This window comes from Variovorax sp. YR216 (genome assembly GCF_900107745.1).
GTDB lineage: Bacteria > Pseudomonadota > Gammaproteobacteria > Burkholderiales > Burkholderiaceae_C > Variovorax.
Genome location: NZ_FNRO01000003.1, coordinates 1 through 53,892, shown reverse-complemented (window position 1 = coordinate 53,892; position 53,892 = coordinate 1). Strand labels below are relative to the sequence as shown.

Here is a 53,892-nt window from a genome sequence, read left to right as displayed (position 1 = left end):
GCTGGCTATTGATCATCCTCGCCGCACTCGCCCTCTCGGGTTGCGGCTACAACGACTTCCAGCGGCTCGACGAGGCGAGCAAATCGGCCTGGAGCGAGGTGCTCAACCAGTACCAGCGGCGCGCGGACCTGGTGCCCAACATCGTGGCCACGGTCAAGGGCGAAGCCAACTTCGAGCAGGAGACGCTCACCAAGGTGATCGAGGCGCGCGCCAAGGCCACCTCGATCCAGGTGACGCCCGAGACGCTCAACAACCCCGAGGCGTTCAACAAGTTCCAGCAGGCGCAGGGCGAGCTGTCGAGCGCGCTGTCGCGGCTGATGGTGGTGTCGGAGCAATACCCGAACCTCAAGGCCAACCAGGCCTTCCGCGACCTGCGGGTGACGCTCGAAGGCACCGAGAACCGCATCACCGTGGCGCGCAACCGCTACATCCAGACGGTCCAGGAATACAACGTGCTCGCGCGCAGCTTCCCGACCAACCTGACCGCCAAGATCTTCAACTACGACCCCAAGCCCAACTTCTCGGTGCAGAACGAAGCGCAGATCTCGACGCCGCCAACGGTCGACTTCAGCGCGCCGAAGAAGTAGGCCGGAGCGGCATGCCATGTCAATGGTCCGCATCCGCCAAGCACTGACGGCGCTGCTGCTGCTCGCGGCGGCGCTGCTGGGCGGGCATGCGCTTGCGCAGGGCCTGCTGCCGGTGCCCCAGCTCGATGCGCGGGTCATCGACCAGACCGGCACGCTCACCCCCACTCAGCGCGCCGCGCTCGACGCCAAGCTGGCCGCCTTCGAACAGCAGAAGGGCTCGCAGATCGTGATGCTGATGGTGCCGACCACCGCGCCCGAGGACATCGCGAGCTACGCCAACCGCGTCGGCAACACCTGGAAGATCGGGCGGCGCGATGTCGGCGACGGCATCCTCGTGATCGTCGCCAAGAACGACCGCAAGATGCGCATCGAGGTCGCCAAGACGCTCGAAGGCGCGGTGCCCGACCTCGCGGCGGCGCACATCATCGACGAGGCGATGAAGCCGCGCTTCCGCCAGAACGATTTCGCGGGCGGGCTCGATGCAGCGGCCGACCAGCTCATCGCGCGCGTCAAGGGCGAGGCGCTGCCGGAAGTCGACGCGCGCGGCGGCGACTTCGGCGGCGAGGGCCGCGGCGGCGGCGGATTCAACTGGCAGGACCTCGCGGTGTTCTTCTTCATCGTCGTCATGGTCGGCGGGCCGATCGCGCGCCGCATCCTCGGCAAGACCCTGGGCTCGCTGGCGGTGGGCGGCGTCGCCGGCTTCGTCGTGATGATGCTCACGTCGAGCATCGTGATCGCGGTGCTGGCGGGGCTCGCGGCCCTGCTGTTCACGCTGCTGTCGATGGCGTTCGGCGCCGGCCCGATGGGGCGCGGCGGCGGTCTGGGCGGTGGACTCGGCGGCGGCTGGGGCGCGGGACGCGGCGGTGGCGGCTCCTCTGGCGGCGGTGGCTTCAGCTCGGGCGGCGGCGGCGATTTTGGCGGCGGTGGCGCCTCGGGAGACTGGTGACATGGCATCACTGACTTCACGCCTCGCGCGTATCTGGCGCCATCGCTGGGTCGACGATACCGACGTGCGCCGGGCGCTGCCGCCCGACATGCTCGAACGACTGGAAAAGCGCGTCGGCGCGAGCGAACGGCGGCATACCGGCGAGATCCGCATCTGCGTCGAGGCCGGCCTGCCGATGTCCTACCTGTGGCGCGATGCGACCGCGCGCGAGCGCGCGATCATGATGTTCAGCAAGCTGCGCATCTGGGACACCGCACACAACAACGGCGTGCTGATCTACCTGCTGCTGGCCGAGCACGCGATCGAGATCGTGGCCGATCGCGGCATCGACTTGCATGTGGACGACGCGGCGTGGGCGGCGATGGCCCGGCGCATGGGCGCCGCGTTCCGTGAAGGGCGCTTCGAAGACGGGCTCACGCAGGCGCTCGAGGAGGTGTCCGCCGCGCTGGTCGAGCACTTTCCGCTCGCCGAGGGCGAGGCCGACCGCAACGAGCTTCCGGACGCGCCGGTGATCCTCTGACTCGGCGCCGGACGCTCAGGATTCGCTCGCGTGCAGCAGCCTGCGGTTGACCGAGTGCACCGCGTCCAGCTCGGCCTGCAGGGCGCGCGTGACCTGCGACAGCATGCGAAGGCGGCGGTTGCTTTCGCGCAGGCGCTCGGCGAGCCCCTTCGACAGCGCGAGCACGAGACGCGAGGCCGCGGCCGGGTGCTCCTCCAGCAACTTCATGAGCGCCTCGCGCGAGAGCACGCCCAGCTTGATGTCGGTCAGCGCGGTGCAGCTTGCAGAGCGAGGCTCGCCGTCGATGACTCCCATCTCCCCGATCAGGCTGCCGGGTCCGATGATCGAGATCACCACTTCCTCGCCGGGCATGCCGGTGCGGGTCTCGGCGCGCACCTGGCCTTCGAGCACCAGTGCCATGTAGTCGGTGTCCTCGCTGTCGCCCTCCTCGAACAGGAGGGTGTCGGCCAGCACATGGACCGGCCGCATCGCATCCACGACGAGCTCGGCCTCTTCGATGGTCATTCCGGACATCGGAGCGGCCTGGGTGAGCATGAAGACGGCGTGTTCGCGAAGGTCGATGCGTGGATTTCCGGATGCGTCCATGGGCCCGATTGTCCGCGAGGCCGCCTTCAGGCCGGCAGAAGCGCCGACAGCGTCTGCAGCGTGTCGGCCTCTTCGACCGGCTTGTCCGCGCGCCATCGCAGCATGCGCGGGAAGCGCACTGCAATGCCGCTCTTGTGCCGGGTGCTGCGCGCGATGCCTTCGAAGCCGAGCTCGAAGACCAGCGTGGGCGTCACGCTGCGCACCGGGCCGAAGCTCTCGACGGTGGTCCTGCGGATCACGGCATCCACGCGCGCGATCTCCGCGTCGGTCAGGCCCGAGTAGGCCTTGGCGAAGGGAACGAGCTTGCGGTCGGGCACCTCGGGCGGTGCATCCCACACCGCGAAGGTGTAGTCGGTGTAGAGACTCGCGCGCCGGCCGTGGCCGCGCTGGGCGTAGACGAGCACCGCATCGATGGAGAGCGGATCGATCTTCCACTTCCACCACACGCCGACATCCTTGGTGCGGCCCACGCCGTAGTGCGCATTGCGCTGCTTGAGCATCAAGCCCTCGACGCCCATCGATCGCGCCGCATCGCGCTGCCTCGCAAGGTCGCTCCAGTCCTCGCCGTGAAGCATCGGGCTGGCAATGAGCGACGGATGCTGCGCGTCGACGATCAGGGCGTCGAGCAACGCCCGGCGTTCGTGCTGCGGCAGTTGGCGCGTGTCGCGGCCCTCGCGCTCGAGCAGGTCGTAGGCCAGCAGCACCACCGGAATGTCGCGCAGCAGCTTCGCGCCGAGCGTCTTGCGGCCGATGCGCTTCTGCAGGTCCGCGAAGGGCTGCACGCGGTCGCCCTGCCAAACGACGATCTCGCCATCGATGACGGTGCCGTCGGGCAGCGTCTCGCCCATCGCGGCGAGTTCGGGGAAGCGGTCGGTCACCAGTTCTTCTCCGCGCGACCAGAGCGACACCCGTCCCGCGCGCTTGACGAGCTGCGCGCGGATGCCATCCCACTTCCACTCGACGATCCAGTCCGAGGGCGGCCCGAGCGTCGCGTCGAACTCCGCCAGTGGCAGGTTAAACGGATGCGCGAGAAAGAAGGGATACGGCTGGCCGCTGGTCTGCTGATCGAGTTCGCCGGTGTTCTCGGGCGCGATGAGGGCGGTGTAGTCGCCGGCGCCCGGCTTTCCGCCGATGTGCGTGTAACCCATGAGCCGCTGCGCGACGCGCTTGGGGTCGAGCCCGCCGACCGCCGCCAGCGCCTGCGTGACTTGCAGGCGCGAGACGCCGACGCGGAACCCGCCGGTGATCAGCTTGAAATAGACCAGCCGTTCTTCCACCGCCAGCCGCTGCCATTGCCAGCGCAGCTTGTCGGCCAGCGCATCCGGGAGCGTGCGGCGAAGCGGCAGCAGGTGCTGCTCGACCCAGTCCGCGAGGCCCAGGTCGTGCGCATCGGTCGGCGGCGGAAGCAGCAGCGAGATGGTCTCGGCCAGATCGCCCACCGCCTCGTAGCTCTCGTCGAAAAGCCATTCGGGCAGGCCGGCCGATTCCTGCGCGAGCAGCCTCAGCAGCTTGTTCGGCACGAGCTGGCGCGGCTTTCCCCCGGCCAGGAAGTAGACGGCCCATGCCGCGTCGCGCGGCTCGACGGTCTGGAGGTAATGCTGCAAGGCGGACTGCTTGGCCAGGCTGGAAGTCGTGGCATCGAGCTCGCGATAGAGCGCGGCGAACTGCTTCATGACTCCGCAGCGCCTTCTGCGGCGCCTTCGACCGCATCCTCGTCGCCGTATTCCGTCTTGAACGACTGCGCATCCAATCCCGACTCGGCGAGCCATCGCACCATCACCGCCACGCTGCCATGCGTCACAAGGATGCGCTGCGCGCCTGTGCTCGCGATCGCCTCCTGCAGGCCGGGCCAGTCGGCGTGATCGGACATCACGAAGCCTCGGTCGACCCCACGCCGCCGCCGCGTGCCGCGAAGCTGCATCCATCCGCTCGCGAACGCATCCGAATAGTTTCCGAAGCGCCGCATCCACGGTGTACCTTGCGCCGAGGGCGGTGCCAGCACGAGCGCGCGCTGGATCGTCGCCGCGTCGACGCCAGGATCGGTGACCCGCAGCGTGGGCGGCAGCGCGACGCCCGCCGCGCGGTAGATCTGGTTCAGCGGCTCGACCGCGCCGTGGACGATGATCGGCCCGATGTGCGCATCCACGCCATGCAGGATGCGCTGCGCCTTGCCGAAGGCGTAGCAGAGCAGGACCGACGCCCTGCCCTGCGCCGCATTCGCCCGCCACCATGCGTTGATTTCCTCGAACAGCACCGGTTGCGCAGGCCAGCGGTAGATCGGCAGGCCGAAGGTCGACTCGGTGATGAAGGTATCGCAGGGCACCGGCTCGAAGGGCGCGCAGGTGCCGTCGGCCTCGGTCTTGTAGTCGCCCGAGGCGACCCACACGCGGCCGCCGTGCTCGATGCGCACCTGCGCCGAACCCAGCACATGGCCGGCGGGATGCAGCGAGATCCGCACGCCGTTGTGCTCGATCGCGTCGCCGTAGGCGAGCGTCTGCAGCGTGATGTCGCCGAGCCGCACGCGCAGCGTACCGGCGCTGTCGTGATGCGCAAGGTAGTGCCCATGGCCAACGCGCGCATGGTCCGAATGCGCATGCGTGATGACCGCGCGGTCGACCGGCCGCCAAGGGTCGATGTAGAAATCGCCGGGCGGGCAATAGAGCCCTTCGGGGCGTGCGACGACGAGGTCGTGAGGCGCAGGGGCGTTCGCTGGTTCGGCCATGGTGCGGAGCACATCGTAGGCCCGAGCCGCCGATCCGTGCGCCGCGCACGGGGCGCGACCTGGTGTCGGTTCAGGCCGACGCCCGGCCGGTACCTACCAGGCGGTCCACTTGGCCTCGCTTTTCGCCGAGGCCACCGTGCGTTCGATGAAACGTACGCCGCGTGCGCCGGCTTCCACACGCGGATAGTCGGCCGCGAGCGGATCGGCCGCCACGCCGGACAGCTTCGCACGGATGTCCGCGATCACGCCGCCGTAGATGTTGGCAAAGGCCTCGATGAAGCCTTCCGGATGCCCGCTCGGCAGCCGGCTCGCGCGCCGCGCCGATTCGCAGAGCCAGGGGGCGCCGCGCGTGAGGGTGCGCTTCGGACCGTCGTGCGGCAGGTGCGTGAGCTCGCTCGGCCGCTCCTGCCGCCATTCGAGCGTGCCCTGCGCGCCCGAGATGCGCAGGCGCAGGTCGTTCTCGAGCCCGGTGTTGATCTGCGACGCGATCAGCACGCCGCGCGCACCCCCGCGAAACCGCAGCAGGAGGCTGCCGTCGTCATCGAGCGGCCGGCCGGGCACGAAGGAACTCAGATCGGCGCAAAGGCTTTCGATCTCCAGCCCGGTCACGGTCGCCACGAGGTTCTCCGCGTGCGAGCCGATGTCGCCGATGGCGCCGGCCGCGCCGCTTTGCGCCGGATCGCTGCGCCACGCGGCCTGCTTGTTGCCCTCGCCCTCCAGCCGCGTCGCGAGCCAGCCCTGGTTGTACTCGACGACGATCTTGCGAATCTCGCCGAGCGCGCCCGAGCGCACCATCTCGCGCGCCTGCCGCACCATCGGATAGCCGGTGTAGTTGTAGGTCACGCCGAAGACCGTGCCCTTGCGCGCAACCGCCTCCACGAGCGCATCGGCCTGCTCGCGCGTGTGCACCAGCGGCTTGTCGCAGACCACGTGGAAGCCTGCTTCGACGAAGGCCTGCGCGACCGGGAAGTGCATGTGGTTCGGCGTGACGATCGAGACGAAGTCGATGCGCTCGTGCGCGGGCCGCTTCAGCTCGTCATCCAGCAGGCCGCGCCAGTCGCCATGGTTGCGATCGTCCGCGAGGAACAGATCGCGCCCTGACGCCTTCGCCTTCTCCGGACTGGACGACAGCGCCCCGGCCACCAGCTCGGCCTGCCCGTCGAGCGCGATCGCGTTGCGGTGCACCGCGCCGATGAAGGCATCGCGCCCGCCGCCGACCATGGCGTAGCGCAATCTACGTGTTGCAGTCATCGAGACGCTCAGAAGGGCGAATCAGGGTGATAGAAGTCCTTCGCGTTGTCCTTCGTGATCAGGACCGACGGAATGATCGTCGTCGCCGGCAGCTTCTCGCCCTTCAGGCGCGCTTCGGCGGTGAGCTTGATCGCGTCGTAGATGAACTTCGGCGAATAGCTCACGTCCGCATCGATGCGCTTGTCCTTGCCGTCGATGATGGTCTTGACCATGCCCTTGGCGCCCGCGCCGCCGAAGATCACCTTGATGTCATTGCGCTTGGCCTGCTCGATGGCCTTGAGCACACCCACCGCCATGTCGTCGTCGGCGGCCCAGATCGCGTCGATATCCTTGAAGCGCGTCAGGTAGTCCTGCGTGACCTTGAAGGCGTCGTCGCGGTTCCAGTTGGCGTATTTCGCATCCAGGAGCTTGATGTCGGGATAGTTCTTGAGCACGCTGTTGAAGGCGTCCATGCGCTCGTTGTCGAGCGTGGTCGGGATGCCGCGCAGCGCGACGACATTGCCCTTGCCGCCGAGCTTCTTCGCGATGTACTCGGCGGGGATCTTGCCGAAGGCGGTGTTGTCGCCCGCGACGTAGGCATCCTGCGCGCTGGTGTCGGTCAGGCCCCGGTCGACCACCGTCACGTAGGTGCCCTTGGCCTTGACCTGCGCGACCGGCTTGGTGAGCGCGGCCGATTCGAACGGGAAGATCACCAGCGCGTTGATCTTGCTCACGGTCGAGAGGTCCTGCAGCTGGTTCGCCTGCTCGGGCGCGTTCGCGGCTGTCTTGATCGTGATCTTCAGGTCCTTGTGCTCTTTCTCCAGGTCCTTCTTCGCCTGGTTGGCCCAGTAGTTGATGCCGCCCATGAAGCTGTGCGTCGCGGCCGGGATTGACACGCCCAGGTGCACCGGCTCCGCGGCCGCGAGGACCGGGATCGCGGCGAAGCTCGCCGCGGCGACCGCGCTCAAAACCATGCGACGGGAAATGGAAGTCTTCATGCTGCTTGTCTCCTTGGTTGATGAAACGGAACGGACGGAAAACCGGCGCGCCGTCATCGGCGGCCCCGCTGGAGGAACGCGACGACGATGATCACGAAGCCCTGCACCGCCGCGTTGAGGTAGACGCTGATGATGCTGGTGAGGTTGAGGATGTTGCTGATGACCGAGAGCAGGATCGCGCCGATCACGGTGCCGACCACGCTGCCGGATCCGCCCTTGAGCGCGGTGCCGCCGACGATCACCGCGGCGATCGCCTCGAGCTCCCACAAGAGGCCGGTGGTCGGCGACGCCGAGCCCAGCCGCGGCACGTAGAGCAGCGTCGCGATGCCGACGCACACGCCGAGGAACACGTAGGTCAGCACCTTCACGCCGTCGACGCCAACCGCCGCGTAGCGCGCCACCTGTTCGTTGGACCCGATGGCCTGCACGTAGCGGCCATAGGCCGTGCGGTTGAGGATCAGCCCGCCGATGACCGCGACGACGAGAAAGACCCACACGGGGATCGGCACGCCGAGCAGGCTGGCGTAGTACACCGGCGCGTAGACGTCCGACAGGTCGTTGTCGAGCGTGAGCGCGCCGCCGTTGGCGAAGTAGGTCAGGTAGGCGCGAAAGATGCCGAGCGTGCCGAGCGTGACGATGAAGGGTTCGATGCGCCCCTTGGTGATGAGCAGCCCGTGCGCGAGCCCGAACACCGCGCCGAGCACCACGGCGAGCAGTGCGCCCAGCACCACGGCCAGGACCGGCGATCCGACCACCGGGCCCATGGCGTTGATGAACATGATCACGCAGCCCGCGATCAGCGCCGCCATCGATCCCACCGACAGGTCGATGCCGCCCGAGATGATCACGAAGCACATGCCCACCGCGATGATTCCGATGAAGGCGGTGCGCGTGAGCACGTTCATCGCGTTGTCGAGCGTCGCGAAGTCGCTGTTGAGCAAGGTGCCGGCGATGCACAGCAGCACGAGGCCGATCACCGGCCCGAAGCCGTGCAGGCGTTCGGTCCAGCGCGGCTTGGCCTGGGCGCGATGCTGGACTTGCGCCTCAGTGCTCGGTGGCGGTTCCGGTGGCATGAGCGATGAGCTCCTCTTCAGTCAATTGGCTCGCATCGAGCGTGGTCACCAGCCGGCCGGCGCGCATCACCGCGACGCGATGGCACAAGCCGATCAGCTCCATGAGCTCGGACGAGACCACGATCACCGCGAGCCCCTCGCGTGCCAGACGCTGGATCAGGAAATAGATGTCGCGCTTGGCGCCGACGTCGACGCCGCGCGTCGGCTCGTCCAGCACCACGATCTTCGGCTGCGGCTGAAGCACCTTGGCGAGTGCGAGCTTCTGCTGATTGCCTCCCGAGAGCGACGAGGCGCGTGCATCGAGGTCACCGGTGCGAATGCCGTAGTCCTTCACCGCAGCCGCCAGCGCGCTGCGCTCCGCGTCGGGGTGCAGCCACGGCGTGGCGTAGCGCTCGAGCGCCATCAGCGTGAGGTTCTGGCGCAAGCCGAAGTTGACGTGAAGGCCCTTGCCCTTGCGGTCCTCGCTGAGATAGGTGAGGCCGTGCTTCGCCGCTTCGCGCGGGTTTCGCAGTCGAACGGACTGCCCGTGAATCTCGACCCGGCCGCTCGCAGGCCGCAGCCCGAGCAGGCCTTCGAACAGCTCGGTGCGCCCTGCACCGACGAGGCCGGCGAAGCCGAGGATCTCGCCCGGCCGCACTTCGAAGCTCGCGTCCTCCGCCCAGCCGGGGACGGTGAAGTGGCTGACGCGCATCGCCGGCGCCGCGTCCGTGGCCACGACATCGCGCGGCGGATAGAGGTCGGCCAGTTCGCGGCCCACCATCAGGTTCGCCATCTGCTGGCGCGTAACGTCGGCCGTGCGTGCGCGCGCGACGAAGCGGCCGTCGCGCATCACGATCACCTCATCGGTGACGCGCTCGACTTCGTCGAGCTTGTGCGAGATGTAGACCACCGTCACGCCATCCGCGCGCAGTTGGGCAATGAGTTTGAAGAGACGCTCGGTTTCGCCGGGGGTCAGGGTGGCAGTGGGCTCATCCATGATCAGCAGTCGCGCGTGGCGCGAGAGCGCCTTTGCGATCTCCACGAGCTGCTTCTCGGCGACGATCAGGCGGCGCACCTTGGTGGCCGGGTCGATGTGGAGTCCCACTTCGGCGAGCGCGGCAGCGGCATCGCGCGCCATCGCGGCGTCGTCGAGCAGCCAGCCTTTCTTCTTTTCATGGCCGAGGAAGATGTTCTGCGCAATGCCGAGGTCTTCCGCGAGGTTGAACTCCTGGTGGATCAGCACGATGCCCAGCGCCTCCGCATCCCGCGAGCTGGCGAACTGCTGCGCCTGGCCGTTCACACGCAAGCTGCCGCCCGTGAGCGACTCGTAGCCAGCGAGGATCTTCATCAGCGTCGATTTGCCCGCGCCGTTTTCGCCGAGCAGCCCGTACACGCGGCCGGGCTCGAGCGAGAAGCTCACGCCGTGCAGCACCTGCACCGGACCGAAGGCCTTCACCACCTGGTCGAACTCGACGGCGACGGCGGCCTTCTGCCGGGGTGCGTCGATCGCAGCGGCGATGCTCGTCACGGCGCCACGCCCCGCACCTTGAGGGTTTCCTGCATCGCGAGCACGCCCGCGCCGATCAGGCCGGCCTGCCCTTCGAGGGGCGTGTACTGGATCTCGAGATGCCGCGTCGAAAGCGCCAGCGATCGCTGGTACACGCTCTGCCGCACCGCCGCGAGAAACAGCGGCCCGATGCGCGTGATGCCGCCGCCGATGAAGACATGCGACGGATTGAAGAAGTTGACGATGGACGCCAGCATCTGGCCGATCAGGTTGCCGGCGCGCTGGACGATGGCGTTCGCCGCTGCATCGCCCGCGCGGCTCGCCTGACCGACATCGATGGCCTCGATGCGGCCCTGTGTGCGCAGGCATTCGGCGAGCGCGGCGCTTTCGCCGGCTTCGGCGGCCTGCACCGCCATGCGGGTGATGGCCGGGCCGGCCGCCATGGCCTCGACGCAGCCGAGGTTGCCGCAGTGGCAGCGCGGCCCTTCCTGGTCGACGCAGATGTGACCCACGTCGCCGGCCGATCCGGCGGCGCCGCGGTACACCTCGCCATGGCAGACGATGCCGCAGCCGATGCCGGTGCCGACCTTGATGACGAGGAAGTTGGGGAGAGAACGCTTGAGCCGCCACAGCTCGCCCAACGCCATCAGGTTGACGTCGTTGTCGACGAAGACCGGGGCCGCATAGTCCTCGCGCAAGTAGTCGCGGATCGAGAAGCTGTCCCACGCGGGCATCAGCGGCGGGTTCACGAGCTGGCCGATCTCGAAGTTGACCGGACCCGGGACGCCAATGCCGATGCCAAGCACGTGCCGGGCGCCGAACCCCGCGCGCGCAAGCAATTCCCTGATGAGCCCGCGAACGCGCGCGAGCACGACGCCGGGGCCTTCGCGCACGTCGGCCGGCTCCGCGTGGTGCTCGAGCACGGTCAGGTCAGGCGCGAGGACCGCAACGTCGAGGCTGGTCGCGCCGATGTCAACGCCGACCAGCACACCCAGTCCCGCATGGAGTTGGAGGCTCTCGGGGCGGCGCCCGCCGGTCGAGCGCTGCAGGCCAGCTTCGGAAAGAAGACCCTGCTCGACCAGGCCTGCGATCAGTGCATTGGCCTTGCTCTTGGAGAAGCCCAGCAGTTCGGCCATCCCATGGCGCGAGTTGCCCGCGGACCAGAACGTGGCCTCGAGCAGTTGCATCTCGTCAGCGGTCAGGCGACTCCAGGGGGTCACGCGTTGTCTCCGTCTGTTCTTTGTCCCGCCCACGGCCCAAGGGGGGCGGCCGGACGAAGGCGAATACTAGGAGGAGGTCTTCAGCCGAACAAGACTTAACTTCAGCCAAATTTGGGCCGAAGAAGCTCACGCGCAACGACGCAAATGAAAAAGCCGCCCGAAGGCGGCCTTTTTGTTCCAGAAACACCGCGGAACCGGCTCCGCCGGGCCGCTGGTGTTGCCCCCGGAAGGGGGTGCCCGAGCCACACGAAGTGGGCGAGGCTGGGGGCTACTTTTTATCCCGATATTTCCGCAACGCAGCGATCTGCGCGGCCATCACGGTGAGCTCGGACTGGGCCAGGGCGATGTCGATGTCGCTCTTGGCATTCTTCAGCGCCTCTTCGGCGCGGGCCTTGGCGGCGCCGGCCTTTTCGTCGTCCAGGTCCTTGCCGCGGATCGCGGTGTCGGACAGAACAGTCACCGTGGTCGGCTGCACTTCCAGGATGCCACCGGCCACGAAGACGAATTCCTCGCCGCCGTCGGCCGTCTCGATGCGCACCGCGCCGGGACGGATGCGCGTGATCAGCGGCGTGTGGCGCGGGTAGATGCCGAGCTCGCCGGCTTCGCCGGGGAGCGCGACGAACTTGGCCTCGCCCGAGAAGATGGACTCCTCGGCGCTGACCACGTCCACGTGAATGGTGCCTGCCATGGTGATTCCTTAAGCGACCTTCTTGGCCTTCTCGAACGCTTCGTCGATGCCGCCCACCATGTAGAACGCCTGTTCCGGCAGGTGGTCGCATTCGCCGTTCACGATCATCTTGAAGCCGCGGATCGTTTCGGACAGCGGCACGTACTTGCCCGGCGAGCCCGTGAACACTTCGGCCACGTGGAAGGGCTGCGACAGGAAACGCTGGATCTTCCGGGCGCGGGCCACGGCCAGCTTGTCTTCCGGCGCGAGTTCGTCCATGCCCAGAATCGCGATGATGTCGCGCAGTTCCTTGTAGCGCTGCAGCGTGCCTTGCACGGCGCGAGCCACGTCGTAGTGCTCGTCGCCGACGACCTTCGGGTCGAGCTGACGCGAGGTCGAGTCCAGCGGGTCGATGGCCGGATAGATGCCGAGCGAGGCGATATCGCGCGACAGCACCACGGTCGAGTCCAAGTGGGCGAAGGTCGTGGCAGGCGACGGGTCGGTCAAGTCATCCGCCGGCACGTACACGGCCTGGATCGACGTGATCGAACCGACCTTGGTCGACGTGATGCGCTCCTGCAGGCGGCCCATTTCCTCGGCCAGCGTCGGCTGGTAGCCCACGGCGGAAGGCATACGGCCCAGCAGTGCCGACACCTCGGTCCCGGCCAGCGTGAAGCGATAGATGTTGTCCACGAAGAACAGCACGTCACGGCCTTCGTCGCGGAACGACTCGGCGATCGTCAGGCCGGTCAGCGCCACGCGCAGACGGTTGCCCGGCGGCTCGTTCATCTGGCCGTAGACCATCGACACCTTCGACTCGCCGAGGTTCTCGAGGTTCACGACGCCGGAATCGGCCATCTCGTGATAGAAGTCGTTGCCTTCGCGGGTGCGTTCACCCACGCCGGCGAACACCGACAGACCCGAGTGCGCCTTGGCGATGTTGTTGATGAGCTCCATCATGTTCACGGTCTTGCCCACGCCGGCGCCACCGAACAGGCCCACCTTGCCGCCCTTGGCGAACGGGCAGACCAGGTCGATCACCTTGATGCCGGTTTCGAGCAGGTCCTGCGAGGGCGAGAGTTCGTCGTAGACGGGCGCCTTGCGGTGGATCGAAGCGGTGAGCTCCTGGTCGACCGGACCGCGCTCGTCGATGGGGTTGCCCAGCACGTCCATGATGCGGCCCAGCGTCGCCTTGCCGACCGGCACCGTGATCGGTGCACCGGTGTTGACCACGGTGATGCCGCGGCGCAAACCGTCCGACGAACCGAGCGCAATGGTGCGGACGATGCCGTCGCCCAGCTGCTGCTGCACTTCGAGGGTCAGGCCGCCGCCTTCGTACTTCAGGGCGTCATAGATCTTCGGCATCTTGTCACGTGGGAACTCCACGTCGACCACGGCGCCAATACATTGAACGATCTTGCCTTGAACTGCGTTTTCTTGAGCCATCATCTGCTCCGATAAAAATTTAAATCTGGTTGACGTCCGACACCTGGCTGGCTTAAACGCCAGCCGCGGCCGCAGCGCCCGAGACGATCTCGGACAGCTCCTTCGTGATGCCTGCCTGGCGGGTCTTGTTGTAGACCAGCTTGAGTTCGTTGATCACGTTGCCGGCGTTGTCGGTGGCCGCCTTCATGGCCACCATGCGCGCCGACTGTTCGGAAGCCATGTTTTCTGCGACGGCCTGGTACACCAGCGATTCGACGTAGCGCACCAGCAGTTCGTCGATCACGCTCTGCGCGTCGGGCTCGTAGATGTAGTCCCACGAATGCTGGCCCTGCTCGGGCTTCAGCGACTCGGCGGGCAGCGGCAGCAGCTGCTCGACCACCGACTCCTGGCGCATCGTGTTGATGAACTTGGTGTAGCAGAGATAGACCGCGCCGAGCTTGCCCTCGGCGTAGGCGTCGAGCGCCACCTTGACCGGACCGATCAGCTTGTCGAGGTGCGGCGTGTCACCCAGCTGGGTGACATGCGACACGACGCGAGCGCCGACGCGGTTCAGGAAACCCAGGCCCTTGTTGCCGATCGCCACCGCCTCGATGGCCGTACCGGCCGTCTGCAGCTCGCGCATCTTGGCCGTCACGGCACGCAGCACGTTGGTGTTCATGCCGCCGCACAGACCCTTGTCGGTCGTGACGACGATGAAGCTCGCCGCCTTCGCGTCGTGCGTCTTCATGAACGCGTGGGTGTACTCCGGGTTCGCCTGGCCGAGGTTGGCCGCGATGCTGCGGATCTTCTCGCTGTAGGGGCGGGCGGCACGCATGCGATCCTGCGCCTTGCGCATCTTCGACGCGGCCACCATTTCCATGGCCTTGGTGATCTTCTTGGTGTTCTCCACCGATTTGATCTTGCCGCGGATTTCCTTACCAGCTGCCATTGGGGCTCCTTGCTCGGTCGATCAGGCGAACGACTTCTTGAACGCGGTGACGGCTGCAGTCAGCTCGGCTTCGGCGTCCTTGTCGAGGGCCCTGGATTGCTCGATCTTGTCGAGCAGCGCGCCATGGCTCGCCTTCAGGAACTGATGTAGACCGTGCTCGAACGGCAGAACCTGCTTGACGTCGAGATCGTCCATGAAGCCCTTGTTCACCGCGAACAGCGACGCACCCATCAGCGAGATGGGCAGCGGGCTGTACTGGGTCTGCTTCAGCAGTTCGGTCACGCGGGCGCCGCGGTCGAGCTGCTTGCGGGTCGCTTCGTCGAGGTCGGAAGCGAACTGCGCGAACGCAGCCAGTTCACGGTACTGCGCCAGGTCGGTACGGATACCGCCCGACTGGCCCTTGATGACCTTGGTCTGCGCCGACGAACCCACGCGCGACACCGAGATACCGGCGTTGATGGCGGGGCGGATACCGGCGTTGAACAGGTTGGTTTCCAGGAAGATCTGGCCGTCGGTGATCGAGATCACGTTGGTCGGAACGAAGGCGGACACGTCGCCGGCTTGCGTTTCGATGATCGGCAGCGCGGTCAGCGAGCCGGTCTTGCCCTTGACTTCACCCTTGGTGAAGTGTTCGACGTAGTCGGCGTTCACGCGAGCGGCGCGCTCGAGCAGACGGCTGTGGAGATAGAACACGTCGCCAGGATAGGCTTCGCGGCCCGGCGGACGGCGCAGCAGCAGCGAGACCTGACGGTAGGCCACGGCCTGCTTGGACAGGTCGTCATAAATGATCAGCGCGTCCTGGCCGCGATCGCGGAAGTACTCGCCCATCGTGCAGCCCGAGTAGGCCGACACGTACTGCATGGCAGCCGATTCGGACGCCGAGGCGGCGACGACGATGGTGTATTCCATCGCGCCGGCTTGTTCCAGCGAGCGCACTACGTTCTTGATCGACGAAGCCTTCTGGCCGATCGCGACGTAGACGCAGGTCATGTTCTGACCCTTCTGGTTGATGATCGCGTCGATCGCCACGGCGGTCTTGCCGGTCTGGCGGTCGCCGATGATCAGCTCGCGCTGGCCACGGCCGATCGGCACCATCGAGTCGATGGACTTCAGGCCGGTCTGCATCGGCTGGTCGACCGACTGGCGTGCGATCACGCCCGGTGCAACCTTCTCGATCACGTCCGTCATCTTGGCGTTGACCGGACCCTTGCCGTCGATCGGCTGGCCCAGTGCATTCACCACGCGGCCGATCAGCTCGGGGCCGACCGGCACTTCCAGAATGCGGCCCGTGCACTTGACGGTGTCGCCTTCGGAGATGTGCTCGTACTCGCCCAAGATCACGGCGCCGACGGAGTCGCGCTCCAGGTTCAGCGCAAGGCCGAACGACGGCGTGCCGTCGGCCGTGGGAGGGAACTCGAGCATTTCGCCCTGCATCGCGTCCGACAGGCCATGCACACGCACGATACCGTCGGTCACCGACACCACGGTGCCTTCGTTGCGGATGTTCGCGCTGACGCCGAGACCCTCGATGCGGCTCTTGATCAGTTCGGAAATTTCTGCGGGATTGAGTTGCATGACTCTTTCCTTCTTTCGTTAAGGGGGCTGGCGGCCTCAGGCCACCAGCGCAACTTTCATTTGTTCAAGACGCGCTTTGACGGAGGTGTCGAGCACTTCGTCGCCGACCACCACGCGGATGCCGCCGATCAGCGATGGGTCCTGCTGAACCGTGACTTGCAGCTTGCGGCCGAAGCGCTTTTCGAGCGTGGCAGCGACGCTGCCCAACGCGGTCGCATCGATGGGGAAGGCGCTGTACACCACGGCATCGGACGAACCGCTCTGTGCGTTCGCCAGGGTCCGGAACTGCTTCGCGATTTCCGCCAGCGCAGTGAAGCGCCCGTTCTCGAGCAGCGCCATCAGGAAGTTGTTCGCGGCAGGCGGCAGGGGCGCGCCGAAAGCGCCAGCGACGACGCCGATGACCTGTTCGGTCGTGACCTTCGGGTTGTCCGCGAACTGCTGGAGCTCGGGGTTGGCGCCAATGGCCGCAACCTTTTCGAGCCAAGCTGCCGCGCCGCTCAGATCCGACGCGGAGGCCTTGAACAGCGCTTCGGCGTAGGGACGTGCAATGGTGGCGAGTTCTGCCATGGCTTGATCAGAGTTCCGTCTGCAGGCGGGCCAGCAAATCGGCGTGGACGGCCGGATTCACTTCCTTGCGCAGGATCTGCTCGGCGCCCTTGACGGCCAGCGCAGCGACCTGCTCACGCAGGACTTCGCGCGCCTTCATGGCCTGCTGATCGGCTTCGACGCGGGCGGCCGCAATGATCTTGTTGCCTTCTTCCGTAGCGCGGGCCTTGGCCTCTTCAACGATGGCCTGCGCACGACGTTCGGCATCTGCAAGACGCTGGGCGGACTCGTTGCGAGCCTGGCCGAGTTCAGCCTCGACGCGCTTGTTGGCGGCGCTCAGCTCGGACTTGGCCTTGTCGGCTGCGGCCAGACCTTCGGCGATCTTCTGGGCACGATCGTCCAGCGCCTTGGCAATCGGCGGCCACACAAACTTCATCGTGAACCCGACCAGGATCAGGAACACGATCATCTGGATGATCAGGGTACCGGTAATGCTCACTTTTCACCCTCTCTTTGGGAATGAATCCAACGCCATTCAGCGAGGAACGACATCGGTTCGACGAGAAAGCCTGGAACCGATTACTTCGGCAGGTTGGCGATTTGCGAGAGGAACGGGTTGGCGGTTGCGAACCACAGCGCGATACCGGTACCGATAATGAACGCGGCGTCGATCAGACCAGCCAGCAGGAACATCTTGGTTTGCAGTTCGCCCATCAGCTCGGGTTGACGCGCGGCGGACTCGAGGTACTTGCTACCCATGATGCCGATACCGATACAAGCGCCAACAGCACCCAGACCGATGATCAGGCCAGCGGCCAGAGCGACAAAGCTAATAACTTCCATGATGACTCCTAGAGGACTTTGGTTGAAGAGAAAAGAAAAACGAAACTGAAACCGGACGATCAGTGGTGATCGTGTGCCTGACCCACGTAGACGAGCGTCAGCATCATGAACACGAACGCTTGCAGCGTGATGATCAGGATGTGGAAGATGGCCCACGCAGTGCCCGCGACGATGTGGCCGAGCGCCAGGAGGATGCCGGTGGCCGAGAGGGTCCACGCACCACCCATCAGCGCGATGAGCAGGAAGATCAGTTCGCCGGCGTACATGTTGCCGAACAACCGCATGCCGTGCGAGACGGTCTTGGCGATGAACTCGACCATCTGCATGGCGAAGTTGAAGGGATACAGCGCCCAGTGGTTGCCGAACGGCGCGGTGAACAGCTCGTGGACCCAGCCGCCCAGGCCCTTGATCTTGATGTTGTAGTAGATGCAGATCAGCAGCACCGTGACCGAGAACGCCATGGACACCGACAGATCGGCGGTCGGCACGACCCGCAGGTAGGCGTGATGCGGATCACCGCCGGCAGCGCCGTAGCCCTGGCCCCAGATCCAGGGCAGCAGGTCGACCGGCAGCAGGTCCATCGCATTGAGCAGCAGGATCCACACGAAGATCGTCAGCGCGAGAGGCCCGACGAACTTGCGGCTTTGCGCGTTGTGGACGATGCCCTTGGCCTGCTGGTCGACCATTTCGAGCAGGAACTCGACCGCGGCCTGAAAGCGGCCGGGCACGCCCGAGGTGGCCTTGCGAGCCGCCGCCCACAGGAACCAGCAGGTGATGACGCCGAGCGCGATCGAGAAAAAGATCGAATCGAGATTGAAAACGGAGAGATCAGCCACACCTCCAGGCTTGGAGCTCTGAAGATGGGTCAAATGGTGAACGATGTATTCACCAGCGGTTTGACCATGTTCCGCAGCGTTTTCAGCAGCCATCCGTTACTCGTCTCAAAGTTTCGGGCGCTTGGGAGCCAGCATTACAGCCACCCAAGCCGCCTTCATTGTCACCACCAAACCGATCAGCATTGCCGGCCAGCTCAGCGCCACTACCAGCCTCGGCGCGGCGATCAGCATCGCCATCGACAAGGCCAACTTGACCATTTCCCACAAAAAGAATCCGAATACCGCAGTACCCGGATTCAGCGAAGCAAACCTGCCGGTCAGCCCCCGTGCGAACACCGCCGCGGGAAGAACCACCGCGAGCGCGCCGTATCCGGCGGACCATCCCAGATTTTGCCTCCCAGTGAGCCCCCAGGTAGCCAAGGCCACCAGGAGTCCCGCCACGACCTGAATCGCGATCACGCGCCACGGCGAGATCAACGGCTTCCTGTCGCGAAGCCGCTGCGCCTCCTCGGCGGTCAGCGGCTTGAAATCCTCGTCCGGGTCGGGAGTGTCCTCATGGATTCCCTTCGAGACATCGCGGGCGATTGTTTTCATGTCGAATGAAGCCCGGATGACGACCCAGAATTTCTACAAAGCCATTGATTATAGGTAGAAAGCCACGCGCTTCGGCCAAGTTGGCGACACATGCGGGGATTTGGTCCTTGCATCGGATGTCGAATCGGCATTGGGCGACTTGGAATGCGTCCGTCCGTCCCCACCATAATTCCCCATGCACCCGATCGTCGACGCTCTCCCCGATTCACTCTGTTACCTCGATGGCGCCTACACGCCGCTTCGCGACGCGAAGGTGAGCGTGCTCGATCGCGGCTTCATCTTCGGCGACGGCGTCTACGAAGTCGTGCCGATCTATGAAGGTCATCTCTTCTGCTTCGAAGAGCACATGGCGCGGCTTGAACGCTCGCTGGCTGAACTGCAGATCAGGAATCCGATGACCGCCGCGCAATGGCGGGGCATCGCCACGCGGCTGATCGACGCCTCGCCCGCAGACGCGCGCGCGGGTACGCAAGGCCTCTACATCCAGGTGACGCGCGGTGTCGCGCCACGCGATCACGCCATGCCGCAAGGGCTCACGCCGACCGTGTTCGTCATGGTGAACCCCATGAAGCCAGTCCCCGACGCGGTGCGCGCCAAGGGCGTTGCGTGCGTCAGCGCGCACGATTTCCGCTGGCAGAAGGCGCACATCAAGAGCACCAGCCTGCTGGGCGCGGTGCTCGCGCGACAGATCAGCGTCGAGGCCGGCGCGGCAGAAACCATCATGTTCCGCGGCGACTGGCTCAGCGAGGCGTCGTCGAGCAATGTGTGGGTCGTCAAGCAGGGCACGGTCATCGGGCCGCCGAAGGACGAGCTGGTGCTCGCCGGCATTCGCTACGGATTGATCGAGCGTCTCTGCGCCGAAGCCGGCATCCCCTTCGCGCTGCGCCGAGTCGCCCGCGACGAGGTCTTCGACGCCGACGAACTGCTGCTGTCGTCGGCCAGCAAGGAGATCCTGCCGGTCGTGACGCTCGATGGCCGCACGATCGGCGACGGCCGCCCCGGCCGCATCTACCAGACCCTTTTTGCCGCCTATCAGCACGCCAAGGAAGAGGCCAAGGTAAGCAGCACCCAGGACAACGGAGTCACAGCATGAGCACCCCTACCACCCCGCCCAACGGCGCAACGCCCGACACCCCGGTGGACCCACGCAAGGACTCGCTGATCGAGTACCCCTCGAAGTTCCCGATCAAGGTCATGGGCGCCAAGGTCGACGGCTTCGTGCATGCCGTCACGCAGGTCGCCGAGCGCTTCGACCCGACCTTCGACGCGAGCACCGTGGAGCTGCGCCCCAGCAAGGCCGGCAACTACCTCGGCGTGACGATCACCGTCACCGCGACCAGCCGCGAGCAGCTCGACGACCTGTATCGCGCGCTCTCCAGCCACCCGATGGTCAAGGTGGTGCTCTGAGCCCCCGCCCGGCCGCTCCGGAGGTGACTCGGTGAGCGCCCTGCAGGTCTCGCTGCTCGGCCGCGTCGACTACGCCGGCACCTATGCGGCGATGCAGAAGGCGACGCAGGAGCGTTCGGAGGATTCGCCCGACCAGCTCTGGATCTGCGAGCACCCGCCGGTCTACACGCAAGGGCTGGCGGGCAAGGCCGACCACGTGCTGAACCCCGGCGAGATCCCGGTCGTGCAGACCAACCGCGGCGGGCAGGTGACCTACCACGGCCCCGGCCAGGTGGTCGCCTACCCGCTGATCGACCTGCGCCGCGCCGGCTACTACGTCAAGGAATACGTCTACCGCATCGAGGAATCGGTGATCCGCACCCTCGCCCACTTCGGCGTGACCGGCCACCGCGTAAGTGGCGCCCCCGGCATTTATGTGCGGCTCGACGACCCGTTCTCGCATGCCGCGCTCACCGGCCCCGCACACCCGGACGACCCGTTTCGCGGCCTCGGGAAGATCGCCGCCCTGGGCATCAAGGTGAGCCGGCACTGCACTTACCACGGCGTCGCCCTCAACGTGGCGATGGACCTCGAACCCTTCACCCGCATCAACCCTTGCGGCTATTCAGGGCTGAAAACCGTCGATCTTTTTACAATCGGCGTTCGAACAACCTGGGACGAAGCGGCGCAGGTGCTGGGCAGCAAGCTCAACGTCTACCTCGCACCTTGAGCCCGCCAGAGAGAACTCATGAGCACCCCGCACGTTGAACCCACCGTCGTCCGAGAGGCCCAAAGCGCCGCCGACTACAACCCTTCCGCCAAGCAGAAGGCCGCCGCCAAGCTCTCCCGGATCCCCGTCAAGGTGGTCCAGGGCGAGGTGCTCAAGAAGCCCGAGTGGATCCGCGTCAAGGCCGGCTCGCCCACCACCCGCTTCTACGAGATCAAGCAGATCCTGCGCGAAAGCAACCTGCACACCGTCTGCGAAGAGGCGTCGTGCCCGAATATCGGCGAATGCTTCGGCAAGGGCACCGCGACCTTCATGATCATGGGCGACAAGTGCACGCGCCGCTGCCCGTTCTGCGACGTGGGCCACGGCCGGCCCGATCCGCTCGACAAGGACGAGCCGCTCAACCTCGCGAAGACGATCGCGAAGCTGCGCCTCAAGTACGTGGTGATCACCAGCGTCGACCGCGACGACCTGCGCGACGGCGGCAGCCAGCACTTCGTCGACTGCATCCGCAACATCCGCGAGCTGTCGCCGCAGACGCAGATCGAGATCCTCGTGCCCGACTTCCGCGGCCGCGACGACCGCGCGCTCGGGATCCTCAAGGCTGCGCCGCCGGACGTGATGAACCACAACCTGGAAACCGCGCCGCGCCTCTACAAGGAAGCGCGCCCGGGCAGCGACTACCAGTTCAGCCTCAGCCTGCTGAAGAAGTTCAAGGCGCTGCACCCGAACGTGCCGACCAAGAGCGGCATCATGGTCGGCCTCGGCGAGACCGACGAAGAGATCCTGCAGGTCATGCGCGACATGCGCGCGCACGACATCGACATGCTGACCATCGGCCAGTACCTCGCGCCGAGCAACAGCCACCTGCCGGTGCGCCGCTACGTGCACCCCGACACATTCAAGATGTTCGAGGAAGAGGCCTACAAGATGGGCTTCAGCCACGCCGCGGTCGGCGCGATGGTGCGCTCGAGCTACCACGCCGACCAGCAAGCGCACGCCGCGGGCGTCTAGCGCCCCCTCGCCCAGGATGCGGGCGCGCTTTCCAGGCAGAAGAACAATGAACGATTTCGAGACAGCCATCGGGCGCGACTTCGGCGTGATCGCCGAACTCGTTCATCTCCACGCCAGGCAATCGCCGGACCGCCCCGCGCTCGCAGATGCGCAGCGCTCGTTGCGCTACGGCGCGCTCGATGCACTGATGGATCGCATCGCAGCCAGCCTCCAGCGCGACGGCCTCCAGGCGGGCGACGCGATCGCCATCTGCGCGGCATCGAGCGTGAACTACGCGGCCATCTTCCTCGGCGCGCTGCGCGCCGGCATCGCAGTGGCGCCGCTCGCGCCGGGCTCCACGCCGGCGAGCCTCGCGCGGATGATCGAGGATGCCGGCGCGCGCACTCTCTTCGTCGATGAGGCGGCGGCCGTGACCATCGGAACCGCGGCAGCGCCGTCGGTCCCTCGCATCGCGATCGATGGCTCCAAGGCAGGCGGCGACTTCGACGCATGGCTCGCACCCGCCGGCAGCACGCCCGCGCCCGTGACACCGCAGCCGGCCTGGCCCTTCAACATCATCTATTCGTCCGGCACCACCGGCGAGCCCAAGGGCATCGTGCAGGGCCACGGCATGCGCTGGGCGCACGTGCGGCGCGGCGCGAAGTACGAATACGGGCCGGAGACGGTCACCCTGCTGTCGACCCCGCTCTATTCGAACACCACGCTGGTGGTGTTCTTCCCGACCATCGCCTTCGGCGGCTGCGTGGTGCTGATGCCCAAGTTCGACGCCGCTGGCTACCTGAAGCTCGCCGAACGCCTGCGTGTCACGCACACGATGCTGGTGCCGGTGCAATACCAACGGCTGATGGCGCGGCCCGATTTCGACACGCACGACCTCTCGAGCTTTCGCTTCAAGTTCAGCACCAGTGCGCCGTTCAGCGCGGCACTCAAGGCCGATGTGCTCGCGCGCTGGCCGGGCGGTCTGATCGAGTTCTACGGCATGACCGAAGGCGGCGGCACCTGCATCCTCGAAGCGCACCTGCATCCGGACAAGCTGCACACGGTGGGCCAGCCCGCCGAAGGCAGCGACATCCGCCTGGTCGACGAATCGGGCCGCGAAGTCCCCGTCGGCGAGGCCGGCGAGGTGGTCGGGCACTCGGCCGGCATGATGGTGGGCTACCACCGCCAGCCGGCGAAGACGCGCGAGGTCGAGTGGTTCGACGCCACAGGCAAGCGCTTCATCCGCACCGGGGACGTCGGCCGCTTCGATGCGGACGGCTTCCTCACGCTGTTCGATCGCAAGAAGGACATGATCATCAGCGGCGGGTTCAACATCTACCCGAGCGATCTCGAAACCGTGGTGCGCGGCCATCCGGCAGTCGCCGACGTCGCGGTGGTCGGCGTTTCGTCCGAGCAATGGGGCGAAACGCCGGTGGCCTTCGTGGTCCGCCGCGAAGGCGATGCCACCGACGCCGACACGCTGCTGCAATGGACCAACGCGCAGCTGGGCAAGACGCAGCGGCTCGCGCGGCTGAACATCATCGACGAGCTTCCGCGCAGCGCGATCGGCAAGGTGCTCAAGCGCGAATTGCGTGAACGCGAAATTCGCTGACCGCGAAGCCGGCGCCCACAAGGAGGGCGGCGGCAACGGCCTGCTGTGGGTACTGCTCGCGGCGGCGGTCGTATTCGCCGTCGTGAGGCCGCGCGGGCCCATCGACTACGTCCGGCTTGTCGACTGGCAGACCATCGGCGCGCTCGCCGGCCTGCTCGCGATCACGCAAGGGGTCGAGCGCAGCGGCATGTTGCAGAAGCTCGCGACGCAGCTGCTTTCACGCACCACCGAGCTGCGCCATCTCGTCTACCTGCTGACCGCGAGCGCGGCACTGTTGTCGGCACTGGTCACCAACGACGTGAGCCTCTTCCTGCTGGTGCCGCTCACCCGCGTGCTGGCGGAACAGGCCCATCTGCCACTCGGACGACTCGTGGTGCTGCAGGCGCTCGCGGTCAATGCGGGCTCGGCGCTCACGCCGATCGGCAATCCTCAGAACCTGTTTCTCTGGCACCGCTCGGGCGACAGCTTCATCGGCTTCATGGCGATGATGGCGCCGACCGTCGCGGTCATGCTGTTCTGGCTCTTCGCCGCGATCCGCTTCCTGGTGCCGCGCGCGCCGATCCTGCTCAAGCCCTCGGGTGACGAGGTGTCGGTGGAGCCGCGCCTGCTGGCGCTGTCGGGCATGCTGTTCGTCGCCTTCGTGATCGCGCTCGACCGGCACTGGATGCTGGCCGGGCTCGCCCTGGTGTTCGGCGCCTTCCTGCTGCTGCGCCCGCGCGTGCTGCTCGGCGTGGACTGGACGCTGCTGCTGATCATCGCGCTGATGTTCATCGACCTGCGGCAACTCGCGGAGCTGCCCGCGGTGACCGCGCTGTTCGCGGATCTGCCGATCCGCGACGGCTGGCGGGCGTACCTCGCAGCCATCGTGGCGTCGCAAGTGATCAGCAATGTGCCGGCGACCATCCTGCTCGACGGCTTCGTGCACGACCTGCCCGCGCTCGCGGCCGGCGTGAGTGTCGGCGGATTCGGCTGCGTGCTGGGCTCGCTCGCGAACCTGATCGCGCTGCGGCTCGCGAAACTGCCGAACGGGCTGCGCGAGTTCCATCGCATCAGCATTCCGTTCCTGCTGGTGTGCGGCGTCTCGGCGCTGCTGCTGCGATTGGGGTGACAGGGCCCGGAGCGCCATGGAAAATCCGAAGACTTCCATGGGCACGCTCGACTCTTCATCGCACGGACTTTCACTGCGACGCTACGGCGCATCGCGCGGCAGCCATTCGCACGACCATTTCCAGGTGCTGATCGGCCTCGATGGCGTGCTGGATCTGGAAGTCGAGGGACGCGGCCGCCGCGTCGGCGCCGGCGAGGGCTGGGTGGTGACGCCCGGCGATCGGCACGACTTCGAATCGCGGAACGGCAGCCACTGCCTCATCCTCGACACCACGCAGGATCTCTGGGCGCAGTGCGCAGGGCGCGCACCGCTGGCGCCGCAAATGCTGGCGCTGGCACGCTACCTGGCGCTGTGCGTGACGGAGCCCGCGACCTCGCCGACCGCGCTGCACCAGGCGCCCGCCCTGTTGCTCGAGGCCTGGGGTCCGGCGTTGCCGAACGGCCGCCGCCGCGCGATCGACTGGCCGGGCCTCTCCGACTGGGCGCGCAGCCGCTGGCATCGCCCGCTCGGCGTTGCGGATCTCGCGGCGGTCGTTTGCCTGAGCCCCAGCCAGTTCGCGCAGCGCTGCCGCGACGAGCAGGGCGTGAGCGCGATGCACTGGCTGCGCGCACAACGCCTGCTGCATGCGCGGCAACTGCGCGATCGCGGCATCGGCGTCGCGGAAGCCGCGCGCCGCACCGGCTACCGATCGCCTTCGGCGCTGACGGCGGCCATGCGGCGCTCGGGCGGCGCCGGCTGAAGCGCAGAACCCTCGTCGCGCGACGACGCACCGTCGTTTCGCGACGATGCTGCGCTTAAGCTCGGCGGCCATGTCTTCGACCCTCTACGCCCTCGCCGCGATCGCCCTCTGGGCCACGCTCGCTTCGCTGGGCACAGCGCTCTCGCACCTGCCGCCATTCCTGCTCACCGGCCTCGCGCTGATGATCGGCAGCGCGATGAGCTGGCCGCTGGTGGTGCGCAATCCGCGCGCCTGGGCGGTGCCGGCACGCACGCTGGCGCTAGGCATCTACGGGCTGTTCGGCTTTCACTTCCTGCTGTTCATCGCGCTGCGGCTCGCGCCGCCGGTGGAAGCGAATCTCGTGAACTACCTCTGGCCGCTGTTCATGGTGGTGCTCGCGCCGGTGCTGCTGCCCGGCATGTCGCTGCGGCCCTTGCATGTGGTGGCCGCGCTGCTCGGCTTCGCGGGCGCGGCGATCGCAATCCTCGGTGCGCGCGGGGGAGCCTCGGGCGGCGGCAGCTACTGGGGCTTCCTGCCCGCGCTCGGCTCGGCCTTCATCTGGGCGAGCTATTCGCTGTGGACGCAGCGCGTGGGCGCATTTCCGACGACCGCAATCGGGTTGTTCGGACTGGTCTCGGGCGCGCTCTCGCTGCTTTGCCACTGGCTGCTCGAGCCCTCTGTCGCGCTGTCCGCGCGCGACTGGCTGCTGGTCACGCTCTGCGGGCTCGGCCCGCTCGGTACGGCGTTCTTCTTCTGGGACATGGCGCTCAAGCGCGGCGATGCGCGCCAGATCGGCATCCTGAGCTACATCACGCCGCTCGCATCGACCGCGCTGCTGCTCGTCGTGACGCAGCGGCCGCTGAGCTGGACCATCGCGCTCGCGGCGGTGCTGATCATCTCGGCCGCGGTGATGGGAACCCGCGCCGGACGCTGATCAGTCGGAGACCTTCAGCACCAGCTTGCCGAAGTTCTCGCCCGTGAAGAGCTTCGTCAGCGCCTCGGGGAAGGTCTCGAGGCCTTCCACCACATCCTCGCGGCTCTTCATGCGGCCGTCCTTCAGGTAGGCCGACATCTCGGCGATCGCGAGGTGGTAGCGGTCCGCGTAGTCGAACACCACCATGCCCTGCATGCGCGCGCGGTTCATGAGCAGGCTCAGGTAGTTCTTCGGGCCCTGGATCGGCGTGGTGTTGTTGTACTGGCTGATCGCGCCGCAGATGATGATGCGCGCTCCGCGCGTGATCTTCGCGAGCGCTGCATCGAGGATGTCGCCGCCCACGTTGTCGAAGTAGATGTCGATGCCCTTGGGGCAATGCGCCTTCAGGCCCTCGCGCACCGCAGCGGGGCCGGCCTTGTAGTCGATGCAGGCGTCGAAGCCCAGCTCCTTGACCACGAAGTCGCACTTGGCCTGCCCGCCGGCAATGCCGACCGCGCGGCAGCCCTTGATCTTCGCGAGCTGGCCGACGGTCTGGCCCACCGCGCCGGCCGCGCCGGACACCACCACCGTCTCGCCCGGCTTGGGCTCGCCGATGTCCATGAGGCCGAAGTAGCCGGTCATGCCCGGCATGCCGAGCACGTTGAGCCATTGCCCGATCGTGCCGAGCGACAGGTCGATCTTCGCGAGGCCCGTGCGCTTGATCTCCTCCTGCGGGACCAGCGCGTATTCCTGCACGCCCAGCGTGCCGTAGACGATGTCGCCCACCGCGAAGGCCGGGTTGCGCGATGCGACCACGCGGCCCACGCCGCCGGCGCGCATCACCGCGCCGATCTCGACCGGCGCGATGTAGCTCTTGCCCTCGTTCATCCAGCCGCGCATCGCCGGGTCGAGCGAGAGCGACAGCGTCTTGACCAGCACGCCGCCTTCAGCCGGCTCGCCGGCGGGTTCGGTGGTGAACTGCCAGTCGTCGCGGGTGGCCGCGCCTTGCGGACGCTTGGCGAGGCGGATCTGCCGATTGCTCAGGGTGGTGCTCATGCGCGTGTCTCCTTCAGGGCTGGGGCTGCGGATCGTAGCCCCGGCCGGCCTCCGCGTGGGTAGCGAAGGCGACAAGCGCGCAGGGTCAGAACGGGTAGTGGCGCGGCGTGGTCTGCACCGTGATCCAGCGCAGCTCGGTGAAGGCCTCGATGCCCGCCTTGCCGCCGAAACGGCCGTAGCCCGAATCCTTGACCCCGCCGAACGGCATCTGCGCCTCGTCGTGCACCGTGGGGCCGTTCACATGGCAGATGCCGGATTCGATGCGGCGCGCGACGTTGAAGGCGCGCGCGATGTCGCGGCCGAACACCGCCGACGACAGGCCGAACTCGTTGTCGTTGGCCGTCGCGATCGCATCCTCGACGCCGTTCACACGCACCACCGCCTTCACCGGTCCGAAGGATTCCTCGCTGTAGATCAGCATCTGCGGGGTGACATGGTCGATGACTGTCGCCGGCATCAACGTGTTCCCGGCGCGGCCGCCGCACACCAGCTTCGCGCCCTTGGCGAGCGCATCGTCGATGAGCGCATTGCAGCGCGCGACCGTGCTCGCATCCACCACCGAGCCGAGCACCACCGGGCCTTCGCGCGGATCGCCGACCGGCAGGCTCTTCGCCTTCGCGGCGAACTTCGCGACGAATTCATCGGCGATCGCCGTATCGACCACGATGCGTTCGGTCGACATGCAGATCTGCCCCGAGTTGGCGAATGCACCGAAGGCTGCCGCGTTCACGGCCGCATCGATGTCGGCATCGTCGAGCACCACCAGCGGCGCCTTGCCGCCGAGTTCGAGCACCACGGGCTTGAGGTACTTGGCGCACGTCTGCGCAATGATGCGGCCCACGCGCGTGGAGCCGGTGAAGTTCACGCGCCGCACCGCCGGGTGCGCCACCATCGCCTCGACCACCGCCCCCGCATCGGCCGGGGCATTGGTGATGAAGTTCACCACGCCCGGCGGCAGGCCGGCTTCGTTCATCGCGTCGACGATCAGCGCATGCGTTTCCGGGCAGAGCTCGGAACCCTTGAGCACCACGGTGTTGCCGCAGGCGAGCGGCGTGGCGATCGCGCGCGTGGCGAGGATCACGGGTGCGTTCCACGGCGCGATGCCGAGCACCACGCCGGCCGGTTGGCGCACGCCCATCGCGAGGCTGCCGGGCACGTCCGATGGGATCACCTCGCCGCCGATCTGCGTGGTCAACGCGGCAGCTTCGGTGAGCAGCCCCGCGGCCAGATGGACGTTGAACCCGGCCCACATCGCCGAGGCGCCCGTCTCGCGCGCCATCGCCTTCGCGAAATCGTCGGTGCGCGCCTCCAGCGCGTGCGCGGCTTTCTGCAGCAGTGCGCGGCGTTCGCCGGGGCCGGTCTGTGACCAGGCGGCGAAAGCGGCGTGCGCGGCTTCGACGGCAGCGATGGCATCGCGCGTCGTGGCTGCGGGTGCTCGCGTGGCGACGCCGCCGTCGAGCGGATTGCGGCGCTCGAAGGTCGCGCCGCCCTCGGCCTGGCGACGTTCGCCGTTGATGAGCATGGAAATGGTGGTCATGTAAGAACTCCTCTAACAAAGGGGATCGATGCAATGCCAGGAACCCCGTGGAACCGGCTTCGCCGGGCCACCGGGGTTGCCCCCGGCGAGGGGGTGCAGAGCCACACGAAGTGGGCGAGGCTTGGGGTGAGCCTCATGTCTTGCCAAGGTAGGCATGGCGAATGACGTCGGAATGGAGCAGCGTCTGCGCGTCGCCGGAAGCGACGACCCGTCCGCGTTCGAGCACGTAGCCCCGATCGGCCGCCTGCAGGGCCTTGCGCACGTTCTGCTCGACCATGAGCACGGTGACGCCCTGCGCCGCGATGCGCCGCACGATGGCGAGCAGCTCGTCGACCATGCGCGGCGCGAGGCCGAGCGAAGGCTCGTCGAGCATCAGCAGGCGCGGTCCGCTCATCATCGCGCGCGCCACTGCGACCATCTGCTGCTCGCCGCCACTCATGGTGCCGGCCAGTTGCGAGGCACGCTCCTTCAAGCGCGGAAAGTCTTCGAACGCGCGGGTGAGCCGCTCGGCGCGCACGCCCGCCGGCACCAGCCAGCCGCCGAGTTCGAGGTTCTCGGTGACGGTCATCTGCGGGAACAGCTGCCGGCCCTCCGCGACCAGCGCGAGCCCCTGGCGCACGCAGGCGGTCGCATCCTCGGCCGGCAGCGGCGCACCATCGAGCTTCACCTCGCCCTGGCGCGCCAGCAGGCCCGCGAGCGATTTCAACAAGGTGGTCTTGCCCGCACCATTCGGCCCGAGCACGACGGTGATGCCCGGCAGCACATCGAGATCGATGCCCTGCAGCACCTGGAAGCCGTGGTAGCCCGCGAAGAGGCCGCGCACTTTCAGGTTCGCATTCATGACAGCTCTCCCACGCGCCCCAGGCGCCTCATGAAGCTGACACAGCCCTGCTTGGGGCTCCCGCGGAACCGGCTTCGCCGGGCCGCTGGGTGCGCCCCCGGAAAGGGGGTTGGCGCAGCGACACGAAGTGCGCGAAGCCTGGGGGTGAGCATCATTCCATCTCCACCATCTCGTCGCCGAGATAGGCCTCGACCACCTCGGCATTGCGCACCACCTCGCCCGGCGTGCCATCCGCGATCTTGCGGCCCTGGTGCAGCACCAGCACGCGCTCGATGTACTTCAGCAGCGTGGTGACGGCGTGCTCGATCCACACCACGGTGAGCCCGTGCTCATCGCGCAGCTTGCGGATGCGGCGCGCCATCGCATCGACTTCCGCCTCGGTGAGGCCCGCGGCCACTTCGTCGAGCAGCAGCACGCGTGGCCGGGTGCCGAGCGCCATGCCGATCTCCAGCAGGCGTTGTTGCGACGGCGTCACTTCCGACGCGGACCGATTGGCGAGCGATGCGAGTCCGAGCATGTCGAGGATGTCGTGCTCGCTGCGCAGGCCTGCGATGGGTTCGCGGCGCCTTCCTGCGAACTCCATGCCGAAGCGGACGTTGTCGGTGAGCGTCATGTCGCCCATCACGCGCGGCGTCTGGAAGGTGCGCGCGACGCCGTGCGCCGCATAGAAATGCGGGCCGCGGCCGGTGAGATCGACGCCTTCCGCGAAGAGATGGCCGCTGGTCGGCGCGACCACCCCCGAGACCGCATTGAAGAAGGTGGTCTTGCCCGCGCCGTTGGGGCCGATGATGCCGACCAGCTCGCCCGCGCGCAGCTGCATGCTGACCGCATCGACGGCGGTCAGCCCGCCGAAGCGCACCGTCACCTCGCGGGCTTCGAGCAGGATGGGTGCCTCAGCCATGCCCGCTCCTTCGCGCGCCGTTGCGCTGCCACAGCGATGCGAGCCCGTTCGGCAGATACATCACGCAGAGGATCAGCAGCAGGCCCAGCACCATCATGTAGCCATAGGGCAGTTGCAGCCGCAGCGTTTCCGCCAGCAGGCTGAAGACGATCGCCGCGACCACCGGCCCGCCGATGCTCGCCGCACCGCCGATCAGCGCGATCAGCACGGTCTGGAAGCCGATGAACGGGCTGAACACCGCGGGCGGTTCGATGTAGGTCCAGCGCACCGCCATCGCTGCGCCGACAGCCCCGGCAAACGCGGCAGTGAGTGCGAAGCCCGCGATCTTGATGCGCCGTGTGTCCACGCCGAGCGTCTGCGCGCGCTGCTCGTCGGCGCCGATCCCCGAAAGCGCCAGTCCGAAACGGCTGCGCTTGACCACGATGGCCGTGGCGATCGCGCCGCCAGCGATCGCGAGCACGGTGAGGTAGACCGTCTCGTTCGACGGCACCACCGAAAGCACGCGGCCCACGGTGCCCGAGACCTGCTTCTCGACGAAGGTCACCGCATGGCGGATCAACTCGGTCATGCCGAAGGTCAGCACCGCAAAGTAGGTGCCGCGCAGGTGCAGCACGGCGGACCCCATCAGCACTGCGACCACGCTTGCGACCAACGCACCGCTGATGATGACCAGCGGCCACGGCAGCACCTCCAGCAGGGTTGCGCTCGAATACGCGCCGAGCCCGAAGAAGGCCGAAGTCGCAAGCGACAGGTAGCGCGTCGCGCCGCAGAACAGCGACCAGCTCGTGGCGAGCGCGATGTACATCAGGCAGGAGAGCGCCACCGAGGCCGCGAAATCCGAAGCCACCCACGGCACGCATGCCGCGAGCGCCACGCCGATGCCCAGCACCAGCCAGGGCCTGTTTGCAAGCTGCGCCTTCATCGCGAGAACAATCCGTTGGGCCGCCAGATCAGCACGCCGATGAAGACGGCATACGACAGCAGCATCTTGAGAGAGGGACTCGTGAAGTGCATCCCCAGCGCCTCGACCACGCCCAGCAGCAGTCCGCCGACGAGGCTGCCCGCGATGCTGCCGAAGCCGCCGAGCGTGATCACGATCAGCGCGGTCACCGTGTACGGCTCGCCCATCGAAGGCGAGATTTCGTAGGTCATCGACAGCAGCGCGCCGGCCACGCCCGAGAGGCCGAGGCCGATGCCGAACATCAGCGGGTGCAGCCGCTTCGTGTTGATGCCCACGAGTTGCGCACCCACCGGCGATTGCATCAACGCACGCACCGCCTTGCCGAGCAGCGTGAGCTTGAGAAGCGCGATGAGCGCAATGCTCAGCGCCAACGCCACCCCGAAGATCACCAGCTTGTTCGCGGTGAAGCGCATGTCGGCCACCTGCACCGGATCGGCGAGGTAGTCATAGCCGCGCAGGTCGCCGCCCCAGATCAGGAGCGCGGTGTTCTGCACGAAGAACATCAGGCCGAAGCCGACCATCAGGCTGCGCGCCTCGAACACTTCCACATTGGGCGCGCGCGCAGCAACCTGCCGGAAGCACAGCCAGTGCACCGCCATGCCGATCGCCATGAGCACCAGGAAGGCCACCGGCAGGAAGACCAGCGGCGAGATCCCCAGCGCCGTGTGCGCCCACCAGGTCAGGAAGGCCCCGAGCATCAGGAACTCGCCGTGCGAGATATTCATGATGCGCATCAGGCCGTACTGCAGGTTCAGCCCGATCGCCACGAGCGCATAGATGCCGCCCGTGATCAATCCGCCGGCCAGCAGCTCGGCCCATCCGCTCCACGACACGCGCTACTTCCAGGCCGGCTTCGGCATCAGTTGCGCGGTGGCGCGATCCTTGGGCCAGACGACTTCGAACTCGCCGTTCTGCCACTGTGCGACGGTGCCCGGGATCGAGGCGTTCTCGCTGCCCTCGAAGCGGATCGGACCGAGGATGGTCTTGAACTCGTTCTTCGCGATCTGGTCGCGCAGCGCCTTGCGGTCGAGGCCGACCTTGGCCACGGCCTGCTGGAGGATCTCCAGACCCGCCCATGCGTGACCGCTGGCCCAGCGGTCGGGTTCCTTGCCGAACTTCTTCGTGTGCGCGTCGAAGTAGGCCTTGGCCTCGGGGCTGGTCTTGGCGTTCCACGAGCCCATGCCGATCACGCCTTCGGCGTTCGCCTGCATGACGTTCGGGTAGAGCTGGAAGGCGGTGCCGACCGAGGCGTAGAAGAACTTCGGGTTGAAGCCGATCTCGCGCGACTGCTTGCTCACGAGGATGGTGTCCGGCGGATAGGTGATGCCGATGAAGGCGTCGGGATTCATGTCCTTGATGGTGCGCAGCACCGGCGCGAGGTCCTTCACGCCGAGCGGATAGCTCTTGCGGTCGACCACCTGGATACTGGTCTTCTTGAGCGCGGCGTTGAGCGCGGCGAAGTTCTCCAGACCGAAGAGGTCGTCCATGTAGACGATCGCGATCGTCTTCACGTTGTTGGCCACCAGCATGTCGACCAGCGCGCCCATCATCTTGTCGGGCTGCTGCAGCAGCGAGAAGAAGTAAGGCAGGTGCATGTCGATCAGCTTGCGCGACAACGCCGTGGGCGCGAGCAGCGGGTAGCCGAAGCGGTTGGCCAGCGGCGCGACCGCGAAGTTCGCGCCCGAGCCCCAGGGCGGCAGGATCAGGTCGACCTTGTCGCTGCCCATGAGCTTCTCGAAGGTGCGCACGCAGGTCTCGGTCTCGCTGCGGTCGTCGTAGCCGATGAGCTCGATGGGCCGCTTCGCGCCCTTCACCGAGAGCCCGCCCGCGGCGTTGACCTGTTCGGCCCACAGCAGGTAGTTGGGTTCCTGGCTGACCTGCGCGCCGGCCGCCCACGGCCCCGTGCGGGCGATGGCGTAGCCGACGCGCACCGGCGCGCCCTGCGCGAAGAGCTTGGGCGCGACGGCGGCGGCACCGAGCGCGGTGGCGGTTCCCTGGATCCAGCGGCGGCGATTGGCGTTGTCAAGCATGCGGTCTCCTTCCCCGGCGTCGAGATGCGCCCGGTCCGGGCATCGTAGGAAGGACGCCAGTCGCGCGCTGTGCCTTCTGCGCACAAAGCGCTTGTCGCAGCGCGCACGGCGCTAGTGGTTAACCCGCAAGCCTTGCGGCGATCCCCGCGCCGGAAAATAGGCGGGCTTTCAAACACGGATCCATGGCCGCCTCCTCTCTCCTGTCGACCGACGAAGTGCCCTCGCGCGAACGCGCGCCGGTGTGGCGCGACTGGGTGTGGCGCCATTTCGGCGGGCTCGAATCCGACCTGTACGGCGACACCGAATTCGACGGCCACCTCGCCGCATCGCACGCGGGCGACGTCATCCTGACGCGGCTCGAAGCCAACCGCCACCGCGTGCTGCGCACCCGGCAGATGGCGCGGGCGAGCGAAGCGCCTTACCTGAAGATCGTCGCGCCGTGGCAAGGCTCGGCGGAAGTCGTCCAGTGCGGACGCGCGGCGGCGGTACGCGCTGGCGGCTGGACGCTCTACGACACCACCAGCGACTACACCGTCGCCAATCCGGAACGCAGCGACCACCTGATCGTGATGCTGCCCAAGGACCAGATCGCCGCCGCGGGCCTGCCGCTCGGCGACCTCGTCGCGCGACGCATCGGCGGCGGCAGCGGCATCTCGCGCGTGGCGCTGGAAACCATGCGCAACACCTACCAGGAGCTGCCCTGCATGAGCGAGGCCGCAGCGCGCGGCGCGGGTGATCTGATCGTACAGCTCGTGCGGCTGTCGCTGATGGAACTGGCCGGCCAGGACACGCCGCGCACGCAGCGCGAAGCCTTGAAGGACCGCATCCGGCGCCATGTCGCGCAGCACCTGCACGACCCGGCCCTGTCGATCGAAGCGATCGCGCAGTCGCTGCGCTGCAGCAAGCGGCTCCTTCACAACGCCTTCGCGGGTGACGACGACACGCTGACCGGCTACATCCTTCAGCAGCGGCTCGCCGCGTGCATCCGCGACCTCCAGGATCCGGCGAATGCGACGCGGTCGATCACCGACATCGCGCTGGCTTCGGGCTTTTGCAACCTCTCGCACTTCAGCCGGGTGTTTCGCGAGCACACCGGCGGCAGCCCGAGCGAGTTCAGGCAGCAGGCGCGGCGCGGAGCCTGAGGCGTGGGCGCGCCGTCCACGCCCCGCCCCTTTCGCGCAGCCGATTGGGTGGCCGGCCTGTCGATCGCCGGGCTGCTGCTGCCCGAGGCCGTGGCCTATTCGGGCATTGCAGGGCTGCCGCCACAGGCGGGCGTGATCGCGCTGCTCGTGGGCCTGTTCATCTACGGCGTGCTCGGCAGCAGCCGTTTCGCGATCGTCTCGGCCACCTCATCGTCCGCCGCCGTGCTGCTGGCGGCCACCACCTCGGCCGCGCAGGGCGATGTCGCGATGCGGCTGGCGCTCGGCACGGGCATCGTCGTGCTCACCGGCGCGTTCTTCCTGATTGCCGCCGCGGCGCGGCTCGGCGCCGTGTCCAACCTGATTGCCAAGCCGGTGCTGCGCGGCTTCGCGCTGGGCCTGGCGCTGACCATCGTGGTCAAGCAGATCCCCAAGGTGGTCGACGTGCAGACGGCGCACTCAGATTTCCTGCGGCTGTCGTGGGAACTGATCGCGAGCTTCGGCCGCTGGAACCTCGCGGGACTCGCAATGGCAGCGACCGGTGTGGCGTTGCTGCAGGGTCTGGGCCGTTGGCGAGCGACCCGCGCCGTGCCGGCGGCGCTGCTGGTGATCGCGGCGGGCATCGCGCTCGACCTGGCCGGCCTGTGCCGGCAATGGGGCATCGACGCGGTGGGCCCCATCGATTTCAGGCTGGCTCCGCCGAGCCTGCCGACGCTTTCGCGCGAGATGTGGCTGCGCATGGGCGAGCTGGCCTTTGCGATGGCGCTGATCCTCTATGCGGAGTCGTACGGATCGATCCGCACTTTCGCGCTGCGGCATGGCGACCGCATCTCTGCCGACCGCGATCTGCTGGCGCTCGGCGCGGCCAATCTCGCCTCGGGCCTGTTCCACGGCATGCCGGTCGGCGCGGGCTTTTCCGCCACCTCGGCCAACGAAGCCGCCGGCGCCCAGACCCGGGCGGCCGGATTGATCGCGGGCGGCGTGGTCCTGCTGGCGGCCATCGCGCTGCTGCCGTGGATCGCCCACACGCCCGAACCGCTGCTCGCGGCCATCGTGATTCATGCGGTCGGGCACATGCTGAACCCGGGCAGCCTGCGACCCTATTTCTCGTGGCGGCGCGACCGGCTGGTCGCGCTCGTGGCCTTCGTCGCGGTGCTGCTCCTGGGCGTCCTGGACGGCCTGCTGACCGCCATCGGCGTCAGCCTGCTGCTTCTGCTGCGGGGGATGTCGAGCGCCCGCGTGAGCTGGCTCGGCCGGCTCGACGACGGTCACGACTTCGTCGACATCGCTCGACACCCCGAAGCGCAGGTGCCGGCCGGCATGCTGATCGCGCGGCCCGAGACATCCCTTTTCTTCGGCAACGTCGAAGCGGTGTTCGCCACGATCCGGTCGCAGCTGAGGCAGGTGCGAGACCTCGATCACGTGGTGCTGAGTCTCGAGGAATCGGCCGACCTCGACGGCACGAGCATCGAAGCCCTGTGCGACTTCGCGGCCCATGTCCGCCAGCGCGGCGCCCAACTGACACTCGCCCGCGTGAAGGACACGGTGCGCGACCTGCTCGAACAGGTGCGATCCGAGGATCTGCCGCCCAGCGCCTATGCGGCCTGGAGCGTCGACGACGCGGTGCAGCAGGCCGGGCAGCGCACGGGCGGTGCTGCAGCAGACACGGTCACGCCAGTACTGCTGTGACCGCGAGTCCTGGCTCGGCGTTGCGCACCGAGAGCCGGCCGCCGTGCGCTTCGGCCACCAGCCGGCACAGGTACATCCCGAGCCCGACGCCGCCGGTCGCACGCTGGCGAGCACCGTCGGTGCGGTAGAAGGGCTCGGTCAGGCGGTCGAGCTGGGCCGCATCGACGCCCGGGCCGAAATCGCGCACTTCGAGTTCGACGCCCTGCCCCGCGCGGCGCAATGTCAGCTGCGGCGGCTGCGCGCTGTCGGCGCCGTGGCGCAGCGCGTTGTCGAGCAGGTTGCGCACCAGCAGGCGGATGCGCGAGCGGTCCAGCGAGAGCGCCGGCAGATCGGCCGGCGCGTCGATGGCGACGCGCTCGCCGCCGTCCAGCTCGCCAGCCACTTCGCGCACCAGCGCGGCGAGATCGACCGGTTCGCGGTGCAGCGCCGCATGCGGGCTCGCGAGCCGCTCGCTTTCGAGCAGGTCGCTGATCAGGTCGCGCATCTCCGCCAGGTCGCGCAGCAGCGCGGCACGCTCGGTGGCGCCTTCGGGCGTCGCCGGCAGCAGCTCGGCATTGAGCCGCGCACGGGTGAGCGGCGAGCGCAGTTCGTGGCTGAGGGCCAGCAGCAGCGCCCGCTTGGCATCGAGCATGCCCTGGATGTCGCGCGCCATGGTGTTGATGCGCAACGCGAGGTCGCCCAGCTCGTCGCGCCGGCGCAGCGGGATCGGCGTATCGAAAGCACCTCGTCCGAAACGCTCGGCGCCCGCCCGGATATCGTCCAGCGGCCGCAATAGCCGGCGCACATAGGCATAGGCCAGCACGATCAGCCCCAGAAGCAGCGCGAGCGTCATCCAGCCGATGCCCTGCGGTTCGCGCTGCCAGGGCAGCGTGCCGAGTCCGAAGGTGACGCGATGGCCGTCGGCGGTGGTGCGGCTGAGCCAGTCGCCACGCGCGCCGAAACCGTAGCGGCGGCGATCCGGATGCGAGTCCCAGTTCACTGTCGGGCCTTCGATGCGGATGGAGATCGGCAGCCGCGTGACCAGCGCCTTCGCGCGCTCGACGTCCGGCGGCGTGCCGAGGTCGGCGACGAGGCGGTCGAGGTAGTCGGTCACGATCGGCCGCGCGGCATCGCGCCAGCCGCTGGAAAAGGCGTGCTGCATGCCGCCGAGGAACACCGCCGTCATCGCCAGCGCGAGCAGCACGAACACGGTGATGAGCCGGACCCGCAGCGAATGGCCCCAGCGATGACGCCAGTGCGCGGGCCGTCCGTGGCGACGCCTCATGGCCCGCTCTTGCCCACCGCGAGCGTGTAGCCTGCGTTGCGCAGCGTCTTGATGCAGTCCAGCGGCTCGAGCTTCTTGCGCAGCCGGCTGATGACGATGTCGACCGCGCGGGTGTAGAGCTCGGCCTCGTGGCCGCGAAGGCGGTTGAGGATGTCGTCCCGGCTCCAGACCTTGCCGGGCGGGTCGGCGAGCAGTGCGAGCAGCTCGAATTCAGTGCCGGTCAGCTCGACGCGCTCGCCGTGGCGCAGCACCTCGCGCTTGTCGAGGTCGATCGACAGTCCGTCGAACTCCCTGCGTTGCGCCGGCTGCGCGGGCGGCGCGCTGCGCTGGCGCCGCAGGATGGTCTGCACGCGCGCCACGAGCTCGCGCGGCTCGAAGGGCTTCGGCAGGTAGTCGTCGGCACCGAGTTCGAGCCCGACCACGCGGTCCATCACTTCGCCGCGCGCGGTCAGCATCACGATGGGAATGTCGCTCTCCTTGCGGATCTCGCGGCAGAGCGCAAAGCCGTCCATCTCCGGCAGCATCACGTCGAGGATCGCGGCGTCATAGCTGCCGGCGCGCAGCTTCGCGAGGCCGTCGCTGGGGCGCGTGGTGCTCTCCAGCACGTAGTCGAAGCGCGCGAAGTAGCTCGCGAGCGGCGCGCCCAGGTGCTCGTCGTCGTCGATCAGCAGGATGCGTGGCATTCGGGCATTGTGCATACGCCGGTCACGGCTTCACCACGGATCGGTCGGCCCGATGCGGCCGAGATGCGTGGCCGCGAAGCCCGAGGCGTACTTCAACCCGTAGCCCAGCATGCGGTCGAAGCCGATGTGCGCGCACCAGATCAGGCCCACCGCGAGCGCGACGGGCATGTCGGCCAAGGCGCCAAGCGCCAGCAGCGCGACCGGACCGACGTACGAATGCGCGAGGTTGTAGACCGCCGCGCCGGTGCGCGCGCCTGCCAGGTAGCCGAGGAACGACAGATCGGGCAGCAGGAACAGCATCGCGAAGGCGCCCCAGCCGGCGCCGAGGTCCGCATAGGCGGCGACCGAGGCGAGCAGAACCGCGAGGCCTTCGAGACGCAGCACGGCACGCACACCGCCGGAGGCCGCTCCGGCCGGCGCGTCCGATTCCCTTTCCAGGGGGCCGCCGCGCAGGGCCGCTCCCAAGCGGCCGGCCCGCCCCCGGTAGGGGGTTGGCGAAGCGACACGCAGTGCGCGCAGCCTGGGGGCGAGCCTCATCCCCGGCCCCAGCGGCGTCCGCGATCCATGAAGTCACGCACCTTCTGCTGCTGCTCCGGATTGAGGCTGTCGAAGAAGTCGGCCGCCGCGGCGATGACCTCGGGGCTGCCGGCCTGAATGGCGGCGGTCTTGTCCTCGACGAGTTTCTTCGCGCGCTCCTGGTCGAGCTTGGCGCCGGCGAACAGCGCACGGAATTCGGCGCGCGGATCGCCGCCGCCACGCAGCGCGGCGCGCTGGGCCTGGATCTTTTCGCTCAAGGTCGCGAGCTTGGCTTTCTGCGTGGCATCGAGTTCGAGCTTGCTGCTCACGCGCTCGACCATGCGTGCACGGAACTCGGCGCGGTCCTGCTCGGAGGCGTTGTGCCAGCCGCCATGGCGATAGCCGCAACCGGTGAGGCTGCCGGCGACCAGCGCCGCACCGGCGAGGCCGAAGAGGGATCGTTTGAACCAGGGTTTCATGAGCGTCTTCCTTGCGTTGCGATCGGGGACCGATCGGAAGACTCCATGCTCGCGGCGAGTCACCGCGAAGTCCTTTCGCGGCGGTTTCGCTGTGTTTCGTTTTATTGCGACGCGGCGATCTATCGGGCCAGCGCGGCCGCGGGATCCTCGGCATCCACGACTTCACGCGCCCACGCTTCGAGCTTGCTGACGTCGGCGCGCAGCACTTCCTGCTTGACGGCCAGGATCTGCGAGGGATGCATCGAGAAGCTGCGCAGGCCGAGCCCGAGCAGCAGGCGCGTGAACACCACGTCACCGGCCATTTCGCCGCAGACGCTCACGCCCTTGCCCTGCCGGCGGCACTCGGCGATGGTGTCGGCCACCAGCCGAAGCACCGCGGGATGCGCAGGGTCGTAGAGGTGCGCCACCGATTCGTCGGCGCGGTCGATCGCGAGCGTGTACTGAATCAGGTCGTTGGTGCCGATCGACAAGAAGTCGAAGTACTTGAGGAAGGTGCGCAGCGTGAGCGCCGCCGCGGGAATCTCGATCATCGCGCCGACCTTGACGTGGCCGTAGGCGACGCCACGGTTGTCCAGCTCGGCGCGCGCGAAGTCGATGAGCGACAGCGTCTGCCGGATCTCGCTCACGTGCGCGAGCATCGGGATCAGCAGGTGGATCTCGCCGTGTGCCGCGGCGCGAAGAATGGCGCGCAACTGCGTCAGGAACATCGCCGGGTCGGCCAGGCTCCAGCGAATCGCGCGCAGGCCGAGCGCGGGGTTCAGGTGGGCATCGTCACGCACCGACTTTCCGTCGAGTGGCTTGTCCGCGCCGACGTCGATGGTGCGGATCGTGACCGGCATGCCCTGCATGCCATCGATCGCGCGCCGGTACGCCTCGTACTGCTCGTCCTCGTCGGGCAGCCGCGTCTTGCGCTGCGACTCGCGGCCCATGAAGAGAAATTCGCTACGGAAGAGGCCCACGCCGACCGCGCCCGCCTTGACGGCGCCGAGCGTGTCTTCGGGCATCTCGATGTTGGCGAGCAGGTCGACGCGCTGGCCGTCGAGCGTGACGGCCGGCTTGTGCCGCAGCCTCGACAGCCGCCCGCGCTCGAGGTCGCCCTGGCGCTGCTTGAAGCCGTACTCGGCAAGGATGATCGGCGAGGGATCGACGATCACCACGCCGGCATCGCCATCGATGATGACCCAGTCGTCCTGCCGCACCAGCTGGCTCGCGCTGCGCGCGCCGACCACCGCCGGGATGTCCATGCTGCGCGCGACGATGGCCGTGTGCGACGTACGCCCGCCCACGTCGGTAACGAAGCCGGCGAACACGCTCTTCTTGAACTGCAGCATGTCGGCCGGCGAGAGATCGTGCGCGATGAGCACCAGCGGTGCGTCGAAGGCCTCGCCGGCGGTCGGGTCGGCATGGTCCCCGTCGTCGTGTTCGGCGGCCCGCTTGCGGCGCGGGGGCGGCGGCGCCAGGACCGCGGCCGTACCTTTCATCCGGTGGAGAAGGCGTTCGACCACCTGCTCGAGGTCGGCCTTGCGCTCGCGCAGGTATTCGTCCTCCATCTCGTCGAACTGCCGTGCGACGATTTCGAGCTGGGTGGTCAGCGCCCATTCGGCGTTGTACAGGCGCTCGACGATCCAGTGCTTGACGCCGGTGGTGAGCACTTCGTCCTGCAGCAGCATCTGGTGCACGTCGAGCAGCGCGGAAAGCTCGTGCGGCGCGTCGTTGGGGCCCATCAGCGCAACGCTGGCCTGCAGCTTCTGCAGCTCCTCGGCCACCCCGTTGCGCGCCACGCGCACGCGGTCGATCTCGGTCTCGACCTCTTCGGGCTTGATGAAGTAATGCGCGACGTCGATCCGGCTCGACACGACGAGCACCGCCCGCCCGATGGCAATGCCACGCGCAACCGGAAGACCGTGGATCGAGAATGTCATGTCAGTAACCCGCTGCGATCAGTGCGCCCCAATCCCCCCGGCCGCGCAGCAGGCCCGTTCGCAGGCACCCGCGGAACCGGCTCGGCCGGGCCGCCGGGTGCGCCCCCTTGAGGGGGGAGGCGGCTACACGAAGTGAGCAAGCAACGGGGGTGGGCTTCATCACTCTCCTTCGCCGAACTTGTCGTTCATGAGCGCGACGATGGCATCGAGCGCCTCCTGCTCGCGCTCGCCATTGGTCTCGACGTCCACCGTCACGCCGAGGCCGGCGGCCAGCATCATCACGCCCATGATGCTCTTGGCATTGACGCGGCGGTCACCGCGCGCCAGCCAGACTTCGCAGGGATAGCTCCCCGCGAGCTTGGTGAGTTTTGCCGAGGCGCGCGCGTGCAGGCCCAGCTTATTGCTGATGGTCACGGATGTCTTGATCACTGTGCTTTCTTCTTGCCTGGTTCTGGGGAGCGGTGACTGCGACTTGCATGACACCCGCGGTACCGCCGGTGAGCGCGCGCTGCACCAGGGTCTCGAGCGGTTCGTTGCGATAGCTCACCGCGCGCAGCAGCATCGGCAGATTGACCCCCGCCACGAGCCGCGAGCGGACGCCGTCGACGAGCTTCTGCGCGACATTGCAGGGCGTCGCGCCGAACACGTCGGCCAGCACGAGCACCTGCGAGCGCGGCGAGCGCTGGAGCTGCGCCAGGGTGATGCGTGCCGCCGCGAGGGTTTCGTCCGGCGACACATTGGGCAGCACATCGAGCGCCGAGATCGACGACTCGCAATCGGGAAACACATGCAGCGCGCATTGCCGCAACGCATTCGCGAGCGGCACGTGGGCGATGATGAAGATGCTGTTCATGCGGGGCGATCTGCTGCTTGCCGATTATGCGGGGGCATCCATGAAAGAGGTTCCGTTCGCTTGGCTTGATTTTTCACGCTCACGGGATATGGAACCCTTCAAAGAACGTCGCGACGGCTTCCGTCGATGACGGGGCGCCCGAGACAGTTGCCTGGTAGATCGACGCACTGCCGTCCGGGCGGTGATGGGCAAACCAGAGGACGTGCGTGGCGGCTGCGCGTGCAGCGGCGTCGGCACCTTGGGTGTCGAGGCGGGCCGGCGCAGGCGAGGAGGCAGCCCGGGCGAGGACCGCCGGCGACTCCACCACGGGCACGTCGCCCAGCTGGCTGCGCGTCGCCGCGTGCCAGGCGCGCAGCCAGTTCTCGGCCTGTTCAGTGCTCTGCGCACGCGCATGAGCCACCGCAAAAGTCGCGCCGCCTGCCTTGCATCCCGCCATCTCGACAGGGATCGATCCGGCGCCGATCGGGAGGTCCCGCGTCGCTCGCTCAGGCTTGCAGGGCAGCAGCGCGATCACTCCCGCGTCGCCGATGGGGACTTCACGCCAGTTGAAGGTGGGGCTGCAGGCGGCGAGTGCGGCCGCTGCTGCGACGAGCATGGCTCGGCCCGAGCGGGAGGGGGTTGACATGGAAAGGTCATTATCGAACCCGGTCGACCGCCGGACGGCAACGCGCGTTCTGCGCGGCGGAACTAAAATCACGCCCAGTCATCTGCTCGTTCATCATGAAGAAGTTCATCCCCGTTGCCTTTCTGGCCGTTGCCTTGGCTGTTGGCGCGGGCGTCTACCTGAACACCGGCGCTTCCGCAGCCCCGGCTTCGACCTTCGTCCTGCTCGATGGCAGCAAGAAGAGCACCGAGGACCTCAAAGGCAAGGTGACGCTGGTCAACTTCTGGGCGACGAGTTGTGTCACCTGCGTCGCGGAGATGCCCAAGGTGATCGCCACGTACGACAAGTACAAGGGCCAGGGCTACGACACGCTGGCCGTCGCGATGAGCTACGACCCGCCGGCCTATGTCGTCAACTTCGCCGAAACGCGCAAGCTGCCGTTCAAGGTGGCGATCGACAACACCGGCGCGGTGGCAGAGGCCTGGGGCGACGTGAAGCTCACGCCGACCACCTACGTCGTCAACAAGCGCGGCGAGATCGTGAAGCGCTATGTCGGCGAACCCGACTTCGCCGAACTCCACAAGCTGATCGAGAAGCTCCTGGCCGAAGCCTGAACCGCCCCGCGCGGCCGCTCCCCCTTCCAGAAACACCGTGGCACCGGCTTCGCCGGGCCACTGGTATTGCCCGCGGTAGGGTTGGCGGCTACACGAAGTGAGCAAGCCTGGGGGCGAGCTACCTGTTCCTGAAGTTGTCGTGGCACGACTTGCAGGTCTCGCCCAACGGGCCCATGGCGGCTTTCAGTGCATCGACATTCCCGGCTTTTGCGGCGACGAGCAGCTTGTCGGTGTCGGCCATGAGGCGCTCGCTCAGTTCCTTGAACTTGGCCTGTTCCTTCCAGATTTCGGGCTTCGCCTTGCCGCCTTCGGTGCCCGGGGCAAAACCGGCCCACGGGAGCCTGGAGATCTGCGTGACCACTTCGGCGTTCGCCACGGCCGCAGCGGCATCGTAGGGCGCCCGGCCGCTGGCCATGGCGCCGAGGCGTGCCACCTGCTGACTCTGAATGAACATCGCACTCTGGCGGTACTTGATCGCGTCCTCGGTCTTCGCGAACTGAGCGTGGGACGACATGGCGTAGGCAGTGCAGAGAATTGCGAGCGCAGGCGTGACAAGACGTTTCATTTGAACCCTTGTTGTTGTTGTGGATGCATCGCGGGTACGGTGCCGCGGCAAGGTAAGGGATTTGGCGGCAGGCGAGATTAGAGAGAACCCGCAGGACTGGGCACCCCCGAAGTTTGCTAATCTGCGCATCCCGCAGCATGCGCCCACCGCAACCCATGACCGCTTCCCTCGAGCCCGCGAGATGCCGCCCGGGGCCGGACAACGCCGGCGCGCTGCCGGTGCGTGTGTGGGATCTGCCGACGCGGCTGTTCCACTGGTCACTGGCGCTCACGGTGGTCTGCTCGCTCGCAACTGGATTCGGCGGGGTGATGGAATGGCATTTCCGCTTCGGCTACGCGGCACTGTCGCTGCTGCTGTTCCGGGTGATCTGGGGCTTCATCGGCGGGCGCTGGTCGCGTTTTTCCGCCTTCATTTATGCGCCGCGCTCACTCCTGGCCTACCTCCGGGGCCAGGCGCATCCGGATCATCTGGTCGGGCATACGCCGCTGGGTGCGCTGTCGGTCTTCGCGCTGCTCGTCGTCCTGATCGCGCAGGTGTCGACCGGGCTCGTCGCCGACGATGAGATCTCGGCATCGGGCCCGCTGACACGGTTCGTTCCCGCCGCCGTCGTGAGTCTTGCGAGCGGCTGGCATGTGAACTTCGGGAAGTGGATCGTGATCGCGCTGGTGAGCGTGCACATCCTGGCCGTGTTGTTTTATGTGCGGGTGAAGCGCCAGCAATTGGTTCGGCCCATGATCGACGGCGACAAATGCGTTGCTGCCGAAGCCGCCGCTTCGAGCCGTGACGATGCGGGCTCGAGAGCGCTCGCGTTGGTGGTCGTCATCATCTGCAGCGGCTTTGCTGCCTGGATTGCCTCGCTGCGCCTATGAGTCATTCGACGTCGCGTCCGCTGCCACTGGCGGACATGCCCGAGATCGTGCTGCTCACGCCCGACGAGGCGCACGAGCTTGACGCCACCCGCGCCATCCTCCGTGACTACGCAGCCTCACTGGGAATCGATCTCGGCTTTCAGCATTTCGAGGAAGAACTGGCGGCCCTCCCGGGCGAATACGCTGAACCGCGGGGCGCGCTGCTGCTGGCGCTGGTCAGCACCGCGGACACGGCCGTGCCGGTCAACGCTCAGCCGCTGCAACGGGCCAATGGCGGCCTTGCACATGTCGCGGGCTGCTGTGCGCTGCGCCCGCTGGATTCGGCCGACTACACCAACGCCGCGGAAATGAAGCGCCTGTATGTGCGGCCCGAATTCCGCGGTATCGGACTGGGGCGGCAGTTGGCCGAGGCCATCCTGGATGCGGCGCGCGGCGCCGGGTATGCGTGCGTGCTGCTCGACACGCTCGACGACATGGAATCGGCGCGGGCACTCTACGAAGACCTGGGCTTCGTCGAAGTGCCGCCCTACTACCACAACCCGATTGCCGGGTCGCACTACCTCAAGGCAGAGCTTTAGCGCTCCCCCAGCCTCAGCCCTTTGCTTGAGCGAGCAGCGTATCCGCGTCGCTCACCTCGAACTTGCCAGGCGCCTCCACATTGAGCGAAGCAACCTTGCCATCCTTCACCAGCATCGAGTAACGGTTGCTGCGCACACCCATGCCGCGCGCAGTCAGGTCGAGCGTCAGCCCGGTGGCATTCGCGAACACGCCGCTGCCGTCAGCCAGCATGCGAACCTTGCCGGCGGTCTTCTGATCGCGAGCCCAAGCGCCCATCACGAAGGCGTCGTTCACGCTGACGCACCAGATCTCGTCCACGCCGGCGGACTTGAAATCGTCGAAGTGCTGGACGTAGCCGGGAACATGTTTGGCGGAGCAGGTCGGCGTGAAGGCGCCGGGAAGCGCGAACAGCGCGATCGTCTTGCCGGCCGTTGCCTTGGTCACGTCGACGGGGTTCGGGCCGATGCTGCAGCCCTCGCCTTCAACTTCCGAGTATTCCTGCAGCGTTGCGGAAGGAAGTGTGTCGCCAACTTTGATCATGTGAAGTGCTCCTGAAAAAGAAAAACGGCCCACATTGTGGGCCGCTTTTGCGTTGGCTGCTTCGCCGGAGATCAGACCAGGGCGGCCTTCTCGACCAGGCGGGTCACAACCCAGTTCTTCGTCTTCGAGATCGGACGGCTTTCCGTGATCTCGATGATGTCGCCGAGCTTGTACTCGCCCTTTTCGTCATGGGCGTGGTACTTGCTCGTCTTGGCGACGATCTTGCCGTAGAGCTCGTGCTTCACGCGACGCTCGACCAGAACGGTCACGGTCTTCGCGCGCTTGTCGCTGACCACCTTGCCAATCAAGGTGCGCTTGAGGGACTTTTTAGCTTCCGTCATGGTCACTCCTTACTTGGCGGCTTCTTGCTGCTTCTGAGCAAGAATGGTCTTCGCACGTGCGATGTCACGACGGGTGACGCGCAGCGTTGCGACGTTCGACAGTTGTTGCGTGGCCTTCTGCATGCGCAGGCCGAAATGGGCCTTCTGCAGATCCTTGATTTCGGCTTGCAGGCCGGCAACATCCTTGTTGCGCAGCTCAGCGGCCTTCGACGTCTTGGCGGTTGCCGCGGCGTCCTTCTTCTTACGTGTTGCCATGGTGTTCTCCTCGATCAGGCGCCGAGCTGGCGTGCGACGAAGGTCGTGCGCAGCGGGAGCTTGGCAGCGGCCAGACGGAAGGCCTCGCGAGCGAGTTCTTCGGGAACGCCGACGATCTCGTAGATCACCTTGCCGGGCTGGATTTCGGCGACGTAGTACTCGGGGTTGCCCTTGCCGTTACCCATCCGCACTTCTGCGGGCTTGTGGGAGATCGGCTTGTCGGGGAACACACGAATCCAGATGCGGCCACCGCGCTTCACGTGACGCGAGATCGCGCGACGAGCGGCTTCGATCTGGCGTGCCGTCAGGCGGCCGCGGTCGATCGACTTCAGACCGAAATCACCGAACGAAACCGCGTTGCCGCGGGTCGCGATGCCGGTGTTGCGGCCCTTTTGTTCCTTGCGGAACTTTCTGCGTGCAGGTTGCAGCATGTTTGTTACTCCGTAGTTCTAAGACCGATCACTCGGTCTTGGCACCGTCCGCTGCTGCAGCGGGCGCGGCTTTGCGGACGCGCTTAACGGCGGGTTTCGAGTCTGCACCGCCGGCTTCTGCGGGCTTGTCGCTGCCATCGGCCGGAGCGGTGTTGCCACCGATCGGGCCACGGGCACCGGCGCGCGGGCCACGGCGGTCAGAGCCGGGACGGTCGCCACCAGGACGGCCATCGCGACGCGGGCCACGTGGGCGACGCTCTTCTTCAGGACGCGGCGTTTCGACGGCCGGCAGGTCGTTGCGACCCAGCGTGTCGCCCTTGTAGACCCAGACCTTGACGCCGATGACGCCGTAGGTGGTCTTGGCTTCCGAGGTGCCGTAGTCGATGTCGGCGCGCAGCGTGTGAAGCGGCACGCGACCTTCGCGGTACCACTCGGTACGCGCGATTTCGATGCCGTTCAGGCGACCGGCCGACATGATCTTGATGCCCTGGGCACCCAGACGCATGGCGTTCTGCATCGCACGCTTCATGGCGCGGCGGAACATGATCCGCTTCTCGAGCTGCTGCGTGATGCTGTCGGCGATCAATTGGGCATCGATTTCGGGCTTGCGCACTTCTTCGATGTTGACCGCGACCGGCACGCCGAGCTGGCGACCGAGTTCACGCTTGAGGTTCTCGATGTCTTCGCCCTTCTTGCCGATCACGACGCCCGGACGTGCCGAGTAGATCGTGATGCGGGCGTTCTTGGCGGGACGCTCGATCAGCACGCGCGAAACGGATGCGTTCTTGAGCTTCTTCTTCAGGTACTCGCGCACCTTGATGTCTTCGGCCAGCATGCCGGCGAAGTCGCGGTTGCTTGCGTACCAGCGGCTGGACCAGTTACGGCTGACCGCGAGGCGGAAGCCGGTTGGGTGGATTTTCTGTCCCATATTTCTGCCAGCCTGTTAGTTGCCAACCGTCACGTACACATGGCACGTGGGCTTGCTGATGCGATTGCCGCGACCCTTGGCGCGCGCGGTGAAGCGCTTGAGCGTGGCGCCTTGCTCGACGTAGATGGTCTTGACCTTCAGTTCGTCGATGTCGGCACCGTCGTTGTGCTCGGCGTTGGCGATGGCCGACTCGAGCACCTTCTTGACGATCACAGCGGCCTTCTTCTGCGTGAATTGCAGGATGTTGAGCGCTTGATCGACCTTCTTGCCGCGGATCAGGTCGGCGACCAGACGGCCCTTATCGACCGAAAGGCGGACGCCGCGGAGGACTGCACGTGTTTCAGACATGGTCGTTCCTTACTTCTTCTGGACTTTCTTGTCCGCGGGGTGCCCCTTGAACGTGCGCGTGAGCGCAAATTCGCCGAGCTTGTGGCCAACCATCTGGTCGGTGATGTAGACAGGCACGTGCTGCTTGCCGTTGTGCACGGCGATGGTCAGGCCGATGAACTCGGGCAGGACCATCGAGCGACGCGACCAGGTCTTGATCGGCTTCTTGTCCTTGGTCGTCACAGCCTTGTCGGCCTTGGCCACGAGGTGGTGGTCGACGAACGGACCCTTCTTGAGAGAGCGAGTCATTTGCTATCCCTTACTTCTTGCGACGCGACACGATGAAGACCTGCGTGCGCTTGTTGTTACGGGTGCGATAACCCTTGGTCAGGTTGCCCCACGGGTCGACAGGATGGCGGCCTTCGCCGGTCTTGCCTTCGCCACCACCGTGCGGGTGGTCGACCGGGTTCATCACCACGCCGCGAACGGTCGGGCGGATGCCCATCCAGCGCTTCACACCGGCCTTGCCGAGCTGGCGCAGGCTGTGTTCTTCGTTGGCGACTTCACCGATGGTCGCGCGGCACTCGACGTGCACGCGGCGGACTTCGCCCGAACGCATGCGGACCTGGGCGTAGACGCCTTCACGGGCCAGCAGCGTGGCCGAGGTACCGGCCGAGCGGGCGATCTGCGCGCCCTTGCCAGGCTGCAGCTCGATGCAGTGGATCGTCGAACCCACGGGAATGTTGCGGATCGGCAGCGTGTTGCCGGCGCGGATCGGGGCTTCCGAACCGCTCAGCAGCGTGGCACCGGCTTCCAGACCGCGCGGGGCGATGATGTAGCGGCGCTCGCCGTCGGCGTAGCACACCAGCGCGATGTGGGCGGTGCGATTCGGGTCGTACTCGATGCGTTCGACCTTGGCCGGGATGCCGTCCTTGTTGCGCACGAAGTCCACCACGCGGTAGTGGTGCTTGTGGCCACCGCCCTTGTGACGGGTCGTGATGTGACCGTTATTGTTGCGGCCGGCCTTCTGGAATTGCGATTCCAGCAGCGGCGCGTGCGGTGCACCCTTGTAGAGGTGATCGCGCGAAATCTTCACTGCGCCGCGTTGGCCCGGCGAAGTGGGTTTCTGCTTGATGACGGCCATGATTAAGCGCCTTCCCCGACGAGGTTGAGCTCTTGACCGGCCTTCAGCGTCACATAGGCCTTGCGAACGTTGTCGCGGCGGCCGACGGACTTGCCGAAGCGCTTGGTCTTGCCCTTGGTATTGAGCACCGACACGCCCTGGACTTCGACCTTGAACATCAGTTCGACAGCCGCCTTGATCTCAGGCTTGGTGGCGTCCTGCAGCACCTTGAAGGTGACTGCGTTCGATTTCTCGCCAACCATCGTGGCCTTTTCGGACACGATCGGGGCGACCAGCACGTTCATCAGGCGACCTTCGTCGAACTGACGCTGTGCGGGAGTAGGGTTCATGCGGCTCATGCGAACATCTCCTTGAGCTTGTCGACGGCACCCTTGGTGACCAGCACCTTCTTGTAGTGGACCAGCGAAACCGGATCGGCGTAACGCGGCTCGACCACGAGCACGTTCACCAGGTTGCGCGATGCCAGGTACAGGTTCTCGTCGACTTCCTCGGCGATCACGAGCACGGACTCGAGATTCATCGCCTTGAACTTGGCGGCCAGCGCCTTGGTCTTGTGCGAATCGACCTTGATCGAATCGACCACAGCCAGACGGCCTTCGCGAGCGAGTTGCGAGAAGATCGACGCCATGCCGGCGCGGTACATCTTCTTGTTGATCTTCTGCGTGAAGTTTTCGTCAGGCATGTTCGGGAAGATGCGGCCGCCCCCACGCCACAGCGGCGAGGAAGTCATACCGGCACGGGCGCGGCCCGTTCCCTTTTGCTTGAACGGCTTCTTGGTCGAGTGCTTGACCTGCTCGCGGTCCTTCTGGGCGCGCGTGCCTTGACGTGCATTGGCCTGGTAGGCAACAACGATCTGGTGAACCAGGTCTTCGTTGAAGTCACGGCCGAACACGGTTTCCGGCGCGTCGTACTTCGACGCGGCCTGGCCTTGTTCGTTCAGGAGTTCGAGTTCCATTACTTCGCTCCTTCTGCGGCTTGCGGCTTGGCCTTGATGGCCGGACGCACGGTGACAAAGCCACCCTTCGAGCCCGGAATCGCACCCTTGATCAGGAGCAACTGACGCGCTTCGTCGATACGGATCACATCGAGGTTCTGGGTCGTCACGGTGGCGTCGCCCAGGTGGCCCGTCATGCGCTTGCCCGGAAACACGCGACCCGGATCCTGTGCCATGCCGATGGAGCCAGGAACGTTGTGCGAACGGCTGTTACCGTGCGACGCGCGCTGCGAAGCCATGTTGTGGCGCTTGATCGTGCCGGCATAGCCCTTGCCGATCGAGGTGCCTTGCACATCGACCTTCTGGCCCACGGCGAACACGCTGCCCACGGCGATGGCGCTGCCAGCCTGATGCTGGGCAGCGGCGTCGGCCGTCACACGGAATTCGCGGACGATTTCGCCAGCTTCGACGCCCGCCTTGGCGAGGTGACCGGCTTGGGGCTTGGTCACGCGCGAAGCCTTGCGCGAACCGAACGTCACTTGCAGTGCGACGTAGCCATCGTTCTCTTGGGACTTGATCTGGGTCACGCGGTTGTTGGACACATCCACCACCGTGACGGGAACTGCATCCCCGTCATCGGTGAAGAGACGCATCATCCCCACCTTGCGGCCCAGCAACCCGAGGGAGTTGCTCAGACTCATTGGTTTTCTCCAAAACTTCCGCCGCTGCCACTTCAATTGGCGACAGCGTTTGGTGTACGAAAGAAGGTTGATAAAGTTCTGCGCAAATCCCCTTTTCGAGACCCCTTCGAGGCGACTCTCAAGGCGCAATTTAGGCAGAGCCGGCGATTATATCCCGGCCTATGCAGTCTCTGCAACTACGCGCAGCAGCCCGAGGAGAGCCGCTACTTCACCTGCATCGAGCGGATTCTTTCGCCGTCCGGTGATTGCTTGAGATCACTGGCGGGCGATTGCGCAGGGGTCTTCCCCACCTGGATAGGGATCGACGTCGCGCTGGTCGCGCCGTACTGGGTCGTGAATACATGGACATAGCCGATGCCTTCCGCGGTCGGCGTCACGTCGATCGTCAAAGTCGTAGCGGCCCCGGCCGGCAGCGCGACCGTTGTCGCGGTCGCCCCGAGCGCCACGCCGCCCTCTGCCTGCAGACGAAGCGAAGCGCCCGCCGGATCCGTCACGCCGTCCAGGGTCAGGACGACCGACGTGGCGGCACCGACCCGGGGCGTTCCCTCGACCCGATACTTGACCGCGACGCCGGAGCCGTTCGCCTTCATCGGTGCAGTTGTCATGGCGGCGCGCCCGGCGGCCTTCTTCTCGGTCTTGCCGGAATCGGCGCAGGCGTTCGTGAGTGGAAGGAGCGCCAGCGTCAGCAACGCAGCCGTGCACGCGCGGGCGCTTTGTCGTGCAACCGACGCGATCATTGGATGGTGACGGTAAAACATGTCGGTGTCTGCGCCGATGGCGAGGCCGCCGTCGACTGGGAAGTGTTGTTGAAGTCGGTAATCACTAGAACGCTTTCGCCCGCCGGAAGGGCGACAACGGCCGTTTCGCTGGAACCCAGTCCGTCGGACGCGGCAATCTGGCCACCGTGGTAGACCACGAAATCCGGGTCCGTTGCCGAAGTGCCAGTGACGGCGATGGTGTAGTTGCCGCCAGTGGGAACGGTGAACCTCAGATAGGCGAAATTCCCGAGCTTGTTCCCGGTGCCGGCCTGATTGATCACACAAGCCGAATTGGACGCACCGGGCGTTGCCTGGTTGTACATCGGCAGTGCGGTGGAGACGCCGCCACTGTTCGTCTCCGATCCGCCGAAAGGATCCGCCACGGGACTGATCGACTGGCCGCTCAGCAGGGCATTCAGGTTCGAGGCGTTTGCCGGGGCAACCGCATAGAAGGCCGCCGCAAAGGGGTGGATGGACGTCACCGCGGTCCCGCTCTTGAACGAGCCGGTCATCGTGTTGTGGATCGCCTTGAATCCGATCTGGCTATTGAGATTCCAGAGGATCGAATGAATGGAAGCCTCGCGATACCAGCCCGCGCCCGAACTGAATCCGGCAGCCAGGTTCACGTTCGAACCCGATGCCTGCCCCGCGCCCACTGAGTCGGTGTAATTGCTTCGCTCGAGCGCGATCCCCGACCATGCATTGCCCCAGCCCTCCGAGAAGGCGACGCGCCGGTCGAGGAGGTCGTTCATCGAATGACTTCCTCCCGGTGAATCGTCGCGACTGAATGCGGATTGGTAGTAGTGACCCCACTCGTGCGCGATCACCGAAGCATCGTACTCATCGGTGTCCACGCCTTCCTTGCCGAGCACGTAGATGGCACGGCCGTCGCTTGCGTTGCTGAAGAAGGTCGTCCCGATCTGGCCGACGGCCGGATTGCTCCCGCCCGGAACGTTGTTCACGCTCCAGAAGACGCGCAGCGACGGAAATGCGGTCGAGGGCGCCACCGAGAGTACCTTGGCCTGGGCCGTGTAGACCGTATCCAGGAGTGCAAACGGCCCGGCGACGCGAGCTGATCCATAGCTCGATCCACCCCATCCGGACGGCGCATGGATGTCTCTCGTGAGAGATGCGGCGATGCCCGATGAAAACGCCGGGGTTTCCATCGCATAGATGGCATTCGAGTTGGTGTTGTCACGGACCGTGACGTCCCAACTGGGCCCGGCGCCGCTTTGCGACATCTGCGCCTTCACGCGCACGATCAAGCCCGTGCTCGGGGGCACCGTCACTGAATACGCACCGTTGGCGTCAGTCGTCGTCGAGGCCACGAGCGTCAAACCGCTCAGGACGTCGACCGCTGCGCCGCGGATCGGCTTGGATGTCGTCGCGGCATAGACGAGCGCCCCGGTTTCATTGGGAACCGAGTCATACGTCGCAGTGCCACTGAGCGTGACGGAGCTGACCGCCGTCGGCAGGAAGACGCCACCTCCGCCGCCGCCACCTCCGCCGCACCCCCCCAGAAGCACCAACGCCACGGACGCCACGACCAATTGCCAATACGTTCTGTAACTCATCCCTGCGCCCCTAGAGGATCTCGACGGCCGGTTGCCGTGCCTTTCTAGGATGCCATATTCGGCCCCACAAAAGAGAAAGCCCGCTCGCATTTCTGCGAACGGGCTCTCATGGCTGCGGGAAAACTCTTACTGCAGCTTGATCTCGACGTCCACGCCGGCCGGCAGGTCGAGCTTCATGAGCGCGTCCACCGTCTTGTCCGTCGGATCGACGATGTCCATCAGGCGCTGGTGCGTGCGGATCTCGAACTGGTCGCGGCTCGTCTTGTTGACGTGCGGCGAGCGCAGGATGTCGAAACGCTTCATGCGGGTCGGCAGGGGCACCGGGCCCTTGACGATGGCGCCGGTACGCTTGGCGGTATCGACGATCTCGGCGGCCGATTGATCGATCAGCTTGTAGTCGAACGCCTTCAGGCGGATGCGGATTTTTTGCTTGGTGGCCATGTTGATTCCTTCCTAGCTAGCGTTCGAATCAGATGTCGAGGATCTTGGCGACGACGCCCGAACCCACGGTGCGGCCGCCTTCGCGGATCGCGAAGCGCAGACCTTCTTCCATGGCGATCGGAGCGATCAGCTTGACCGTGATCGACACGTTGTCGCCGGGCATGACCATTTCCTTGTC

Annotated in this window: 63 protein-coding genes and 1 pseudogene (1 of these 64 only partly in view); 16 read left to right on the top strand and 48 right to left on the bottom strand. The window is 66.6% G+C overall.

From position 1 onward, the window contains the following. The 3 genes in view from BLW05_RS10080 to BLW05_RS10070 are tightly spaced (at most 16 nt apart) and all read left to right on the top strand, a layout consistent with a single transcriptional unit that may run on beyond the window. Positions 1-587, top strand: the 3' portion of a protein-coding gene (locus BLW05_RS10080) for a LemA family protein (protein WP_371126933.1). Its footprint begins 10 nt before the window's first position; 587 of the gene's 597 nt are visible here — the last part of the coding sequence; the start codon falls outside the window, past its left edge; it ends in the stop codon at positions 585-587. 16 nt (positions 588-603) lie between these two features. Further along, positions 604-1,533: a TPM domain-containing protein gene (locus BLW05_RS10075; RefSeq protein ID WP_093162269.1), complete on the top strand. Its 930-nt coding sequence runs from the start codon at positions 604-606 to the stop codon at positions 1,531-1,533. Between the two features lies 1 nt (position 1,534). After that, entirely contained in the window at positions 1,535-2,053 is a 519-nt protein-coding gene (locus BLW05_RS10070; protein ID WP_093162267.1) for a TPM domain-containing protein, read from the top strand. A 15-nt stretch (positions 2,054-2,068) separates the two neighbouring features. On the opposite strand, the gene BLW05_RS10065 is transcribed toward BLW05_RS10070, so the two are convergent. The 17 genes from BLW05_RS10065 to BLW05_RS09985 form a co-directional block, all read right to left on the bottom strand. After that, on the bottom strand, positions 2,069-2,638 hold the full coding sequence (locus tag BLW05_RS10065) for a Crp/Fnr family transcriptional regulator (RefSeq protein WP_177142615.1): 570 nt from the start codon (positions 2,636-2,638) through the stop codon (positions 2,069-2,071). A 26-nt stretch (positions 2,639-2,664) separates the two neighbouring features. Then, positions 2,665-4,311 (bottom strand): ATP-dependent DNA ligase, encoded by a 1,647-nt coding sequence (locus tag BLW05_RS10060; RefSeq protein WP_093162265.1) that lies wholly within the window; start codon positions 4,309-4,311, stop codon positions 2,665-2,667. After that, positions 4,308-5,360: a ligase-associated DNA damage response exonuclease gene (locus tag BLW05_RS10055; protein WP_093162263.1), complete on the bottom strand. Its 1,053-nt coding sequence runs from the start codon at positions 5,358-5,360 to the stop codon at positions 4,308-4,310. Before BLW05_RS10055 ends, BLW05_RS10060 begins: the two co-directional genes overlap by 4 nt. A gap of 93 nt (positions 5,361-5,453) precedes the next feature. Beyond that, positions 5,454-6,611 carry a Gfo/Idh/MocA family protein gene (locus BLW05_RS10050; RefSeq protein ID WP_093162262.1) on the bottom strand — a complete coding sequence of 386 codons (1,158 nt, stop codon included), beginning with the start codon at positions 6,609-6,611 and terminating at the stop codon, positions 5,454-5,456. 8 nt (positions 6,612-6,619) lie between these two features. Further along, positions 6,620-7,588 (bottom strand): substrate-binding domain-containing protein, encoded by a 969-nt coding sequence (locus tag BLW05_RS10045; protein WP_093162260.1) that lies wholly within the window; start codon positions 7,586-7,588, stop codon positions 6,620-6,622. A gap of 53 nt (positions 7,589-7,641) precedes the next feature. Then, complete coding sequence (locus BLW05_RS10040; RefSeq protein WP_093162259.1) at positions 7,642-8,661, bottom strand: ABC transporter permease; 1,020 nt, start codon at positions 8,659-8,661, stop codon at positions 7,642-7,644. Further along, complete coding sequence (locus BLW05_RS10035; protein ID WP_371126932.1) at positions 8,633-10,168, bottom strand: sugar ABC transporter ATP-binding protein; 1,536 nt, start codon at positions 10,166-10,168, stop codon at positions 8,633-8,635. Before BLW05_RS10035 ends, BLW05_RS10040 begins: the two co-directional genes overlap by 29 nt. Continuing rightward, the gene (locus tag BLW05_RS10030; protein ID WP_093162257.1) at positions 10,165-11,334 is read right to left on the bottom strand and encodes an ROK family protein; all 1,170 of its coding nucleotides are present in this window, start codon (positions 11,332-11,334) and stop codon (positions 10,165-10,167) included. Before BLW05_RS10030 ends, BLW05_RS10035 begins: the two co-directional genes overlap by 4 nt. A 301-nt stretch (positions 11,335-11,635) precedes the next feature. Then, positions 11,636-12,055: a F0F1 ATP synthase subunit epsilon gene (locus BLW05_RS10025; RefSeq protein WP_093162255.1), complete on the bottom strand. Its 420-nt coding sequence runs from the start codon at positions 12,053-12,055 to the stop codon at positions 11,636-11,638. Between the two features lie 9 nt (positions 12,056-12,064). Further along, positions 12,065-13,480, bottom strand: a complete 1,416-nt coding sequence (gene atpD / locus BLW05_RS10020; RefSeq protein ID WP_093163109.1) for a F0F1 ATP synthase subunit beta — start codon at positions 13,478-13,480, stop codon at positions 12,065-12,067. A 52-nt stretch (positions 13,481-13,532) separates the two neighbouring features. Continuing rightward, entirely contained in the window at positions 13,533-14,408 is an 876-nt protein-coding gene (gene atpG, locus BLW05_RS10015) for a F0F1 ATP synthase subunit gamma (protein WP_093162254.1), read from the bottom strand. A gap of 21 nt (positions 14,409-14,429) precedes the next feature. Further along, the gene (gene atpA, locus BLW05_RS10010) at positions 14,430-15,983 is read right to left on the bottom strand and encodes a F0F1 ATP synthase subunit alpha (protein ID WP_093162252.1); all 1,554 of its coding nucleotides are present in this window, start codon (positions 15,981-15,983) and stop codon (positions 14,430-14,432) included. Positions 15,984-16,019: 36 nt separating this feature from the next. Next, entirely contained in the window at positions 16,020-16,550 is a 531-nt protein-coding gene (locus BLW05_RS10005) for a F0F1 ATP synthase subunit delta (RefSeq protein ID WP_093162251.1), read from the bottom strand. A gap of 7 nt (positions 16,551-16,557) precedes the next feature. Then, complete coding sequence (locus BLW05_RS10000) at positions 16,558-17,028, bottom strand: F0F1 ATP synthase subunit B (RefSeq protein WP_093162249.1); 471 nt, start codon at positions 17,026-17,028, stop codon at positions 16,558-16,560. An 80-nt stretch (positions 17,029-17,108) separates the two neighbouring features. Then, positions 17,109-17,372, bottom strand: coding sequence for a F0F1 ATP synthase subunit C (gene atpE / locus BLW05_RS09995; RefSeq protein WP_019657641.1), 264 nt, complete (start codon positions 17,370-17,372; stop codon positions 17,109-17,111). 59 nt (positions 17,373-17,431) lie between these two features. Further along, positions 17,432-18,301, bottom strand: coding sequence for a F0F1 ATP synthase subunit A (atpB, locus tag BLW05_RS09990; RefSeq protein WP_093162248.1), 870 nt, complete (start codon positions 18,299-18,301; stop codon positions 17,432-17,434). Between the two features lie 12 nt (positions 18,302-18,313). After that, positions 18,314-18,802 carry an ATP synthase subunit I gene (locus BLW05_RS09985; protein WP_093162246.1) on the bottom strand — a complete coding sequence of 163 codons (489 nt, stop codon included), beginning with the start codon at positions 18,800-18,802 and terminating at the stop codon, positions 18,314-18,316. Between the two features lie 175 nt (positions 18,803-18,977). Here BLW05_RS09985 and BLW05_RS09980 point away from each other — a divergent pair, with 175 nt between their 5' ends. The 8 genes from BLW05_RS09980 (at position 18,978) to BLW05_RS09945 (ending at position 26,280) form a co-directional block, all read left to right on the top strand. Further along, a complete protein-coding gene (locus BLW05_RS09980) occupies positions 18,978-19,895 on the top strand; it encodes a D-amino acid aminotransferase (RefSeq protein ID WP_093162245.1) in 918 nt (305 codons plus the stop codon). Beyond that, the gene (locus BLW05_RS09975; RefSeq protein ID WP_093162243.1) at positions 19,892-20,209 is read left to right on the top strand and encodes a YbeD family protein; all 318 of its coding nucleotides are present in this window, start codon (positions 19,892-19,894) and stop codon (positions 20,207-20,209) included. The genes BLW05_RS09980 and BLW05_RS09975 overlap by 4 nt, the downstream gene beginning before the upstream one ends. A 40-nt stretch (positions 20,210-20,249) precedes the next feature. Continuing rightward, the gene (lipB, locus tag BLW05_RS09970) at positions 20,250-20,918 is read left to right on the top strand and encodes a lipoyl(octanoyl) transferase LipB (RefSeq protein WP_177142642.1); all 669 of its coding nucleotides are present in this window, start codon (positions 20,250-20,252) and stop codon (positions 20,916-20,918) included. Between the two features lie 18 nt (positions 20,919-20,936). Further along, positions 20,937-21,929 carry a lipoyl synthase gene (gene lipA / locus BLW05_RS09965; protein ID WP_093162240.1) on the top strand — a complete coding sequence of 331 codons (993 nt, stop codon included), beginning with the start codon at positions 20,937-20,939 and terminating at the stop codon, positions 21,927-21,929. Positions 21,930-21,975: 46 nt separating this feature from the next. Then, entirely contained in the window at positions 21,976-23,520 is a 1,545-nt protein-coding gene (locus tag BLW05_RS09960) for a class I adenylate-forming enzyme family protein (RefSeq protein ID WP_093162239.1), read from the top strand. Continuing rightward, positions 23,501-24,628: an SLC13 family permease gene (locus BLW05_RS09955; RefSeq protein WP_093162237.1), complete on the top strand. Its 1,128-nt coding sequence runs from the start codon at positions 23,501-23,503 to the stop codon at positions 24,626-24,628. Before BLW05_RS09960 ends, BLW05_RS09955 begins: the two co-directional genes overlap by 20 nt. A gap of 37 nt (positions 24,629-24,665) precedes the next feature. Further along, positions 24,666-25,367: an AraC family transcriptional regulator gene (locus tag BLW05_RS09950; protein WP_093163107.1), complete on the top strand. Its 702-nt coding sequence runs from the start codon at positions 24,666-24,668 to the stop codon at positions 25,365-25,367. A 70-nt stretch (positions 25,368-25,437) separates the two neighbouring features. Then, positions 25,438-26,280 carry a DMT family transporter gene (locus BLW05_RS09945; RefSeq protein WP_093162236.1) on the top strand — a complete coding sequence of 281 codons (843 nt, stop codon included), beginning with the start codon at positions 25,438-25,440 and terminating at the stop codon, positions 26,278-26,280. Here BLW05_RS09945 and BLW05_RS09940 read toward each other — a convergent pair whose 3' ends face one another. From BLW05_RS09940 to BLW05_RS09910, 7 genes are all read right to left on the bottom strand, one after another. After that, complete coding sequence (locus tag BLW05_RS09940) at positions 26,281-27,315, bottom strand: NADP-dependent oxidoreductase (RefSeq protein ID WP_093162234.1); 1,035 nt, start codon at positions 27,313-27,315, stop codon at positions 26,281-26,283. It lies immediately after the preceding gene. An 85-nt stretch (positions 27,316-27,400) separates the two neighbouring features. Next, positions 27,401-28,852 carry an aldehyde dehydrogenase gene (locus BLW05_RS09935; protein ID WP_093162233.1) on the bottom strand — a complete coding sequence of 484 codons (1,452 nt, stop codon included), beginning with the start codon at positions 28,850-28,852 and terminating at the stop codon, positions 27,401-27,403. A gap of 133 nt (positions 28,853-28,985) precedes the next feature. Continuing rightward, complete coding sequence (locus tag BLW05_RS09930) at positions 28,986-29,693, bottom strand: ABC transporter ATP-binding protein (RefSeq protein WP_093162231.1); 708 nt, start codon at positions 29,691-29,693, stop codon at positions 28,986-28,988. A gap of 151 nt (positions 29,694-29,844) precedes the next feature. Next, the gene (locus BLW05_RS09925) at positions 29,845-30,594 is read right to left on the bottom strand and encodes an ABC transporter ATP-binding protein (protein WP_093162230.1); all 750 of its coding nucleotides are present in this window, start codon (positions 30,592-30,594) and stop codon (positions 29,845-29,847) included. Next, entirely contained in the window at positions 30,587-31,516 is a 930-nt protein-coding gene (locus BLW05_RS09920; RefSeq protein ID WP_093162228.1) for a branched-chain amino acid ABC transporter permease, read from the bottom strand. The genes BLW05_RS09925 and BLW05_RS09920 overlap by 8 nt, the downstream gene beginning before the upstream one ends. Continuing rightward, complete coding sequence (locus BLW05_RS09915; RefSeq protein WP_093162227.1) at positions 31,513-32,388, bottom strand: branched-chain amino acid ABC transporter permease; 876 nt, start codon at positions 32,386-32,388, stop codon at positions 31,513-31,515. The genes BLW05_RS09920 and BLW05_RS09915 overlap by 4 nt, the downstream gene beginning before the upstream one ends. A gap of 3 nt (positions 32,389-32,391) precedes the next feature. Next, the gene (locus BLW05_RS09910; protein ID WP_093162225.1) at positions 32,392-33,585 is read right to left on the bottom strand and encodes an amino acid ABC transporter substrate-binding protein; all 1,194 of its coding nucleotides are present in this window, start codon (positions 33,583-33,585) and stop codon (positions 32,392-32,394) included. A gap of 182 nt (positions 33,586-33,767) precedes the next feature. On the opposite strand from BLW05_RS09910, the gene BLW05_RS09905 reads away from it, so the two are divergent. Both BLW05_RS09905 and BLW05_RS09900 read left to right on the top strand, forming a co-directional pair. Continuing rightward, entirely contained in the window at positions 33,768-34,727 is a 960-nt protein-coding gene (locus tag BLW05_RS09905; protein WP_093162224.1) for an AraC-like ligand-binding domain-containing protein, read from the top strand. 3 nt (positions 34,728-34,730) lie between these two features. Continuing rightward, positions 34,731-36,413, top strand: a complete 1,683-nt coding sequence (locus BLW05_RS09900) for a SulP family inorganic anion transporter (protein WP_093162222.1) — start codon at positions 34,731-34,733, stop codon at positions 36,411-36,413. Here the strand turns inward: BLW05_RS09900 and BLW05_RS09895 are convergent. The 8 genes from BLW05_RS09895 to BLW05_RS09860 all read right to left on the bottom strand — a co-directional run bounded on the left by BLW05_RS09895 (position 36,394) and on the right by BLW05_RS09860 (position 42,755). Beyond that, positions 36,394-37,677: a HAMP domain-containing sensor histidine kinase gene (locus tag BLW05_RS09895; RefSeq protein ID WP_093162221.1), complete on the bottom strand. Its 1,284-nt coding sequence runs from the start codon at positions 37,675-37,677 to the stop codon at positions 36,394-36,396. The genes BLW05_RS09900 and BLW05_RS09895 overlap by 20 nt on opposite strands. After that, positions 37,674-38,360, bottom strand: coding sequence for a response regulator transcription factor (locus BLW05_RS09890; RefSeq protein WP_093162219.1), 687 nt, complete (start codon positions 38,358-38,360; stop codon positions 37,674-37,676). The genes BLW05_RS09895 and BLW05_RS09890 overlap by 4 nt, the downstream gene beginning before the upstream one ends. 30 nt (positions 38,361-38,390) lie before the next feature. Continuing rightward, positions 38,391-38,897: a DUF4260 domain-containing protein gene (locus BLW05_RS09885; RefSeq protein WP_093162218.1), complete on the bottom strand. Its 507-nt coding sequence runs from the start codon at positions 38,895-38,897 to the stop codon at positions 38,391-38,393. Next, positions 38,894-39,355 carry a Spy/CpxP family protein refolding chaperone gene (locus BLW05_RS09880; RefSeq protein ID WP_093162216.1) on the bottom strand — a complete coding sequence of 154 codons (462 nt, stop codon included), beginning with the start codon at positions 39,353-39,355 and terminating at the stop codon, positions 38,894-38,896. Before BLW05_RS09880 ends, BLW05_RS09885 begins: the two co-directional genes overlap by 4 nt. A 119-nt stretch (positions 39,356-39,474) precedes the next feature. Further along, complete coding sequence (gene ptsP, locus BLW05_RS09875; RefSeq protein WP_093162215.1) at positions 39,475-41,277, bottom strand: phosphoenolpyruvate--protein phosphotransferase; 1,803 nt, start codon at positions 41,275-41,277, stop codon at positions 39,475-39,477. A gap of 159 nt (positions 41,278-41,436) precedes the next feature. Continuing rightward, a complete protein-coding gene (locus BLW05_RS09870; protein WP_093162213.1) occupies positions 41,437-41,706 on the bottom strand; it encodes an HPr family phosphocarrier protein in 270 nt (89 codons plus the stop codon). After that, positions 41,675-42,130, bottom strand: a complete 456-nt coding sequence (locus tag BLW05_RS09865; protein WP_093162212.1) for a PTS sugar transporter subunit IIA — start codon at positions 42,128-42,130, stop codon at positions 41,675-41,677. Before BLW05_RS09865 ends, BLW05_RS09870 begins: the two co-directional genes overlap by 32 nt. Before the next feature lie 79 nt (positions 42,131-42,209). Then, a complete protein-coding gene (locus BLW05_RS09860) occupies positions 42,210-42,755 on the bottom strand; it encodes a hypothetical protein (protein ID WP_093162210.1) in 546 nt (181 codons plus the stop codon). A 95-nt stretch (positions 42,756-42,850) separates the two neighbouring features. Between BLW05_RS09860 and BLW05_RS09855 the strand changes: the two genes are divergently transcribed. After that, positions 42,851-43,348, top strand: coding sequence for a TlpA disulfide reductase family protein (locus BLW05_RS09855; RefSeq protein ID WP_093162209.1), 498 nt, complete (start codon positions 42,851-42,853; stop codon positions 43,346-43,348). Positions 43,349-43,466: 118 nt separating this feature from the next. Here the strand turns inward: BLW05_RS09855 and BLW05_RS09850 are convergent, their stop codons facing one another. After that, positions 43,467-43,913 carry a c-type cytochrome gene (locus BLW05_RS09850; protein WP_093162207.1) on the bottom strand — a complete coding sequence of 149 codons (447 nt, stop codon included), beginning with the start codon at positions 43,911-43,913 and terminating at the stop codon, positions 43,467-43,469. A 155-nt stretch (positions 43,914-44,068) separates the two neighbouring features. Here BLW05_RS09850 and BLW05_RS09845 point away from each other — a divergent pair, with 155 nt between their 5' ends. Both BLW05_RS09845 and BLW05_RS09840 read left to right on the top strand, forming a co-directional pair. Continuing rightward, positions 44,069-44,782: a cytochrome b/b6 domain-containing protein gene (locus BLW05_RS09845; protein ID WP_093162206.1), complete on the top strand. Its 714-nt coding sequence runs from the start codon at positions 44,069-44,071 to the stop codon at positions 44,780-44,782. Then, positions 44,779-45,360 (top strand): GNAT family N-acetyltransferase, encoded by a 582-nt coding sequence (locus BLW05_RS09840; protein WP_093162204.1) that lies wholly within the window; start codon positions 44,779-44,781, stop codon positions 45,358-45,360. Before BLW05_RS09845 ends, BLW05_RS09840 begins: the two co-directional genes overlap by 4 nt. Positions 45,361-45,373: 13 nt before the next feature. Here BLW05_RS09840 and BLW05_RS09835 read toward each other — a convergent pair whose 3' ends face one another. The 15 genes and pseudogenes from BLW05_RS09835 to tuf all read right to left on the bottom strand — a co-directional run. Next, positions 45,374-45,880, bottom strand: coding sequence for a peroxiredoxin (locus tag BLW05_RS09835; protein WP_093162203.1), 507 nt, complete (start codon positions 45,878-45,880; stop codon positions 45,374-45,376). 71 nt (positions 45,881-45,951) lie between these two features. Further along, complete coding sequence (gene rpsQ, locus BLW05_RS09830; RefSeq protein WP_093162201.1) at positions 45,952-46,221, bottom strand: 30S ribosomal protein S17; 270 nt, start codon at positions 46,219-46,221, stop codon at positions 45,952-45,954. A 9-nt stretch (positions 46,222-46,230) separates the two neighbouring features. Then, entirely contained in the window at positions 46,231-46,476 is a 246-nt protein-coding gene (rpmC, locus tag BLW05_RS09825; protein WP_093162199.1) for a 50S ribosomal protein L29, read from the bottom strand. Between the two features lie 14 nt (positions 46,477-46,490). Next, the gene (rplP, locus tag BLW05_RS09820) at positions 46,491-46,907 is read right to left on the bottom strand and encodes a 50S ribosomal protein L16 (protein WP_028250943.1); all 417 of its coding nucleotides are present in this window, start codon (positions 46,905-46,907) and stop codon (positions 46,491-46,493) included. Positions 46,908-46,935: 28 nt separating this feature from the next. Beyond that, on the bottom strand, positions 46,936-47,835 hold the full coding sequence (rpsC, locus tag BLW05_RS09815; protein ID WP_093162198.1) for a 30S ribosomal protein S3: 900 nt from the start codon (positions 47,833-47,835) through the stop codon (positions 46,936-46,938). Between the two features lie 15 nt (positions 47,836-47,850). Further along, positions 47,851-48,183, bottom strand: coding sequence for a 50S ribosomal protein L22 (rplV, locus tag BLW05_RS09810; RefSeq protein WP_019657678.1), 333 nt, complete (start codon positions 48,181-48,183; stop codon positions 47,851-47,853). A gap of 9 nt (positions 48,184-48,192) precedes the next feature. Continuing rightward, positions 48,193-48,471 carry a 30S ribosomal protein S19 gene (gene rpsS, locus BLW05_RS09805; protein ID WP_007838132.1) on the bottom strand — a complete coding sequence of 93 codons (279 nt, stop codon included), beginning with the start codon at positions 48,469-48,471 and terminating at the stop codon, positions 48,193-48,195. Between the two features lie 10 nt (positions 48,472-48,481). Next, a complete protein-coding gene (gene rplB, locus BLW05_RS09800) occupies positions 48,482-49,306 on the bottom strand; it encodes a 50S ribosomal protein L2 (RefSeq protein ID WP_093162196.1) in 825 nt (274 codons plus the stop codon). A gap of 2 nt (positions 49,307-49,308) precedes the next feature. Next, positions 49,309-49,644, bottom strand: coding sequence for a 50S ribosomal protein L23 (rplW, locus tag BLW05_RS09795; protein ID WP_093162195.1), 336 nt, complete (start codon positions 49,642-49,644; stop codon positions 49,309-49,311). Further along, positions 49,641-50,261, bottom strand: coding sequence for a 50S ribosomal protein L4 (rplD, locus tag BLW05_RS09790; RefSeq protein WP_093162193.1), 621 nt, complete (start codon positions 50,259-50,261; stop codon positions 49,641-49,643). The genes rplW and rplD overlap by 4 nt, the downstream gene beginning before the upstream one ends. Continuing rightward, positions 50,261-50,941: a 50S ribosomal protein L3 gene (rplC, locus tag BLW05_RS09785; protein ID WP_093162192.1), complete on the bottom strand. Its 681-nt coding sequence runs from the start codon at positions 50,939-50,941 to the stop codon at positions 50,261-50,263. Before rplC ends, rplD begins: the two co-directional genes overlap by 1 nt. A gap of 203 nt (positions 50,942-51,144) precedes the next feature. Further along, positions 51,145-51,678 (bottom strand): hypothetical protein, encoded by a 534-nt coding sequence (locus tag BLW05_RS09780; RefSeq protein ID WP_143044807.1) that lies wholly within the window; start codon positions 51,676-51,678, stop codon positions 51,145-51,147. Further along, positions 51,675-53,243 (bottom strand): hypothetical protein, encoded by a 1,569-nt coding sequence (locus BLW05_RS09775; protein ID WP_256330154.1) that lies wholly within the window; start codon positions 53,241-53,243, stop codon positions 51,675-51,677. Before BLW05_RS09775 ends, BLW05_RS09780 begins: the two co-directional genes overlap by 4 nt. Before the next feature lie 156 nt (positions 53,244-53,399). Beyond that, complete coding sequence (gene rpsJ / locus BLW05_RS09770; protein ID WP_028250951.1) at positions 53,400-53,714, bottom strand: 30S ribosomal protein S10; 315 nt, start codon at positions 53,712-53,714, stop codon at positions 53,400-53,402. A gap of 28 nt (positions 53,715-53,742) precedes the next feature. Continuing rightward, a pseudogene (tuf, locus tag BLW05_RS09765) lies at positions 53,743-53,892 on the bottom strand (elongation factor Tu); the annotation flags it as partial.

Coding starts and splice junctions, on each gene's coding strand:
- BLW05_RS10075 (WP_093162269.1), top strand. CDS start 604: ATGTCAATGGTCCGCATCCGCCAAGCACTGACGGCGCTGCTGCTGCTC.
- BLW05_RS10070 (WP_093162267.1), top strand. CDS start 1,535: ATGGCATCACTGACTTCACGCCTCGCGCGTATCTGGCGCCATCGCTGG.
- BLW05_RS10065 (WP_177142615.1), bottom strand. CDS start 2,638: ATGGACGCATCCGGAAATCCACGCATCGACCTTCGCGAACACGCCGTC.
- BLW05_RS10060 (WP_093162265.1), bottom strand. CDS start 4,311: ATGAAGCAGTTCGCCGCGCTCTATCGCGAGCTCGATGCCACGACTTCC.
- BLW05_RS10055 (WP_093162263.1), bottom strand. CDS start 5,360: ATGGCCGAACCAGCGAACGCCCCTGCGCCTCACGACCTCGTCGTCGCA.
- BLW05_RS10050 (WP_093162262.1), bottom strand. CDS start 6,611: ATGACTGCAACACGTAGATTGCGCTACGCCATGGTCGGCGGCGGGCGC.
- BLW05_RS10045 (WP_093162260.1), bottom strand. CDS start 7,588: ATGAAGACTTCCATTTCCCGTCGCATGGTTTTGAGCGCGGTCGCCGCG.
- BLW05_RS10040 (WP_093162259.1), bottom strand. CDS start 8,661: ATGCCACCGGAACCGCCACCGAGCACTGAGGCGCAAGTCCAGCATCGC.
- BLW05_RS10030 (WP_093162257.1), bottom strand. CDS start 11,334: ATGCAACTGCTCGAGGCCACGTTCTGGTCCGCGGGCAACTCGCGCCAT.
- BLW05_RS10025 (WP_093162255.1), bottom strand. CDS start 12,055: ATGGCAGGCACCATTCACGTGGACGTGGTCAGCGCCGAGGAGTCCATC.
- atpD (WP_093163109.1), bottom strand. CDS start 13,480: ATGGCTCAAGAAAACGCAGTTCAAGGCAAGATCGTTCAATGTATTGGC.
- atpG (WP_093162254.1), bottom strand. CDS start 14,408: ATGGCAGCTGGTAAGGAAATCCGCGGCAAGATCAAATCGGTGGAGAAC.
- atpA (WP_093162252.1), bottom strand. CDS start 15,983: ATGCAACTCAATCCCGCAGAAATTTCCGAACTGATCAAGAGCCGCATC.
- BLW05_RS10005 (WP_093162251.1), bottom strand. CDS start 16,550: ATGGCAGAACTCGCCACCATTGCACGTCCCTACGCCGAAGCGCTGTTC.
- atpE (WP_019657641.1), bottom strand. CDS start 17,372: ATGGAAGTTATTAGCTTTGTCGCTCTGGCCGCTGGCCTGATCATCGGT.
- atpB (WP_093162248.1), bottom strand. CDS start 18,301: ATGGCTGCTGAAAACGCTGCGGAACATGGTCAAACCGCTGGTGAATAC.
- BLW05_RS09985 (WP_093162246.1), bottom strand. CDS start 18,802: ATGAAAACAATCGCCCGCGATGTCTCGAAGGGAATCCATGAGGACACT.
- BLW05_RS09980 (WP_093162245.1), top strand. CDS start 18,978: ATGCACCCGATCGTCGACGCTCTCCCCGATTCACTCTGTTACCTCGAT.
- BLW05_RS09975 (WP_093162243.1), top strand. CDS start 19,892: ATGAGCACCCCTACCACCCCGCCCAACGGCGCAACGCCCGACACCCCG.
- lipA (WP_093162240.1), top strand. CDS start 20,937: ATGAGCACCCCGCACGTTGAACCCACCGTCGTCCGAGAGGCCCAAAGC.
- BLW05_RS09960 (WP_093162239.1), top strand. CDS start 21,976: ATGAACGATTTCGAGACAGCCATCGGGCGCGACTTCGGCGTGATCGCC.
- BLW05_RS09950 (WP_093163107.1), top strand. CDS start 24,666: ATGGGCACGCTCGACTCTTCATCGCACGGACTTTCACTGCGACGCTAC.
- BLW05_RS09945 (WP_093162236.1), top strand. CDS start 25,438: ATGTCTTCGACCCTCTACGCCCTCGCCGCGATCGCCCTCTGGGCCACG.
- BLW05_RS09940 (WP_093162234.1), bottom strand. CDS start 27,315: ATGAGCACCACCCTGAGCAATCGGCAGATCCGCCTCGCCAAGCGTCCG.
- BLW05_RS09935 (WP_093162233.1), bottom strand. CDS start 28,852: ATGACCACCATTTCCATGCTCATCAACGGCGAACGTCGCCAGGCCGAG.
- BLW05_RS09930 (WP_093162231.1), bottom strand. CDS start 29,693: ATGAATGCGAACCTGAAAGTGCGCGGCCTCTTCGCGGGCTACCACGGC.
- BLW05_RS09925 (WP_093162230.1), bottom strand. CDS start 30,594: ATGGCTGAGGCACCCATCCTGCTCGAAGCCCGCGAGGTGACGGTGCGC.
- BLW05_RS09920 (WP_093162228.1), bottom strand. CDS start 31,516: ATGAAGGCGCAGCTTGCAAACAGGCCCTGGCTGGTGCTGGGCATCGGC.
- BLW05_RS09910 (WP_093162225.1), bottom strand. CDS start 33,585: ATGCTTGACAACGCCAATCGCCGCCGCTGGATCCAGGGAACCGCCACC.
- BLW05_RS09905 (WP_093162224.1), top strand. CDS start 33,768: ATGGCCGCCTCCTCTCTCCTGTCGACCGACGAAGTGCCCTCGCGCGAA.
- BLW05_RS09895 (WP_093162221.1), bottom strand. CDS start 37,677: ATGAGGCGTCGCCACGGACGGCCCGCGCACTGGCGTCATCGCTGGGGC.
- BLW05_RS09890 (WP_093162219.1), bottom strand. CDS start 38,360: ATGCCACGCATCCTGCTGATCGACGACGACGAGCACCTGGGCGCGCCG.
- BLW05_RS09885 (WP_093162218.1), bottom strand. CDS start 38,897: ATGAGGCTCGCCCCCAGGCTGCGCGCACTGCGTGTCGCTTCGCCAACC.
- BLW05_RS09880 (WP_093162216.1), bottom strand. CDS start 39,355: ATGAAACCCTGGTTCAAACGATCCCTCTTCGGCCTCGCCGGTGCGGCG.
- ptsP (WP_093162215.1), bottom strand. CDS start 41,277: ATGACATTCTCGATCCACGGTCTTCCGGTTGCGCGTGGCATTGCCATC.
- BLW05_RS09865 (WP_093162212.1), bottom strand. CDS start 42,130: ATGAACAGCATCTTCATCATCGCCCACGTGCCGCTCGCGAATGCGTTG.
- BLW05_RS09860 (WP_093162210.1), bottom strand. CDS start 42,755: ATGTCAACCCCCTCCCGCTCGGGCCGAGCCATGCTCGTCGCAGCAGCG.
- BLW05_RS09855 (WP_093162209.1), top strand. CDS start 42,851: ATGAAGAAGTTCATCCCCGTTGCCTTTCTGGCCGTTGCCTTGGCTGTT.
- BLW05_RS09850 (WP_093162207.1), bottom strand. CDS start 43,913: ATGAAACGTCTTGTCACGCCTGCGCTCGCAATTCTCTGCACTGCCTAC.
- BLW05_RS09845 (WP_093162206.1), top strand. CDS start 44,069: ATGACCGCTTCCCTCGAGCCCGCGAGATGCCGCCCGGGGCCGGACAAC.
- BLW05_RS09840 (WP_093162204.1), top strand. CDS start 44,779: ATGAGTCATTCGACGTCGCGTCCGCTGCCACTGGCGGACATGCCCGAG.
- BLW05_RS09835 (WP_093162203.1), bottom strand. CDS start 45,880: ATGATCAAAGTTGGCGACACACTTCCTTCCGCAACGCTGCAGGAATAC.
- rpsQ (WP_093162201.1), bottom strand. CDS start 46,221: ATGACGGAAGCTAAAAAGTCCCTCAAGCGCACCTTGATTGGCAAGGTG.
- rpmC (WP_093162199.1), bottom strand. CDS start 46,476: ATGGCAACACGTAAGAAGAAGGACGCCGCGGCAACCGCCAAGACGTCG.
- rplP (WP_028250943.1), bottom strand. CDS start 46,907: ATGCTGCAACCTGCACGCAGAAAGTTCCGCAAGGAACAAAAGGGCCGC.
- rpsC (WP_093162198.1), bottom strand. CDS start 47,835: ATGGGACAGAAAATCCACCCAACCGGCTTCCGCCTCGCGGTCAGCCGT.
- rplV (WP_019657678.1), bottom strand. CDS start 48,183: ATGTCTGAAACACGTGCAGTCCTCCGCGGCGTCCGCCTTTCGGTCGAT.
- rpsS (WP_007838132.1), bottom strand. CDS start 48,471: ATGACTCGCTCTCTCAAGAAGGGTCCGTTCGTCGACCACCACCTCGTG.
- rplB (WP_093162196.1), bottom strand. CDS start 49,306: ATGGCCGTCATCAAGCAGAAACCCACTTCGCCGGGCCAACGCGGCGCA.
- rplW (WP_093162195.1), bottom strand. CDS start 49,644: ATGAGCCGCATGAACCCTACTCCCGCACAGCGTCAGTTCGACGAAGGT.
- rplD (WP_093162193.1), bottom strand. CDS start 50,261: ATGGAACTCGAACTCCTGAACGAACAAGGCCAGGCCGCGTCGAAGTAC.
- rplC (WP_093162192.1), bottom strand. CDS start 50,941: ATGAGTCTGAGCAACTCCCTCGGGTTGCTGGGCCGCAAGGTGGGGATG.
- BLW05_RS09780 (WP_143044807.1), bottom strand. CDS start 51,678: ATGATCGCGTCGGTTGCACGACAAAGCGCCCGCGCGTGCACGGCTGCG.
- rpsJ (WP_028250951.1), bottom strand. CDS start 53,714: ATGGCCACCAAGCAAAAAATCCGCATCCGCCTGAAGGCGTTCGACTAC.